This window comes from Ventrimonas sp., from assembly GCF_048380235.1.
Classification (GTDB): Bacteria; Bacillota; Clostridia; order Lachnospirales; family Lachnospiraceae; genus Brotaphodocola.
On the sequence record NZ_DBFCCJ010000053.1, the window covers coordinates 1 to 57,671 of the forward strand.

At 47.7% G+C, this 57,671-nt stretch carries 49 protein-coding genes, 1 other RNA gene and 1 pseudogene (1 of these 51 running past the window's edge); 12 read left to right on the top strand and 39 right to left on the bottom strand.

Annotated elements, in window-relative coordinates:
• Positions 1-263 precede the first annotated feature (263 nt).
• The gene (locus ACMP1L_RS08735) at positions 264-446 is read right to left on the bottom strand and encodes a hypothetical protein (RefSeq protein WP_177303422.1); all 183 of its coding nucleotides are present in this window, start codon (positions 444-446) and stop codon (positions 264-266) included.
• Between the two features lie 161 nt (positions 447-607).
• Positions 608-1,459, bottom strand: a complete 852-nt coding sequence (locus ACMP1L_RS08740) for a hypothetical protein (RefSeq protein WP_418452717.1) — start codon at positions 1,457-1,459, stop codon at positions 608-610.
• 197 nt (positions 1,460-1,656) lie between these two features.
• Here ACMP1L_RS08740 and ACMP1L_RS08745 point away from each other — a divergent pair, with 197 nt between their 5' ends.
• Positions 1,657-2,493 (top strand): AIM24 family protein, encoded by an 837-nt coding sequence (locus tag ACMP1L_RS08745; protein WP_177303421.1) that lies wholly within the window; start codon positions 1,657-1,659, stop codon positions 2,491-2,493.
• Between the two features lie 75 nt (positions 2,494-2,568).
• Here the strand turns inward: ACMP1L_RS08745 and ACMP1L_RS08750 are convergent, their stop codons facing one another.
• From ACMP1L_RS08750 to yqeB, 16 genes are all read right to left on the bottom strand, one after another.
• On the bottom strand, positions 2,569-3,912 hold the full coding sequence (locus ACMP1L_RS08750; RefSeq protein ID WP_118530243.1) for a GntP family permease: 1,344 nt from the start codon (positions 3,910-3,912) through the stop codon (positions 2,569-2,571).
• A gap of 45 nt (positions 3,913-3,957) precedes the next feature.
• Positions 3,958-5,127: a CdaR family transcriptional regulator gene (locus ACMP1L_RS08755; RefSeq protein WP_418452718.1), complete on the bottom strand. Its 1,170-nt coding sequence runs from the start codon at positions 5,125-5,127 to the stop codon at positions 3,958-3,960.
• 14 nt (positions 5,128-5,141) lie between these two features.
• Positions 5,142-5,945 carry an MBL fold metallo-hydrolase gene (locus ACMP1L_RS08760; protein ID WP_178754911.1) on the bottom strand — a complete coding sequence of 268 codons (804 nt, stop codon included), beginning with the start codon at positions 5,943-5,945 and terminating at the stop codon, positions 5,142-5,144.
• A 345-nt stretch (positions 5,946-6,290) separates the two neighbouring features.
• A complete protein-coding gene (locus tag ACMP1L_RS08765; protein WP_418452721.1) occupies positions 6,291-7,472 on the bottom strand; it encodes a Wadjet anti-phage system protein JetD domain-containing protein in 1,182 nt (393 codons plus the stop codon).
• A complete protein-coding gene (locus tag ACMP1L_RS08770) occupies positions 7,462-10,845 on the bottom strand; it encodes an ATP-binding protein (RefSeq protein ID WP_418452723.1) in 3,384 nt (1,127 codons plus the stop codon). The genes ACMP1L_RS08765 and ACMP1L_RS08770 overlap by 11 nt, the downstream gene beginning before the upstream one ends.
• On the bottom strand, positions 10,826-11,443 hold the full coding sequence (locus tag ACMP1L_RS08775; RefSeq protein ID WP_118732681.1) for a DUF4194 domain-containing protein: 618 nt from the start codon (positions 11,441-11,443) through the stop codon (positions 10,826-10,828). Before ACMP1L_RS08775 ends, ACMP1L_RS08770 begins: the two co-directional genes overlap by 20 nt.
• A 119-nt stretch (positions 11,444-11,562) precedes the next feature.
• Positions 11,563-12,936, bottom strand: a complete 1,374-nt coding sequence (locus ACMP1L_RS08780; RefSeq protein WP_177303416.1) for a Wadjet anti-phage system protein JetA family protein — start codon at positions 12,934-12,936, stop codon at positions 11,563-11,565.
• A gap of 9 nt (positions 12,937-12,945) precedes the next feature.
• Positions 12,946-14,526: a glucose-6-phosphate isomerase gene (locus tag ACMP1L_RS08785; protein WP_418452724.1), complete on the bottom strand. Its 1,581-nt coding sequence runs from the start codon at positions 14,524-14,526 to the stop codon at positions 12,946-12,948.
• A 158-nt stretch (positions 14,527-14,684) separates the two neighbouring features.
• Positions 14,685-15,299, bottom strand: coding sequence for a metal-dependent hydrolase (locus tag ACMP1L_RS08790; RefSeq protein ID WP_178275933.1), 615 nt, complete (start codon positions 15,297-15,299; stop codon positions 14,685-14,687).
• Positions 15,300-15,568: 269 nt separating this feature from the next.
• Complete coding sequence (locus ACMP1L_RS08795; RefSeq protein WP_118530062.1) at positions 15,569-16,579, bottom strand: GGGtGRT protein; 1,011 nt, start codon at positions 16,577-16,579, stop codon at positions 15,569-15,571.
• 18 nt (positions 16,580-16,597) lie between these two features.
• Positions 16,598-17,290, bottom strand: coding sequence for an iron-sulfur cluster assembly scaffold protein (locus tag ACMP1L_RS08800; protein WP_118530060.1), 693 nt, complete (start codon positions 17,288-17,290; stop codon positions 16,598-16,600).
• 234 nt (positions 17,291-17,524) lie between these two features.
• Positions 17,525-18,913, bottom strand: coding sequence for an NADPH-dependent glutamate synthase (gene gltA / locus ACMP1L_RS08805; RefSeq protein ID WP_118530058.1), 1,389 nt, complete (start codon positions 18,911-18,913; stop codon positions 17,525-17,527).
• Positions 18,914-18,991: 78 nt separating this feature from the next.
• Positions 18,992-19,876, bottom strand: a complete 885-nt coding sequence (locus ACMP1L_RS08810; protein ID WP_418452725.1) for a sulfide/dihydroorotate dehydrogenase-like FAD/NAD-binding protein — start codon at positions 19,874-19,876, stop codon at positions 18,992-18,994.
• Between the two features lie 145 nt (positions 19,877-20,021).
• Positions 20,022-20,510 carry a dihydrofolate reductase gene (locus ACMP1L_RS08815; RefSeq protein WP_418452726.1) on the bottom strand — a complete coding sequence of 163 codons (489 nt, stop codon included), beginning with the start codon at positions 20,508-20,510 and terminating at the stop codon, positions 20,022-20,024.
• 6 nt (positions 20,511-20,516) lie between these two features.
• A complete protein-coding gene (locus ACMP1L_RS08820) occupies positions 20,517-21,146 on the bottom strand; it encodes a hypothetical protein (RefSeq protein WP_118732688.1) in 630 nt (209 codons plus the stop codon).
• 68 nt (positions 21,147-21,214) lie between these two features.
• Positions 21,215-23,512 carry a selenium-dependent molybdenum cofactor biosynthesis protein YqeB gene (gene yqeB / locus ACMP1L_RS08825; protein ID WP_418452728.1) on the bottom strand — a complete coding sequence of 766 codons (2,298 nt, stop codon included), beginning with the start codon at positions 23,510-23,512 and terminating at the stop codon, positions 21,215-21,217.
• A 256-nt stretch (positions 23,513-23,768) separates the two neighbouring features.
• Between yqeB and ACMP1L_RS08830 the strand changes: the two genes are divergently transcribed.
• Positions 23,769-24,227: a hypothetical protein gene (locus ACMP1L_RS08830; protein WP_347560182.1), complete on the top strand. Its 459-nt coding sequence runs from the start codon at positions 23,769-23,771 to the stop codon at positions 24,225-24,227.
• Between the two features lie 79 nt (positions 24,228-24,306).
• On the opposite strand, the gene ACMP1L_RS08835 is transcribed toward ACMP1L_RS08830, so the two are convergent.
• The 6 genes and pseudogenes from ACMP1L_RS08835 to addB form a co-directional block, all read right to left on the bottom strand.
• Entirely contained in the window at positions 24,307-25,692 is a 1,386-nt protein-coding gene (locus tag ACMP1L_RS08835; RefSeq protein ID WP_418452730.1) for an MATE family efflux transporter, read from the bottom strand.
• Between the two features lie 27 nt (positions 25,693-25,719).
• The gene (locus ACMP1L_RS08840) at positions 25,720-25,971 is read right to left on the bottom strand and encodes a DUF4321 domain-containing protein (RefSeq protein WP_177303408.1); all 252 of its coding nucleotides are present in this window, start codon (positions 25,969-25,971) and stop codon (positions 25,720-25,722) included.
• Between the two features lie 22 nt (positions 25,972-25,993).
• Entirely contained in the window at positions 25,994-26,224 is a 231-nt protein-coding gene (locus tag ACMP1L_RS08845; RefSeq protein ID WP_418452776.1) for a DUF6472 family protein, read from the bottom strand.
• Positions 26,225-26,756 (bottom strand): annotated as a pseudogene (locus ACMP1L_RS08850) (MATE family efflux transporter); the annotation flags it as partial.
• 133 nt (positions 26,757-26,889) lie between these two features.
• Entirely contained in the window at positions 26,890-30,498 is a 3,609-nt protein-coding gene (addA, locus tag ACMP1L_RS08855) for a helicase-exonuclease AddAB subunit AddA (RefSeq protein ID WP_418452731.1), read from the bottom strand.
• Entirely contained in the window at positions 30,480-33,902 is a 3,423-nt protein-coding gene (gene addB, locus ACMP1L_RS08860; protein WP_418452732.1) for a helicase-exonuclease AddAB subunit AddB, read from the bottom strand. Before addB ends, addA begins: the two co-directional genes overlap by 19 nt.
• Before the next feature lie 111 nt (positions 33,903-34,013).
• On the opposite strand from addB, the gene ACMP1L_RS08865 reads away from it, so the two are divergent.
• On the top strand, positions 34,014-34,451 hold the full coding sequence (locus ACMP1L_RS08865; protein ID WP_418452734.1) for a hypothetical protein: 438 nt from the start codon (positions 34,014-34,016) through the stop codon (positions 34,449-34,451).
• Positions 34,452-34,498: 47 nt separating this feature from the next.
• Here ACMP1L_RS08865 and ftsH read toward each other — a convergent pair whose 3' ends face one another.
• Entirely contained in the window at positions 34,499-36,403 is a 1,905-nt protein-coding gene (gene ftsH / locus ACMP1L_RS08870; RefSeq protein ID WP_418452735.1) for an ATP-dependent zinc metalloprotease FtsH, read from the bottom strand.
• A 209-nt stretch (positions 36,404-36,612) separates the two neighbouring features.
• On the opposite strand from ftsH, the gene ACMP1L_RS08875 reads away from it, so the two are divergent.
• The 3 genes from ACMP1L_RS08875 (at position 36,613) to ACMP1L_RS08885 (ending at position 39,530) form a co-directional block, all read left to right on the top strand.
• On the top strand, positions 36,613-38,226 hold the full coding sequence (locus ACMP1L_RS08875; protein ID WP_118732698.1) for a CTP synthase: 1,614 nt from the start codon (positions 36,613-36,615) through the stop codon (positions 38,224-38,226).
• Between the two features lie 116 nt (positions 38,227-38,342).
• Entirely contained in the window at positions 38,343-39,134 is a 792-nt protein-coding gene (locus ACMP1L_RS08880) for an N-acetylmuramoyl-L-alanine amidase family protein (protein WP_118732699.1), read from the top strand.
• Between the two features lie 141 nt (positions 39,135-39,275).
• Positions 39,276-39,530 (top strand): hypothetical protein, encoded by a 255-nt coding sequence (locus ACMP1L_RS08885; protein ID WP_118732700.1) that lies wholly within the window; start codon positions 39,276-39,278, stop codon positions 39,528-39,530.
• Positions 39,531-39,543: 13 nt separating this feature from the next.
• On the opposite strand, the gene ACMP1L_RS08890 is transcribed toward ACMP1L_RS08885, so the two are convergent.
• The 5 genes from ACMP1L_RS08890 to ACMP1L_RS08910 form a co-directional block, all read right to left on the bottom strand.
• Positions 39,544-40,089 (bottom strand): DUF5662 family protein, encoded by a 546-nt coding sequence (locus ACMP1L_RS08890; protein WP_118732701.1) that lies wholly within the window; start codon positions 40,087-40,089, stop codon positions 39,544-39,546.
• Positions 40,090-40,131: 42 nt separating this feature from the next.
• Positions 40,132-41,013, bottom strand: a complete 882-nt coding sequence (gene hslO, locus ACMP1L_RS08895) for an Hsp33 family molecular chaperone HslO (protein ID WP_418452737.1) — start codon at positions 41,011-41,013, stop codon at positions 40,132-40,134.
• Between the two features lie 27 nt (positions 41,014-41,040).
• Positions 41,041-41,793 carry a class I SAM-dependent DNA methyltransferase gene (locus tag ACMP1L_RS08900; protein WP_373243486.1) on the bottom strand — a complete coding sequence of 251 codons (753 nt, stop codon included), beginning with the start codon at positions 41,791-41,793 and terminating at the stop codon, positions 41,041-41,043.
• A gap of 72 nt (positions 41,794-41,865) precedes the next feature.
• Entirely contained in the window at positions 41,866-42,378 is a 513-nt protein-coding gene (locus ACMP1L_RS08905; protein ID WP_118732703.1) for an SEC-C metal-binding domain-containing protein, read from the bottom strand.
• Between the two features lie 102 nt (positions 42,379-42,480).
• Positions 42,481-43,710 carry a 6-phosphofructokinase gene (locus ACMP1L_RS08910; protein WP_118732704.1) on the bottom strand — a complete coding sequence of 410 codons (1,230 nt, stop codon included), beginning with the start codon at positions 43,708-43,710 and terminating at the stop codon, positions 42,481-42,483.
• Positions 43,711-44,185: 475 nt separating this feature from the next.
• Between ACMP1L_RS08910 and ACMP1L_RS08915 the strand changes: the two genes are divergently transcribed.
• Genes ACMP1L_RS08915 through ACMP1L_RS08925 form a run of 3 tightly spaced genes read left to right on the top strand, consistent with a single transcriptional unit; the run spans position 44,186 to position 45,051 of the window.
• A complete protein-coding gene (locus tag ACMP1L_RS08915) occupies positions 44,186-44,449 on the top strand; it encodes a Mor transcription activator family protein (RefSeq protein ID WP_418452739.1) in 264 nt (87 codons plus the stop codon).
• Between the two features lie 21 nt (positions 44,450-44,470).
• Positions 44,471-44,848 (top strand): hypothetical protein, encoded by a 378-nt coding sequence (locus tag ACMP1L_RS08920; RefSeq protein ID WP_418452740.1) that lies wholly within the window; start codon positions 44,471-44,473, stop codon positions 44,846-44,848.
• Positions 44,849-44,859: 11 nt separating this feature from the next.
• Positions 44,860-45,051, top strand: coding sequence for a hypothetical protein (locus ACMP1L_RS08925; RefSeq protein ID WP_418452741.1), 192 nt, complete (start codon positions 44,860-44,862; stop codon positions 45,049-45,051).
• 343 nt (positions 45,052-45,394) lie between these two features.
• On the opposite strand, the gene ACMP1L_RS08930 is transcribed toward ACMP1L_RS08925, so the two are convergent.
• The 3 genes from ACMP1L_RS08930 to ACMP1L_RS08940 form a co-directional block, all read right to left on the bottom strand.
• Positions 45,395-47,101 carry a DUF927 domain-containing protein gene (locus ACMP1L_RS08930; RefSeq protein ID WP_418452742.1) on the bottom strand — a complete coding sequence of 569 codons (1,707 nt, stop codon included), beginning with the start codon at positions 47,099-47,101 and terminating at the stop codon, positions 45,395-45,397.
• Positions 47,102-47,213: 112 nt separating this feature from the next.
• On the bottom strand, positions 47,214-47,675 hold the full coding sequence (locus ACMP1L_RS08935; protein ID WP_418452744.1) for a relaxase/mobilization nuclease domain-containing protein: 462 nt from the start codon (positions 47,673-47,675) through the stop codon (positions 47,214-47,216).
• Positions 47,666-47,938 carry a plasmid mobilization protein gene (locus tag ACMP1L_RS08940; protein WP_418452745.1) on the bottom strand — a complete coding sequence of 91 codons (273 nt, stop codon included), beginning with the start codon at positions 47,936-47,938 and terminating at the stop codon, positions 47,666-47,668. The genes ACMP1L_RS08935 and ACMP1L_RS08940 overlap by 10 nt, the downstream gene beginning before the upstream one ends.
• Positions 47,939-48,211: 273 nt before the next feature.
• On the opposite strand from ACMP1L_RS08940, the gene ACMP1L_RS08945 reads away from it, so the two are divergent.
• A complete protein-coding gene (locus ACMP1L_RS08945) occupies positions 48,212-48,415 on the top strand; it encodes a hypothetical protein (protein ID WP_418452747.1) in 204 nt (67 codons plus the stop codon).
• Positions 48,416-48,430: 15 nt separating this feature from the next.
• A complete protein-coding gene (locus tag ACMP1L_RS08950) occupies positions 48,431-49,582 on the top strand; it encodes a tyrosine-type recombinase/integrase (protein ID WP_418452748.1) in 1,152 nt (383 codons plus the stop codon).
• 239 nt (positions 49,583-49,821) lie between these two features.
• On the opposite strand, the gene ACMP1L_RS08955 is transcribed toward ACMP1L_RS08950, so the two are convergent.
• From ACMP1L_RS08955 to ssrS, 3 genes are all read right to left on the bottom strand, one after another.
• Positions 49,822-52,080, bottom strand: a complete 2,259-nt coding sequence (locus ACMP1L_RS08955; RefSeq protein ID WP_177304690.1) for a SpoIID/LytB domain-containing protein — start codon at positions 52,078-52,080, stop codon at positions 49,822-49,824.
• Positions 52,081-52,088: 8 nt separating this feature from the next.
• A complete protein-coding gene (locus tag ACMP1L_RS08960) occupies positions 52,089-53,324 on the bottom strand; it encodes an AI-2E family transporter (RefSeq protein WP_418452750.1) in 1,236 nt (411 codons plus the stop codon).
• Positions 53,325-53,494: 170 nt separating this feature from the next.
• Positions 53,495-53,672: non-coding RNA, 6S RNA (gene ssrS / locus ACMP1L_RS08965), on the bottom strand.
• A 181-nt stretch (positions 53,673-53,853) separates the two neighbouring features.
• On the opposite strand from ssrS, the gene ACMP1L_RS08970 reads away from it, so the two are divergent.
• The gene (locus ACMP1L_RS08970) at positions 53,854-54,789 is read left to right on the top strand and encodes a radical SAM protein (RefSeq protein WP_418452751.1); all 936 of its coding nucleotides are present in this window, start codon (positions 53,854-53,856) and stop codon (positions 54,787-54,789) included.
• Between the two features lie 578 nt (positions 54,790-55,367).
• Here ACMP1L_RS08970 and ACMP1L_RS08975 read toward each other — a convergent pair.
• The 3 genes from ACMP1L_RS08975 to ACMP1L_RS08985 all read right to left on the bottom strand — a co-directional run.
• Positions 55,368-56,150, bottom strand: coding sequence for an N-acetylmuramoyl-L-alanine amidase (locus tag ACMP1L_RS08975; protein WP_418452753.1), 783 nt, complete (start codon positions 56,148-56,150; stop codon positions 55,368-55,370).
• Positions 56,151-56,264: 114 nt separating this feature from the next.
• Positions 56,265-56,702: an Lrp/AsnC family transcriptional regulator gene (locus tag ACMP1L_RS08980; protein WP_118732708.1), complete on the bottom strand. Its 438-nt coding sequence runs from the start codon at positions 56,700-56,702 to the stop codon at positions 56,265-56,267.
• A gap of 273 nt (positions 56,703-56,975) precedes the next feature.
• On the bottom strand, positions 56,976-57,671 hold the 3' portion of the coding sequence (locus ACMP1L_RS08985) for a CPBP family intramembrane glutamic endopeptidase (RefSeq protein ID WP_418452754.1). Its footprint extends 222 nt past the window's final position; only the last 696 of its 918 coding nucleotides appear in the window; its start codon lies off the right edge, out of view — the gene reads right to left on this strand; its stop codon occupies positions 56,976-56,978.

Below are 57,671 nucleotides of genomic sequence, written 5' to 3' on the forward strand. Positions count from 1 at the left end.
CTTTTTGTGGCAGAGTTAATATGGGCTGTAGCCGCTATTTTTCATAGCGAAGCCAATACAGCAGGAAGTGAATGAGACCACCTTCCGGGATTTTCAGCATATCAGGTGTTTGCATCTTGAGCACACACGTCCGAATGTGGCGGATGTTCATCCGACACAGGCGAACGCGTGTTAGCGAAAGCAAGCAAACAACGATATGTGAAAATAGAGGAAGGCGGTCTCTTTCACTTCCGGACCTTTATTCAGCTTTGTAACTCAAATTTTTATTTTATGCGAAACTGTTCCAGTATCTCCGGCTTCACGTTTTTTGCATCCAGATGATGTTTTTCCAGATAAGACGCATATTTATGAAGATCATATTTTAACGGTGACTGTGCTGAATCCAGATCATGTGTTTCAAGATAATCGCGCATAATGGCGCGCCGTTCTTTTCCTGATTTTCCCATACCTCAATTCCTCCTGCTTCATTTCTTTTGTCTTTTCCCGATTTAAAAACATCACTTATAAACCGGCAGCTTTCTTCTGACAATTATAGCAAGGCTGTGCTAGAATTGCAATGAGACCTGGCTCAGCCAGCTTCAACCTCGCCAAAAATCCATCATTACTGTTAAATCGTTCCGCTTACGATCAAAGTGCTGACACCCGGACTGATAATCCACGCTCCGGTCGCCGGATCCTGGGTGTAGGTGGCTGCAGGAACCGTCACTTCTCCTAATGTGGTGGTAAATTCACCGGTTGTTTCATTGTAGGTATAATTTACAGGCGCACTCCAGGAAGCTCCATTGAAGGTGACAGTCAGATCTCTTAAAATCGGGTCAAAGGTGTCCGTCACAAGAGCTTCCGTGGCCGGAACAGCCGGAGTGTTACCGGTATTCTGGATCACAAAGGTATAGGTCAGTCTGCCGCACTCCGTCACCGGGACCGGGCTGACCGATTTGGTAATGGAGAGAACCGGTTCTGCCACAGCAGAAATCGTTTCCGCCGCGGTGATTCCGGTAATGCAGGTGCCGGATACTGTCACGGTATTGGTGACTTCCGCCTCCGGCTGCGGCGGTGCGTATGCATTCAGTCTGGTCTCATAAATGATCGTCGCATTTCCGCCTGCCGGCACACTGATCCCGGTAATCACAAGCGGCGGTCCTGCTTCTACAGTCGGAGCTGTCTGGAGCAAGCCGTTCCGGTAATAGTGAATGGTACCCGCAACATAATCCTGTGGCGTATGCGCTCCTTCTCCAAATGTATATCGTCCCAGATCATCGCTCATGGTCAGTCCGGCATACTCAGCCGTGCCTGCATTAACGATATTGATGATATAGGTCACGGTATCATGCTGACGGTACGTCCGTTTTACCGCACTCTTGGTAACAGACAATACTTCCTGAATTTCTCCAACGGTAATATTGGAATTGGCCACTTCATTGCCATAGCGCAGCTGCGCCTGATTTGTGAAAAATGCCATATACTGTTGTCCCCTTTTTTAAATGGTTACAGTATAGCATATGACAAAAACGGATATGTGGTGCAGGGCTTGTATCATTCAAAAATAGTTGAATTCACCGTTTTCTAATCCGGATGTTTACTTTTGTATAATTCCCATATATACTATGATTCATATGCAACGGTTTTCTACAATAATCACACAAAGGAGAATCCATCATGAGAATTGTTAATCTTGAGAACAATAACCGTAAAATTATCAGCACAATCAATAACTTTCATGTATTAGAATATGTTCAGGATGCCAGCGTATCTCCTATGAACGCTATCGATGAATACTTCATGAGTAAGATGAATGTCCGGAGGCGGCAGGTAGTCATTGACATCAGCCGAGAGCATTCTGCCGTCATTCAGGCCGGTGCCATGCAATGGATGGGTGGAAATGTACAGGCAACATCCGGAGTAAAGGGACTCGGTGATCTCTTTGGCAAGGCCATCAAAGGGGCCGTCACCAAAGAAACTGCCGTAAAACCTGAATATATCGGTGAAGGATTTCTTGTTCTGGAACCAACCTACAAATATATTATCCTTCAGGATGTTTCCAAATGGGGAAGTGTTGGAATGACCATTGAAGATGGAATGTTTCTTGCCTGTGACGCAAATGTTAAGCGCAACATTGTGGCACGTAAGACTCTATCTTCCGCTGTATTAGGCGGTGAAGGTTTATTTAATATGAGCCTGCAGGGTAACGGTGCGGTTGCTTTAGAGAGTAATGTACCGGAAGATGAACTGATTGAAATTGAACTGGAAAACGATGAATTAAAAATCGATGGCAATCTAGCTGTATGCTGGTCCTCAAATCTTGATTTTACCGTAGAACGCACCACCAAAACTCTGGTTGGATCTGCAGTAAGCGGCGAAGGCCTCGTAAATGTGTACCGCGGTTCCGGTCGTGTGCTGATGAGTCCTGTTGCACCAACTGATTCCCTGTTTTCTTCTACAAATACACTTGCAGCCAAAGCTGCTGCTAAAAATAGCAATACATTTGGAAAATAACTCATAATGCCCCGCAACCCATAAGTTTGCGGGGCATTCATATCGTCTAAAACGACTTTATTTACCTGTTGGCAATCAGTGTACAAAAATCAGAGACAGAATAAATACGACTATAATGGTGGTAACACCCATAACTGCCGTCATACCGGTCTGACATTTATATGCATCCTGCGTATCCATATCTGAGAACTGGGATACAACCCAGAAGTAAGAATCATTTGCATGGGATACGGTCATGGATCCTGCACCAATAGCCATAATAACCAGAACCTTTGCTAACGGAGAAGTAAATCCCAGAGCCGGCATCATCGGCGCAATCATTGCAGAGGTGGTGATCATCGCTACCGTAGAAGCACCCATTGCAGTTTTTAACAGTGCTGCAATGATAAACGGCAGGAACACGCCTACGCCAAGTCCCAGTAAGGATGCGCTCAGAGCGTCCGCGATCGGGAGCTTCTGAAGAATGGCACCAAAGGAGCCTCCTGCACCGGTAATAGCCAGGATCCCTGCGGAGTTGGTAACACCCTCAGTGATCCATTTCAGGGAATTCTGCTTCTCTTCCTGCGGGATCAGGGTCATGGCAAGAAATACACCAAGGATCAGGGCGATAACCGGGTTACCGATGAAGGAGAAGAACATCTTCACGGCGCCGTCACCAAAGGGTGCGCTCGGGAAATCACTGACGGATTTTAATGCGATCAGGATGATCGGGAGCAGGATCGGGGAGAAACTATGTAATGCACCAGGAAGCTTGCCGTATTTCTCTACCAGTTCTTCTACGGTGTACTCCGGATTTGCCGGGATATCAATCTTGCTGGATACCTTATTTGCATAAATCAGGGCAGATGCAACAGCCGGTATGGAAATGATCAGGCCAACCAGAATGGTCAGTCCCAGGTCTGCTTCCAGGGTACCTGCCATAGCGATCGGGCCGGGAGTCGGCGGTACCAGGCAATGGGTTGCATACAGACCGCCGGAAAGCGCGGTAGCCATAACAGCCAGGGAGACATTACTCTGGCTTGCCAGTGCTCTGGAGATCGGGCTTAAGATAACGAAACCGGAATCACAGAAAACCGGAATACCGGTAATGTAACCGGTGATGCCCATGGTCAGAACGCTCTTTTCTTTTCCGACAATCTTTAAAATAGTGTTTGCCATAGTGAGTGCCGCACCGGTTTTTTCCAGAATTGTTCCAATAATGGTTCCGGCCAGGATTACGATACCAATGCTGGCCAGGATATTACCAAAGCCGCTCTTGACGGTACTGATTACCTCTTCTGTCGGGATTCCGCATACAAGACCGACTAAAACTGCAATAACGGTCAGCACCAGAAACGGGTGCATGTTAAACTTCGATATGGCTATGACCATACATACAACTGCTAAAAATATCACGCCAAAGATAAATAAACCTGACATACAAATACCTCCTTTTCGCTAAACACGATCCATTCTCCAAATTTGTTATTCCATGCCTTCCGGACTTTTGCTGTCCTCCGGCATATTACGGTACTCCAGAAGCATTCGGATAAAGAATTCCCGCACAAATACGGTATCCTGCTCCAGTTCCAAAGTCTGGTACAGCTGTTTCATGCGGTACAGCAATGTGTTCTTATGCAGATTCAGTTTTTCCGCCGCCTTTGCGACACTTCCTCCGTATTCGTAATACACCTGAGCTGTCTGTAATAGCTGCTCCGCCTGTTTTTTCCCGTGCTGGTCTTCCAGCCTGCGGAGCATCTGCACTGCGGTCCGCGCACCATCCTGAACGGTAAACCTTCCCATCAGATACTGCATTCTGCATGTATGCTCTTCCAGATTCTGAATCACCCCTCCTCCCTGTTTTTTCAGTACGGATACTTCTCTCATACCTGCTGAAATCTCTTCTAAGTTTCTGCATGGACTGCTGACTGCTGCATTCCAGACATCTTCTGCTTCTATCTCATGCAGCAGTTTATCCAGGCTCTTCTGCATTTCCGGTGATTCTCCGCCGCCAAGCAGGATCACATAATCCGCATTTTGGATTCCAAATACGTCGCGTCTCCTGTCCAGCACATTTTTCCAGATCAGATTCTGGATAAACTGGGGGTAATCCAGCAGATGCTTCATATTGCGCTCTGCCGCACGCTCATACAGCAAAATGATCCGAAGCGGAAATTCCAGCTGCAGATTCAGCATACCGCACAGCTTTGTGATCATCTCCTTCTGGCTTTTCCCTCCAAAAAGGAGCAGTCTCAAAAGCTGATTTCGAAGCTCTGCCTCCAGGTTTTGTTTCTGTGTCATCTGAAGCTGGGAAAAGCTCTGTGTCACATAGACACGAAGCAGATTGGCAATGCTCTGCACCTCTTCTTCGCATCCGAAGATCCCGACTACACCGATGATCTCATCATTCAGGAAGATCGGCATATTGTAGCCTTCCTTGGTTCCCGGATAACGTGGCAGATCCTCTTTTTTGATCCGGACCGGCTTTCCGGTTGCCAGAACCTCCGAAGCCCCCTGATGGAAATCACCGATCCGGTGCTTTTCCGTAGACGCAATGATGATGCCCTTCTGATCCATGATGTTAATGGTCCGCTGGCCAACCAGCAGAGAGGTAGCTTCTACAAAATCCTGTGCCAGCTTTGCGAATTCACTCATTGCGTTTTCTCCTTTTACAGGTAAATGCAGTCCCCCGCACCCAGATAACAATGTTCCAGTCCGGTTTCCTGATCCATGATCTCCTGAAGCAGTTCTCCGGAGCAATGATTAAATCCGATAAGGCTGACTCCCATCTGCTTCATCTGTTCCAATGTGGCGCGGATCCGTCCTGCATCTGCTTCTACCAGATGTGTGCCGCCAAAAACTGCCCGGATGGGTTTGTCAAAACGCTTCTGCACCGTGGTCAGAATATTTAAGATTCCCGGATGGCTGCAGCCTACGATCACAGTCTGACCCTCCGGTCCATCTAACACCATGCAGATTTCATCGGAAAAATCATCTTTCACCCACTGGCCGCCGCGGTGCCGTACAAAGCGATCCGGAATCTGCTCAAAATCATGGGTGCGCTCAAAGTTTCCGACCAGATAACATCCTGATTCCAGCTCCAGATATCCGTCACAGATCCGGTGTTCCAATCCCTGTTCCTGCATCCAGGCTTCGTTGAATCCGCAGCCAAGATAGGTAGCTTTTCTGCCGTCCCGGGCATATTTTTCCTCAAAATAGCCCGTTCCTGTATACAGTGGACAATGAAGCCCCTCCTTCACAAATTCCGGGTAACCGCCTGCATGATCATAATGGCCATGGCTTCCCACCGCATATTGTATGTTCTCCATCCCAATATTCAGCTTGCAGGCATTATCATACGCTGCCTTTCCTGCGCCAAAATCAAACAAAATCCGTGATTTTTCCGTTTCCACCAGAAATGACAAGCCATGTTCCGCTGTCAGAGATTTCTGTTCCCCACGCCTGTTGTCCATGACAGTTGTTATTTTCACCAACTCACCCCCTTATTTTTCCCGTTTCATTGTACAATTCATTATAACACACTCTGTCATTTTCATCATTGTGACAGATCACAATTTTCAGAATTATTTTTTGACGTAAAAAGAAGTCTCTCCTGTTCATGAACTGTTCATAAATTCGTTACAAACATTCCATATCCAGGAAAAACTTCTTTCACATTTTCTCGATATACTTACATCATCAAATGAAGCTGCCAAGTACAATTTGATAAATTTTTTCATAATCGCCGGCGGGCCTGGAAGGCTCACCGGCTCCTCCCTTTTATGGAGATTTTTTCTCCATCTGATATAGAAAAAACGTCATATCAGAAAACATTCCTGTTCAATTCCCATTTTCCCTTTGATCATGTGCTCGATGAGTTCTTCCATGAGTGGTTCCGTTCCCCGCATGTCTTCCAGTTTTTTCAGGGTTTCCGGTTTTATCTCATAACCACGTTGTATATAATAGTCGTATTGATCTGCGTCCATACTTAATGGGCGGACCCGGGAGCAGACATGTTCACGGATATGGCGAAAAATACGGATGCCGCCGTAGTCCAAATCCCCAGTGTGATAAAATTCCACATCAGGAAGAACTGCCAGAAGCTTTCTTAAAAACTCACATTCCAATGGAGAAAAGAAACCATGAGAAAATATGATCAGAGTTTCCTCCTCGTAAGGCATGGAAACATAGTTAGCCTTATTTTCTACAGTTATGATCTTTCTGATATTCTGACCGGCCGGAACTTCTGCATGGCGGAGCGTTTTCGTGTTGAGCACCGTTCCATAACAAAAGTCCTCCAGGGAGATTTCTTTCCCCTTCAGGATGATTTTCAGATTTCCCTTCACAGCAAGCTCCTGGGCGTATTCCTCCAGATAAACCTGAGATAAAATTTCTTTATCATTCATAGCCTCATCAACATCCGGATGATACGCAGACAGAATTGAGACAACTCTTGTTCTCAGCACATTTTCAAATACTTTGGTACTGCCCAGTACCGCAACACTGAACACTCGCTGATAAACCGGCTCCCTCAGCTTTTCCAGGGCATCCAGGCAGGTAAAAAGCTGTTCCCCGTACTTCGACAGATCTGGAGACTGCTTCCCCTTTTCCAGAGATGCCGCCTGATCCTCATAATACGCTTTCAGCCACCCGGTCTGAGCCTGTTTACTCCATTTGCAAAGCGTCTGCCTTTCTTCCTGAATCCGCTCCCATTTCGGAGTCAGGCCAGACAGTTCATAGAACTGCCCGGCCTGCTTCAGACAATAAGTAATCTTTTCGATGTCATTTCCGTATTCCAGCCATTTGATCTGAATCAGTCCGCGCTGTTCCAGCATCCGAGCTTCCTCCAGAAGTTCTGATTTTCCTGCCCGGTTAAAATCCTCCTGCTGGATTTTCAGGCTCCGGTTTCCCGACGCGTTTTCCAGCCAGTCCACGCTGCTGCTTTCGATCTTATCAAGAATCCGGCGCACCAGATAATCCTTCTCCCTTTTATTCTTCATCCTCTTCCTCTGCCAGATCCTCCTTCAGCTGCTCAAACTCCGGTTTCTCGAACTCCTGAATGGAGATATTTTTCTTATTCGGGTTTGCGAATACGAAGATCTTGTCCACGGTTTCCAGATAGTTCTGGATCTTGTCGTTGGTGGCGCTGATGAGGGCCTGAAATCCCAGTCCGCGGATCAACTTGATGCAGCTTGCCACCTTCTCCGCATCCATCTTGGAAAATGCTTCATCCAGCACCACCAGACGGATGGTCGGATTTCTCCTGAGTCCCGGCTTTAAGTCGATCTTGTAGGCCTGGGCAAAGCTTGCCAGCAGGGCCACGTAAAGCGGATTCTGTCCCTCGCCGCCGGAGTTTTTGCGGATCATCTTACTGAGGCGGATCTTCAGAACTTCGTCCTCATTCTGGATCAGCTGCTGCATATCAAAGGAAAGATAGGTCCGGTAGTCAGCGTATTTTTCCATGTTGCGTTTGGCTGTTTCCAGTTCCTCCGGGGTCGCGTGATCAGGCGGGATGAAGATGTCGATCAGCTCATTGATAAGCGGTCCATACTGGCTTTCATGCTCCATGGTAAAGAGATTCAACTGGTTGTCCAGTCCGATATCCAGATCCGATGGCTTGATCTGCAGGGCATCATCCATGAACATATCGTAAAACCGTCCATCGCTGCCCTTATTCTTTCCAATATAGAACTGATAGCGGTCCTTACCGAAATCGAGGTGGCTGATGATGCGGTTTAACTCGTCTTTGCGCTGTAATGCTTCCTTAATGGCACTGCGGATCTTGTACATGAAGTCATCCTTGAAATGCTCCACTGCTGCCTTTGCCTGCTCCCCGGCACGTTTCCGGTATTCCTCCAGGCGATCGCAGGCAAGATCATCCAGCAGCTTCTGGTATTCCTCGTTGCTCTCGGCTTCCACAGAAAAATTGCGGTGAGGATAGGTGCGCAGATAGGCATTCCGGAGTTCCCGCAGCTTCTGCATTTCCTTCTCCTGCTCTTCTTCGGCCTTTTCCTGCTTTCTCAGATATCCTCCACACTGCAGATCATAGCGGATAACCGCACCGCTCGCCTGCTTTTGCTCCAACAGTTCCTGAAACTCTGCGTCAAATTCTGGCTGCGCCACATGATTTCGTTCTTTTTCTGTCAGGATTTTTTCCAAATTCACCAGAGTCCGTTTTTCATTTTCTCCAGCCCACTCGGACCGGCTTCTCTGATCTTTCACCTGTTCCAATACCTTCTCCCGGCGCTTGCACAGTTCCACAATGGATGCCCGTTCTTCTTCCCAGGCCGCCACGTTCTGGCTCTTTAACTGTTCCAGACGCTCCCGCAGGTTTTTCTGCTCCTGCTGCTTTTCCAGATAATCTGCCTTGTCCTTTTTCCAGCCAAGGTAGATTTCCAGATCCTGGCTTAAGAATTCCAGACCAAGCACACGCTCGCCATCCTTTAACATAGTCTGCAGCGGTTCCATTTCCTCCTGCAGTTTCCGGATGGATTCTTCCAGAAGCTTCACGCGCTGACGCATACTCTTTTTGCCGATATAAGCAAACCTTGTATACAAATCTGGATTGATGTGCTGGATCCGGTAGCTGTGGTACAGCACGCAATCCTTTGTAATGCCGACGCGGTAGCTGCGCAGTTCATCCACGCTGTCACACTTGATGACCTTGCCTAGCTGGAAATTCATGTAAGCCTGGGCGTAATCGCGTCCAGCCTCCACTTCTTCTGCCAGCGCACCCTTTAAAACCGGCTGCTCATCTGCCAGAACACGCTCTGTATCCAGCACAGCAACCCGGTAATATTTTTTCGGGTCCAGTTCCTTGTAGATTTCCATCGCAGCCTTCGCGTACTTTGGCTCAACCGTCAGAAGCAGCTTGTTGTTTCCAAGATAGCCCTCAATGGCATTGCGCCATGCGTCATCCCGCACTTCCAGAAGATCTGCAAGAACCTCTACCTCCACGCTCTTTCCGGTCTTTAAGAAAAGCTGGGTCTGAAGGATATTCCGGACGGTTTCCAGTTCTTTCGGATAAGCTTTGTTTCCAGCCTTTAACTGGGCAATCTCCTCCTGAGCCTTCTTCAGTTCTTTGCTCTTTTCCCGGATCTGGCTGCGGGCATCCTGTATCTGGCTCTCCACCTCTTTCCGCATCTGAAGCAGATCTTCCTTCAGGCGTTTTAAGGCTTCCTCACTGATCACGCCCTTCTCAAAGGCCTCAATATCCCAGAGGGTGCTGTTGGATGCGATTCCTTCCTCGTTCCAGGCCGCCAGTTTTTCGGCTGTCTGCTTCCAGCGGGCCTGGCTGCTGCCCAGATGCTCTACCAGCTCGTTGACGGCCTTTAACTGGCTTTTCAGTTCCTCGTAGCCGCTGCTGGAAATCTTGCGCAGAAGCTCTTCGCTTTTCGCCGTCAGTTCCTGGATCTCTGTCTCCATGGCAGCCACATCCTGAGCCGCTTTCTCCTGGTCTGCCTCCAGTGCCTGGATCTTGTCCTGGCTTTCCTGGATTTTCCGTCGGTCCTGCAGCATATCAAACTTGCCCGCAAAATATCCGCACAGTTCTTTTTCTTTCCGGGCTGCTGCCATAGTCTCATGCTGCCCGCAGATAGCTTTCAGGCTGTCGATCTCCCGGCAGGTATCCTCAATCCGGTGTCTTAAGCGCCCATACTCCGTCACGCTCTGCTGCATGTCTTCGATATGGATATCCTGCTCCATGCAGATATATTCTTTTACAAAATCCTCCAGCTTGATATTCATGCGGAATGGGATCGCACGCTTAAACAAAAGCGGGAATTTTTCCGCATCCAGACCACCCAGATAGATATCATAAAGCTGTTTGCGAAAACGTTCATTATGGGAACCAAAATAACATTCCTCCCTGGAAAAGCTTTCCATCAGCCAGTTTTTTACCTCATTGATTGACATGGCCCGGTCTGTTTTGCGGTATTCATGATCCGGTATCGGTCCCTTATGCCAGAAAAACATACGACCGATCTCATTCGTAGCAGTCTCGACATCAAAAACAACGCCTACACACTGACTGGCTCCGGTATCTGTCTGTCGAAGTTCCAGCACGATGGTACTGGAAAAATTCTGATTTCGCAGATAAGAAAAGCTGTTATCTTCTCCGATATTGATCATGCCGCGCAGATACTCGATCAGACTTCGGTCAGAATCATCTGCCGCTGCCTTATTAAAAAAGCCACGGCCGTCTGTATTGGCATAAAGCACGATCTGCATGGCATCAATGACGGTAGATTTTCCACTTCCGGAATGCCCGGTAAAAAAATTGATCCCATCATCAAAAGAAAGGGTCCTGTGTTTAATATAATGCCAGTTGTTCAGGCATATCCTGGACAAGGCTTCAAATCTCTGATTTTCCATCTTCCTCTTCTCCTTCGCGGAATGTTTCCAACAGTTCCCGCACATCGTCCCCCATCAGGATCACATGAATGGTTGGATAAACTACCAGACGGCTGAATCCGTCCAGTTCCTCCAACACATCGAGCGGTTCCACTACCTGATACTTTTTCAGCATAGCCAGGCTTCTTCGGATTTCGGAGACAGAGGGCTGTTTTTTCAGCAAACGGTAGGTAGCAAGTTTTTCATGGATCTCACTCAAGGTGGTGACGACATTGGCCGATGTAGATACCGATGACATCTGCTCATCGTAGATCAGTTTCAGGATCAGAACATAGAGTGTAGCCAGTTTCGGGAGTTTTTCTCCCACAACCTGTTCTCCCCGGATATAGATCAGGCCAAGCTGACTGTTTTCCACAACCTCAATCCCCATAATAGAAAAGTATTTCTGAATAAATTCCAGGTGACGGTTGCAATCATAAAATGCCGGATTGGTCTGGCTGCGCTTTGCCTTACGGTCATAGGTACGTTCCAGCAAAAAGGTCTGCCGGTATAATAAACGGATACTTTCCGAAACCTGTTCCTGCTCAGCTCCGGAAAGTGCCTCAAAATAATCGATCATCCAATTTTTCCTTTCTTTTATCAATACACCTATTATACAATAAATCCATGCCTTTTTCGACGAAATACCAAGAAAAAAACAAAAGCCTGACATTTCGCCAGGCTTTCGCTGTTTACTGCTCATTTTTTTACAAATACCAGTGCCGGATACCGGTATCCGGCATGCTCTACCACAGGCACTTCCTGATCCAGAACCCGGTACGGACTGTCCTTACGCACGGAATCATCGTACGCAAGAACCAGCTTTTCAAAATCCTCCGGTGAGGAAACGGTATCTTCTGTCACGGCAAACCGTCCGTTGACCATCCGCTCCAGTACAAAGGCACGAATCTGTTTCCGACTGTAACGGTTCTTCATACGGTTCAGCTGCAGGATTTCTTCTCTTGTCAGCTCTTCCGGCTCCTCCTCCGGCATCAATTCCGCCGTAAAATCCTGGCGTGATTTATACCGTTTATACAGGGAATGATCAGAAATCACCGTAAACTGGGAAAAATTCATCCTGGAAGCCGTGTGAGCCAGTTTTTTCTCCAGATCTTCTTCCGAAGAAGCTGATAAATCATTCAGCAGCTGAATGACCAGCCCCTTCATATTATCCTGCTGATTCAGGAGATAATTAAGTCTGGTCACCGTAGCCCGGATATACCGGGTATGCTCCGTATCCATGTTGCAGATACGATGTTCAATATCATCAAAACCGCGATCGATCAGATCCAGCTGGCCGATAATGTCCTCCGGAGTCAGGTCCAACCCACGAAGCTGCTTATTCCGCACACAGACGATATCCAGCCAGGAAACATCCTGGCGCATCTGCATGAGCCAATGCTTGATATCTGTCTTATACAGGTAAAAGTTATCCGAAGTCTTTAAAATATGATATTTTTTCCGGACAATCTCCTCTACATAGCCATCCAGATGCTCCTGCAAAAGATCTCCGTAGCTTTTCTGTTCCAGAAGACTGGCAAAAAACTGATCCATGTTATGAAGCATATCCTGCAACGTTTTGTTCAATCTCCTGGTATTCACCAGCGCTGTCTTTAACAATGAAATATTGCAGCGCGGATCATTCTTGAAGGCAAACAAAATTGCATAGATATTCTGAATATAAACCTGAGTGTCATCCTCATCTTCTCCTGCCAGATGTGCAAAAGCACTGACAAAGACTGCTGCATAGTCCGGAATGACGATATTTACGCTCATATTGAGGTAATCATCCACCTTCCTGAGCCATCCGGACTTCAGCAGCCAGTTTAAAATGCGGGTAGCCAGTGGCTCCAGCATGTCCAGCTCATCCTCCAGCTCGTCCTGAACCATCACCACGCGTGTTTTCGCAAAATAATCACTCAGGGTCTGAATACAGATTTCCCTGCTTAGGAAATAGTTGCTGTATTGATATTCTTCATTAATCTGCAGCAGTGCGTCAATATAAACCTGACGGTTTTTTGAACGGAATAATCCCCAGAAGGAATCCGGAATTTCCAAAAACTGATTTTCCATAAGGTATGCTTAGATTTCGAGCAGATCGCTGAAGGCCTTCAGGGCACCATCTGTCTCATGAGCCAGTACACGCTTTGCAAGAACTTTGCCCAGCTGTACGCCTTCCTGATCGAAGCTGTTTACATTCCATAAAAAGCCCTGGAACATCACTTTATTCTCAAAATGTGCCAGAAGTGCACCAAGAGCACCCGGATTTACCTGCTCACCGATGATGATGCTGGAAGGACGGCCGCCCTCGAAGTTTTTATTGCGGTTCTCGTCTGCCTTTCCGCAGGAAAATGCCATGATCTGGGCTGCTACGTTTGCACAGAGCTTCTGCTGGCTGGTACTTCCCTGGATCACTACATCGGTCTCCATCTGGTTTTTCTTAAAGCCTACAAACTGCAGAGGAACAATATCGGTTCCCTGATGCAGAAGCTGATAGAAGGAGTGCTGGCCGTTGGTACCCGGCTCACCAAAGATCACCGGTCCGGTCACATAGCTTACCGGCTCGCCGAAGCGGTTGACAGATTTGCCGTTGGACTCCATGTCAAGCTGCTGAAGATGTGCCGGAAAACGGCTTAATGCCTGAGAATACGGAAGCACTGCAGTACACGGATAACCAAGCACATTGCGCTCGTAAACACCGATCAGGGCATCTAACATAGCAGCATTCTTTGTTGCATCTGCTTCTGCTGCCAGCTTGTCTGCCTCTGCCGCGCCATCGAGAAACTGTGCAAACACCTCCGGGCCAAATGCAAGGGAGAGTACAGCGCCTCCCACTGCGGAAGTAGAAGAATAACGTCCGCCGATGTAATCATCCATAAAGAACGCTGCCAGATAATCACTGCTCTTAGCCAATGGAGAAGTCTCACTGGTTACAGCGATCATGTGTTTGGAAGGATCGAGATCTGCCTTCTTTAACGCATCTTTCACAAAGGACTCATTGGTCAGGGTTTCAAGCGTAGTACCGGATTTGGAAACCAGAACAAAGATGGAATGTGCCACATCAATGCCATACAATACAGCTGCGGCATCATCCGGATCTACATTGCTGATGAACTTTGCCTCCATCTTGAAAGTGCCGTTCTTCTTTGCCCAGTTTTCCAATGCCAGATACATGGCTCTCGGGCCAAGGTCACTGCCGCCGATACCGATCTGAACAACCGTAGTAAACTTTTCTCCTGCGGCATTCGTGATGTCCCCATTGTGAACCTTGTTGGCGAATTCTGCGATACGCTCCTGCTGCTGCTTGTAGAAAGTACGCTTGTCCACGCCATCTGCGATAACTGCATTCCCCAGCTGACCACGGGTCATGTGATGCAGGACCAGACGTTTCTCTCCTGTATTGATAACTTCGCCACTGTAAAGAGCTTTAAATTTCTCTGCCAGCTGCGCTTCATCAGCCAGTTTCTTCAATGCGTCAAGTACAGTATCATCTACCTGCTTTGCTGCATAGTGGTAAACAAGTCCCTCTGCCATCGGCACACTGTATTTTTTAACGCGCTCTGCGCCTTTCTCTCCGGTCATTGCCTCCGCAAGATTCACACGGGCTGCCTTTTCCAGCTCCTGATAGGAAGTAAGAGTATCCAGGTTATTCCAGGTAATCATATTTTGATTCCTCCTTCAATACATTATACTGATTTTTAAGTCGATAATTTTCTGTCAATCATGATAATTATACTCTCAGATTTTCTGAATTTCAAGAGTTTTCACGGACAGGAGACACAATAACCCCTTTTTTGATCTGCTTGTTACCCGCTTCTTTCTTATCGATGAAAAATCACGCCTGTCAGAAGTTTCAGCGTTACCCCCACGGACAAAACAGAACCGCAAAACAGAAATAACCGATTGACCAGCCCTGACGCGGAACAGATTCCCAGGCTGAACCGCTTCCGGTACGGATACAGAAGCTGTTCTCCTTTGTGGTTCAGAAAATCAAGAACCAAATGGGATGCAAAAGCAATCCCAAAATATGGGACCAGTATTGGCAGAAATACGCCAACACTGCTCATAAGCAGGCCTCCTGCCAAAAAGGAATGGAAAAAGGAACGGTGCGGCGTCTTCTTTCCGTAGGCACAGATTGCCAGAAAGGCGGCACAGGCCAGCACAATGCGGCTGACCGAGCTGTTGCTCATCAGCCGCTGATACAGGCCCAGATGCCAGTGTGCTTCTACCACCACGATACCGATCACTATCGTTTCCAGCACAAATATAATCTGATCCGCTCTGCGGCTGCTCTCCGAAGTTCCGCAATCTATATCACTGATCACAGAGCCTACAGCCGCTGTCCCGGCACCAAGGATCAGCTCCGGTAATGTATGGGGCTGAAGCAGCAGCAGCGAGGCTGCCACACCAACCGCCATGTGTGTTTTTCCAAGCATATCTTTTCTCTATATTCTCCTTCTATATCTCATTCTGTCTTCTGTTATATGCGAACCACTTTTTATATTTGTCAATGAACTCGATTTCAAGATATCACATTTAAGTCTAAACGTTTCCAAGCCTACATTGAGATTTTTCGTAGACTTCTCGTAGACTTTTGCCATTTTATAGACGACTTTTTTAATTCCTGGATATAGTTGAAATCAAAAAGAGACTTCCAGAGTAATCTCTAAAAGTCCCTTTTCGCTTGATTTTAAGCCATTTTTAATTAGAACTTGCCAGCAGTAGCTGCTTCCTCAACAGCTACAGCTACAGCTACAGTCATACCAACCATCGGGTTGTTACCTGCACCGATCAGACCCATCATCTCTACGTGAGCCGGAACGGAAGAAGAACCTGCGAACTGTGCATCGGAATGCATACGGCCAAGGGTATCGGTCATACCATAGGAAGCCGGGCCTGCTGCCATGTTATCCGGATGCAGGGTACGTCCGGTACCGCCGCCAGAAGCTACGGAGAAGTACTTCTTGCCTGCTTCCAGTCTCTCCTTCTTGTAGGTACCTGCTACCGGATGCTGGAAACGGGTCGGGTTGGTAGAGTTACCGGTGATGGAAACGTCTACGTTCTCTTTCCACATGATTGCAACACCTTCCGGAACGCTGTTTGCGCCGTAGCAGTTAACCTTTGCGCGAAGACCCTCAGAGTAGGATTTGCGGAATACTTCCTTAACCTCGTTGGTGTATGGATTGTATTCAGTCTCGATGTAGGTGAAGCCATTGATACGTGCGATGATCTGAGCAGCGTCTTTTCCAAGACCGTTTAAGATAACGCGCAGCGGTTTCTGACGAACTTTGTTTGCTTTCTCAGCGATACCGATTGCGCCCTCTGCTGCTGCGAAGGACTCGTGGCCAGCCAGGAATGCGAAGCACTCGGTCTCCTCTTCCAGAAGCATCTTGCCAAGGTTACCATGGCCAAGACCTACCTTACGGGTATCTGCAACAGAACCCGGGATACAGAATGCCTGCAGGCCCTCGCCGATTGCTGCTGCTGCCTCAGCTGCTTTTCTGCAGCCTTTCTTGATTGCGATTGCTGCGCCTACGGTGTAAGCCCATTTAGCGTTCTCAAAGCAGATCGGCTGAATACCCTCAACCATCTTGTATACATCAAGACCTGCGTCTTTGGTGATCTTCTCTGCCTCTTCAATGGAAGCAATGCCATAGCTGTTTAATGCTTCATTGATCTGTTTGATACGTCTCTCATATGATTCAAATAATGCCATGATTATAGTCCTCCTTCTTTACGCCTGTCTCGGGTCGATGATCTTAACTGCATCAGCAACACGGCCGTACTGACCTTTTGCCTTTTCCCAAGCGGTGTTCGGGTCATCACCCTTCTTGATGAAGTCAGTCATCTTGCCAAGGCTTACGAACTGATAACCAATGATCTGATCGTCTGCGTCCAGAGCGATACCGGTTACATAGCCCTCAGCCATCTCCAGGTAACGAGGACCTTTCTTTAAGGTTCCGTACATGGTACCAACCTGGGAACGAAGACCTTTACCAAGATCCTCCAGGCCGGCACCGATCGGCAGTCCATCCTCAGAGAATGCGCTCTGAGTTCTGCCATATGCGATCTGTAAGAACAGTTCTCTCATTGCGGTGTTAATTGCGTCACATACCAGGTCGGTGTTCAGAGCCTCCAGAACGGTTAAGCCCGGAAGAATCTCTGCTGCCATTGCTGCGGAGTGAGTCATGCCGGAGCAGCCGATGGTCTCAACCAGAGCCTCCTGGATGATACCCTCTTTTACGTTCAGGGTAAGCTTGCAGGCACCCTGCTGCGGAGCACACCAGCCCACACCATGGGTCAAACCGGAAATGTCGGAAACCTGCTTGGACTGTACCCATTTTGCTTCTTCCGGAATCGGAGCAGCGCCATGATGAACGCCCTGTGCAACTGTGCACATCTCTTCTACTTCATGTGAATAAATCATGTTAAAACTCCTTTCAACTATGTAATGTCCTGAAAGTACGTGCTGCACGATGTTTCCGCAATTTTTTCAGCCCTGTACCCGGCAAATGAAAGATTGTCAAAAACATCACACCATACTTGAATACATTTTCTCACAAAAGTGACAAATAGTCCATAGTTTTTTTGTAGAAATTTAAGAGCAGATACCTCAAATATATGTGGCACCTGCTTTTTTTTTCCATTATTTTATGTTTGATTATTTATTGCTTAAGTACTCGTGGATACCCTTTGCACCGTGCTTTCCTGCTTCCATAGCCAGGATTACGGTTGCAGCACCGGTTACGGCATCACCGCCTGCGAACACTCCGGCACGAGAGGTCTGTCCGTTCTCCGGCTCCGCAACGATACATTTACGCTTATTGATCTCAAGTCCCTCCGTAGTAGAGGAAATAAGCGGGTTCGGAGAGGTACCGAGTGACATGATGACGGTATCTACATCCATCACATACTCGGAGCCTGCAATCTCTACCGGACGGCGTCTTCCGGATGCATCCGGCTCGCCAAGCTCCATCTTCACAACCTTGATGCCCTTTACCCAGTCATTCTCATCGGTCAGGATCTCTACCGGGTTGGTCAGAAGGTCAAAGATCACACCCTCTTCCTTTGCATGGTGAACTTCCTCCACACGGGCCGGAAGCTCTGCCTCACTACGACGGTACACGATATGTACCTCAGCGCCAAGGCGAAGTGCTGTTCTTGCAGCATCCATGGCTACGTTGCCGCCACCGACTACAGCAACCTTCTTGCCTGCTACGATCGGGGTATCATAGTCCTCGCGGAAGGCTTTCATCAGGTTGTTTCTGGTTAAGTACTCATTTGCTGAGAACACGCCGTTTGCATTCTCACCCGGAATACCCATGAATTTCGGAAGGCCTGCTCCGGAACCGATGAAGACAGCCTCAAAGCCCTCTTCGTCCATCAGCTCATCAATGGTAACGGATTTGCCGATGATAACGTCTGTCTCGATCTTAACACCTAATTTCTTTACGTTCTCGATTTCAGAACGGACAACGGTCTCTTTCGGGAGACGGAATTCCGGAATACCGTAGGTTAATACTCCGCCCGGCTCATGAAGTGCCTCGAAAATGGTAACATCGTAGCCCAGCTTTGCCAGATCGCCTGCGCAGGTCAGACCTGCAGGGCCGGAACCGACAACAGCAACCTTCTTTCCGTTTTTCTCCTCCGCTGCCTTCGGAACGAAACCGTTTTCTCTGGACCAGTCAGCCACGAAACGCTCCAGCTTACCGATGGAGATTGGCTCACCCTTGATGCCGCGGATGCATTTGCCCTCACACTGGCTCTCCTGCGGGCACACACGGCCGCAGACTGCCGGAAGTGCGGAAGACTCAGCAATGACATTGGCTGCAGCCTCAAAGTTTCCGGCCTCGACTTCTTTGATGAAGCCAGGAATATTGATGGAAACCGGGCAGCCGCCCATACATTTTGCGTTGTTCTTACATTTTAAGCATCTGGAAGCCTCTTCCATAGCCTCTTCTTTATTGTATCCATAGCACACTTCCTCAAAGTTGGTAGCGCGCACCTTTGCGTCCTGCTCTCTGACAGGAGTCTTCTTTAATACGTCCATTCTTAATTATCCTCCGATCACAGACAGCTTCCCGCTGTCTTGCCTAATGAATCCAAATGAGTGAACCTGCAGCCCGGATTAACCGTTGCACTGGCCGCAGCCGCCGTGATGGGTATCACCCTCGACAGCCTTTAACATGGCTCTGCCTTCTTCGGTCTTGTACATCTGCTGACGCTTCATAGCCTCGTCAAAGTTTACGAGATGGCCGTCAAACTCCGGTCCGTCCACGCATGCGAACTTCACTTCGTCACCAACGGTTAAACGGCATGCTCCACACATACCGGTTCCGTCTACCATGATCGGGTTCATGCTGACGATAGTTGGGATATTCAGTTCTTTGGTCAGTTTGCATACAAATTTCATCATGATCATCGGTCCGATGGCTACGCACACATCGTACTGCTTGCCCTGGTTCTCTACCAGGTCCTTGATCACCTCGGTTACCATGCCCTTGCGCACATAGGAACCGTCATCGGTGGTAATGTAAAGATTTCCGGCCTGCTCCTTCATCATGTCTTCCAGGATCAGCAGTTCTTTATTCTTGGCACCAACGATAACATCAACATCGATACCATGCTGCTTCATCCACTTAACCTGCGGATAAACCGGTGCGGTACCAACGCCGCCTGCTACAAATAAGTACTTGCGGCCCTTTACTTCCTCGATATCTTCCTTGACAAACTCGGACGGCTGACCAAGCGGTCCCACAAAGTCCTGGAATGCGTCGCCTGCCTGTAACTCAGACATCTTTAAGGTAGATGCGCCTACGATCTGGAATACGATGGTTACGGTACCCTTCTCACGGTCGAAATCGCAGATGGTAAGCGGGATACGCTCACCCTTCTCATCCATCTTCACAATGACAAATTCACCCGGCTGGCAGGATCTTGCCACTCTCGGAGCTTCTACATCCATCAGGAAAATCTTCTCCGCAAGCTTTTCCGCTTTTAAAATCTTATACATTTCCTTCCTCCTGTTTTGCGTTCTGCAAATTGTGCATGCCATCTATAGCAGCAAAAAACTTTTTAGATATGCTAAAACTATTTTAGCACTTCCCGGTTCAAATGGCAACACTTATTGTTAATAACATAACATATATTATACAGCTTTATTTCTTTTTGTACAGCCGATATTCGTAACAAAGGTCAAAATATGTCTGCTCATCGCTTTCCAGAACCATTTCCCAGGCCGCATCCTGGTCCAGATTCGGAAAATGTGTATCTGCCGCATAGGCGAAATCGATCCAGGTGATCTGTGCCTCATCACAGTACGGGAGAAACTGCCGGTATACGCTTTCCCCGCCGATGATATAGACATCATCCGTATGATAAGCACGGAGCAGTTCCATCACTTCTTCCACGCTGCCGCATACAGAAGCTCCTTTGACCCTGTAATCCGGGTCGGTCGTAAGTACAATATTCGTCCGCCCGTACAGAGGCTGTGCTCCCGGCAGACTCTCCAGCGTTTTTCTTCCCATGACAATAACCTTGCCCATGGTTTCGTCCCGGAACATTTTCTGATCCTGGGGAATGGACACCAGAAGCTGGCCTTTATTTCCGATGGCCCAGTTTTTATCTACTGCCGCAATCAGTTTCACGCTATTTTACGCCTCCTCTTCCTCAGCCAGGATCAGTTCCTTTGCGTAAGGCAGGGTTTTGATCCAGTCGCAGAAGGTATGCCATTCATCCAGCTTATGATTCTTTCTGGAAAAATAGATATTGATCAGGGTTTCGTAATTTAAGGTGCAGGTGCGCATCTGGTTGTAGCTGGAGGGCAGAAGCTGGATCATGTCATACCAGTATGCCTTGTCCTTGGTCTCCACATATTTCAAGCGGATCTTTTCCAGCTGATCCACAATGGTCTGCATATAGGCCTCGCTCTCCGGTGTCAGATGGTCATGGCTGAAATCATCTAACTCAAAGGGTTTGCTGTGGATCTTATGCATGGTGCTGGTGGAGTTTGCCACCGTTGCCACCTTGTAGGTATCATATTCCTTCCACCAGTACATGGGCGCAGTGATATCCACCGATACAAAGACCTGGCGGATATATTTGCGGTGGTCACTTCCGGCACGGCGCAGGCGCTTGGCCAGTCCCAGATCATTTGGTCCCAGCACGTAATTGCCGTCCTCATCATAAAAGCTGTCCATCCGGTTCCAGCTGTTCATAGGATTGCGTGCCCCGCGCATGGCATTTTCCAGATTCATGACGCTGGTACGTTCTAATTTAATCATGTTGTATTCCTTCCTTATGGGATGTCAAAACAATGGCTGCAGCCTGTATATGCTTTTATAATCCGCAGTCAATCGTTCTGATTATAGCAAAGCTGGGATTTCTCGTCAACATCCGCCAGCTCCCGGCTGCTCCCGGCAACAAAGCGGGCCACGTCCTCCGGATGCGCCAGCAGTACCTTTCTTCCTCCCACATCCCCACTCAGTGCAAGCAGTTCTTTCCGGTATTCCGGTGCAAAGATGACCGGATTTCCATCCATGCCTTCCCAGGATGCACAGACCATTCCCCTTGTATTTTTGCGGAATGCTGTCACAAGTCCGCGAATGGTTTCGCGGGTCAGCCACGGCTGGTCACTGACTGAAAAACAGACCGCGTAATGCTCCGGGATCTGTTCCAGGGCGAGGTGAACAGAATGGGAGATTCCCAGGGCACTTTGATTGTTCTTTACCGTCTCAAATCCCTCTCTCCCAAGATCCTCCAGAATCTCATCATACTGGCTCACCACAATCTTTTTCGCAAAAAAATCCTCCGGCATAGCATTTACCTCATCTGCCACATGGCGGTACATCGGCCGGCCATCCACCTCCGCCAGCAGCTTGTTTCCGCCGAAACGGCGGCTGTCCCCGGCTGCCAGAAGCACCATGGCAACCGGCATATGGTCATGAGGACGGAAGCGGTAATTCAAAACAGCCTCCAGCACGCCTCCACCGATGGAGGATGCCTTGTCGGAAACGGTAAAGCAGTGTGCCACATCACAGCGTGGATCCACATCACCGGATTTCATGCCGGCTGTCACTTCCACACCATCCTGCAAAAGTCCCCGCACAACACCATCAATCTGCGCCAGCACCGGAGTTTGGTCCACATAGCCCACCACATCATTCTTTTTCACTACTGCACCAATTTCTACTGCTCCTTTAAAAACACCGGCTGCCGGAGCCTTAATGAGACGTTCCAGTCCATACCCGCCGATCAGTCCCGGAATCCCGGTATTTGGAATGGCGCTTCCCTTCCAGATACACCGGCCCAGATAATGGCCACGTTTCGTCTCTACAACGCAGTGACAGTCTTCCCCGGCAGTAAATCCTGGTCCAACACCAACCACAAAGGGAGCATCTGTGATCTTTGTTCCAAGATTGCGTTTTGCCAGAATGGCGTCAACCACCACATCCGGATGAAATTCATGGATACATCGTGCTGTTTCATCCACCATAACAGCTATATTGCCATTTTGGATCTCTTGCTCTGCCACTTTTACAGAATCACACAGCACACCGGTCACATCCTCCACCTGCATGCGCCCCTGATAAACTGCCGGAGAAAATGCCACAGTACGCCGCACAGTAGTCGGCACCGCAATATCCGTCATCAGGATCCGGAATCCCGCCCGGTGCAGGCGCAGCGCAATGCCGCTGGCCAGATCTCCGGAGCCTTTGATCAGAACCCGGCCCATACCGTCCGTTATTCCGGTAAGTCTCTGTTTTGATTCTGTGTTTGTCATCACCGTGTCAGTTGTTTCTGTATCAATCATGGTATTTCTTCTCCTTTTCCTGGTTGTTCTGGCACATCCCGACTGCAGATTTCCCGGCAGCATAAAGGCAATTTTTTCTGAAAGCTTCTGCTCCGTTTTTGTGTCTGCCTGGTTCAGCAGAATGCGGTAATAGCGGCCATCCACGCCTTTTCGGCTTCCACGCTCATCCATCAGAAGGAGCGTCATATCCTCTGCGCCTATGACATCCTGTGCCTCCTTATGAAGCCAGCCGCCATGGGACGCGAACCGGAAGCAGCTGTCGCCGAACTGCTTTCCACCGGCTGTCAGCCCCACACAGGCTATGATCAGCCCGGTCTGCGGAATCAAAACCGGTTCCGTATCTGATGGAACTTTTAACGGCAAACGCTTGGCTCCGTCTGCCTCAATAAGGATCACATCAAACTGTGAGAGCAGCCGCTTCATCACACGCTCCTCTCCGAGGTCCTCCGGCATGGCAAGCTTCCACGCATTGTCCGGATCCTCCACCTGTTTTCCTGCTGCCAGAATGAAACCGCCCGGATTCCGGAGCGCACCGGCATAACTCGCCGCATCCAGATCTGCAAGCTTCGGTATCACTTCAGTCCTGTACTGCTCCGGCTTCGCAATGTGCGTGCTGGTAGTGATCAGGATCCGGGCGCCTTTTGCGGCAAGCTCTTCTGCCAGATCATACATCGTGCTGGTCTTTCCTCCCGCACCTACTATGGAAATGACTCGTGGCAGAGTCCTCCAGTCTGCGAACCCCAGTGCTGCCAGAATGCTGTCCGTCTCTTCAAAATTCTGTTTTTCCGGATCCCAGCGTTCTGCTTTCACCGAAGCAACAATTAGTTTCTGCTCCATCCTTGTTCTTTCCCCCTCATCGTGCTATAATTTCTCCATGAAATTATTATACCATGTTCGCTCTCTCCCGGATAGGACATATGACCGGATTCTCTTTTCCTGCGGTCTTTTCCTACTTCTGACAGAGTGTTATAAACAATGCTTTTTATATTTTATCATCGACAAGTGCCATTACGACTGGTGGTTTTTTCCATTTCAGCTGTGCAGTCTCCCCATGTATCTTTGCCTGCTTCTTCCATTTCTGAAGCATAAAAGTATGAAGACTGCTGTCTGCACCTTTTTGCAGGATTTTAACCTGCTTGGCGGGTTGGCTGCGCTCATCGTATCAGAAGGCTTTCGCGGCATCCACTGGACACTGACCCTGCACGGGTATATCTGGCATCTGCTCCTGGTCTTCATAGGACTGTTTGTTTTTGCAGGCAGACGTTCCGATTTATGCCTGAGGGGGTATCTGCAGACACTCCCTCTGTTCCTGGCCAGCTGTTCCATTGCTTTTTTCATCAACATCCTTGCACCGGGACATGGACAAGCCGATATGTTCTACATTTCACCCTATTACCCCAGTACCCAGCCGGTTTTCCATGAGATTGCGATGGCTGCCGGCATTATCCCTGCCAATCTGTTATATCTCTTTACCATCTGCCTGGGTGCAGCACTTGTGCACTTCCTTTTCTATCTGCTGGAAAAGCATTTCACCGCAGATGCGAAAAGCTGAAACACATATGCAATTTCCCATAATACAGAAAAAAGGTCTCATGCCGGCAAGCACGAGGCCTTTTCTCTTTTCTCGTCTTTTAGATTTCATCCTGCGATTTTCGCCGCGCTGCCATCCGCCTGCGAATCACGATATAACAGATAATGTGAGCCGTGAAGGTAATGATCCAGCTGACCGGATAAGAAAGATAAAGCGTGGTCACTGTCCGGTGCATTGCAAATACAGAAAAAATCCATACCACACGGAACAGGCAGGCGCCGGTCAGCGATACCAGCATCGGAACAACAGAATGGCCAAGCCCCCGCAGACCGCCTACCATAGTGTCCATAATTCCGCACAGAAAATAGCTTCCGTTTATGATCCGCATACGCATCATGCCATAGGAAATCACTTCCGGATCAGAGGAGTAGATCTGCAGCAGCTTCGGTCCGAGCAAAACAGCTCCGCCGCCCATCACAACACCTACCAGAACGACCAGCCCCAGGCAGTCCAGAAGGATCTTTGTGACGCGGTCCATCTTGCCTGCTCCATAGTTCTGGCTGGTAAAGCTTAAGGTTGTCTGGTAAACTGCGTTCATTGCATTGTATACAAAACCCTCCACATTCGCCGAAGCCGTACTTCCTGCCATGGCAATGGATCCAAAGGAATTGATGGAGGACTGGATCAGCACATTGGATACAGAAAAGATTGCTCCCTGGAATCCGGCAGGCAGTCCGATCTTCATGATCTGCTTTACCTTAGACTCTGTAATCCTCATCTTTTCCCGGCACAGGCGGTATGCGGAATCTGAACGTGCCAGACATTGCACGATCAGTACTGCGGAAATGCACTCGGATACCACGGTTGCGGTTGCAACACCGGCCACTCCCATAGAAAAAACAATCACAAAAACAAGGTTTAGCACCACGTTGACTGCACCCGCAAACAGCAGGAAATACAGTGGTCTTCTGGTATCGCCCACAGCTCGCAGGATTGCTGCCCCAAAATTGTATGTGAGGGTTGCCGGCATACCGATAAAGTAAATCTTCAGATACAGCGCCGCTAGCGGCAGTACATCATCCGGCGTTCCCATCAGGCCCAGCATCGGACCGGAAAAGAAGACTCCCACAAAAATCAGAAGAAAGCCACCGGCCAGAGCAATCATCATGGCTGTATGCACGGTTTCTTCCAGATCCTTGAGTTTTTTTGCACCGGAATACTGAGCCACCAGTACATTGGCACCGATGGAAAGTCCAACGAACACATTGATCATCAGGTTGATCAGTGCTGTCGTGGAACCAACCGCAGCAAGAGATTCCCTGCCGGCGAAATGTCCCACTACAATAATGTCTGCCGCGTTAAATAACAGCTGCAGGATACCGGATAAGATCAGCGGAACCGCAAACGCCACAATCTTCGGAAAAAGCGGTCCGCTGCACATATCCATTTCATAGGTTTTCCCTGTTTTCTTTGCTAACTGTTCCATGTCACCCTTCCCCTCAAACACAAACATCTACAAAAAACGGTAAATCAAAAGTGCAATGGCTACACCAATGATGCTGGCCATGGTAATGCGGATGGTCAACCCAAAGGTAATGACCAGCACGCCAAGATTTAATACCAGCGGAGTGTCTAATCCAAAAGACTGTCCGAAATTCAGCCAGGACAGCAGGCTGATGCTCTTGGTTGCCTCTCCCAGAAAGCCGCCGAGCACGATTCCTGCTAGCAGCAGTAAAAGCAGAATCCAGAAATTCTTATTTCTCATTGTTTGTTTCCTCCCCGTTGCCTTACATCTGTTTGCGTACGATCATATATTCATCACCCAGGCGGTAATAGGGACAGTCATAAAAACGATCCTCCATAAAGCGCGCCATCTCATCCTCATCCAGGTTCACTTCGCACACATAGCACTCATAATCCTCATCATACTCGTAATACAGACAGCTTTCACAGCTTCCCTGCTGCTTTTTCTTTTTCATGGATACATTCCTTTCAGGTAAATGTTTTCTCAAGACCATTCCCTGCTTTACACGGTCTACTTTTCCGGCGCCGATGTTCTGGGCGGTAAAGCTTGAAATTCCGTTGCCAAGCGTAGTGAAGCTGGTAATGGTAAAGGTATTCAGTTTAATCGCCGCTGAGTAACCGGCAATCACAGAGGAACCAAAGGAGTTGATCAGTCCCTGCACAAAAATATTGCCGATGGAAACAAAGCTCTGCTGCAAAATACTCGGAATCGCAATGCGGGCGATCCGCTTTAACATATCTGCGGAAAAGTACTCTGCTTTCTTATCTGTCTTAATCTGCCTCAGGCGTTTCACCATGGTAATAAGTGCCAGCACACAGGCGATGCCCTGGGCAATAAAGGTTGCCCACGCCGGCTACCCCCCAGTGCAGGCCTGCCACAAACCAGTAATCCAAAAAAATGTTGCCCAGAGAAGAACCGATCAGGAAATACAGCGGCGTTTTCGAATCGCCCAGCGATGTAAAAATACCGGTTGCTACATTATATAAAAACAGAAATGCAAAGCCTCCGATATAGATCCGCAGATAATATATTATCCTCACATTCCTTAAAATCTGAAGCGGCACTGCCTGAAAAACGACGTTTGCGAGCACCGCGCCTTTAGAATGCTACCACTTTTTGGAGAATTATGCAATCCGGTTTTTCTGTTTTCACGCCGGATCAGCATTGGATAGCCTTCTGCATGGTCATGGAATAGATCCATTTTTCCCGGACATTTTTTCGGGTCAGCTGGGTCAGCGCCCTGGCATAATAGTCCAGCTGTTTCTGATAATGATCCAAAAGGATTCGGCTGCTCCGGATCCGGTCTGTCTTGTAATCCACCAGGATCAGCTCTCCATCTTCCTCAAAATACGCATCAATGATACCCTGTATCACCACCAGCTCGTCGCTGTCCACCGGCCCGATCTCCCGCGCCGGGATACCCATGACAAATTGCTGTTCTTTATGAAGTTTTCCTGATGCCTGGGCCTTAGCCATGCGTCGTCCTGTCTCTGAGCAGAGGAAGGTCCAGAGCACAGTGCTGTCTACCATCTGCAGACTCTCTGACGTATACTGCTTTTCTTCCACAAACCGCGTCAGCCAGGCATCCACATCTTCCAGACTCCGGATCCTGTCAAAGGGAAGAAGTTCCAGCGCACGGTGATACGCACTGCCGCGGGCAGCTCCGGTCCCGGAATCCACAGATGCGTCCGATGCTTTTTTCACAGGCTCAAACGGTACCTCCGACTCATCATCGGCGGGCTGGCCCATTTTTTTCACTTCTGATACCGACATCTTACTGTGCAAGGTTACATCTGCCATGTAGGGATAGATAAATTCCAGGTGTTCTTTCAGCTGCATTCCAAAGTCTCTGTCGTACTCCCGTTTCGTATCAAGCTCCAGAAGCACATCCTTTGCATTCCTTTTCAGTACCTGACGCTGCAGCTCACTGCCAATAAATTCCATGACCGGAATTTCCCTCACCAGAATTCCCAGTCCGTTTCCGGTTTTGCCGGTACACATAAGGATCCAGTCCAGAAAGGAGGCCGCACCGGAAAGAATGGTATAGGGAATCTGTCCATTCGCAAGCGGAATCTGGCTGTACTTTTCCAGAGTCTTCCCGAGGCTTCGGTCTGTTCCGGTCATGATCAGCTTTTCCTTTGCCCTTGTCATGGCAACATAAAGCACACGTAATTCCTCTCCGAGACTGTCCAGCTCCATCTTCCGTCGCAGTACGTTTTTCTTGATCGTAGAAGTTTTCACCCGATGCTCTGCATCCAGATAATCGGCGGCAATGCCAAGTTCCGGATCGATCAGGACTTTTCCGTATACATCCTGCCTGTTGAACTTCTTTCCCATTCCTGCCAGAAAAACAACAGGGAATTCCAGTCCTTTGCTCTTATGGATACTCATGATCCGCACGGTGTTATCTTCCTCTCCCACTGTGGACGCTTCGCCGAAATCGGAGTTATATTTCTTCAGATTTTCGATATAGCGGATAAAATGGAACAGCCCCTTGTAGCTGGTTTTCTCATATTCCGACGCTTTCTCCACCAGCATATCCAGGTTCGCCCGTCTGGTCTCTCCTGCAGGCATCACCGAAACATAATCATAATAGCCTGTTTCCTCGTACAGCCGGTAAATCAGCTCATGGATCGGCAGATAGGAAGCAAGCAGACGGAACTGCTCCAGCTTTTCAAAAAAACCATTCAGGCGTTCCCAGCGCACAGCAGCTGCGTAGATACCGCGGTCCTGCCCCTTATCCGCGCAGCTTCGGTAATCTGCCATCATCGTTGCCAGTTCCCGGTCACTCATGCCAACCACCGGTGATTTTAAGACCGCTGCCAGAGGAATATCCTGCATGGGATTGTCGATCACTGCCAGCATACTTAACACGGTCTCCACTTCCAGCGTATTGAAATAGCCCATACGGGACTCCGCATACGCCGGTATTCCTTCATTTAAAAGAATCTGCAAAAGCGTCTCCGTCCAGCCCGCAGTACTGCGCAGGAGAATCACCATATCGCGAAACTGGGCCGTTCGATAGCCTCCGCCCTCCCCTGCTTTTTTATCCCATACCAGAAAGCCCTGCTCCGGATCTGTCATCTCCCTGATCTTTGCAGCGATCAATTTCGCCTCCAGTTCCTTTGCGGTGTAATCTGCCGTTTCCTCATCCAGTCCTGCCAGAGCCTCATCTCCGGTGTCGACCATAAGAAGCTCTGACAGGCCGCCCACTCGTTCCGGCTCCGCTGCCTCTGCAAAGACCGCGCCGGGATGCAGGGCCGCATCCTCCGTATAGCGGATATTTCCGAGATTTTCCGTCATGATCCGGTAAAAGATATCATTGATCCCGGTCAGCACCGTATCCCGGCTTCGGAAGTTCTGATGAAGCTCGATTTTGAGATCCGGGCCGTTTTCCTCCGGTTCAGACGGATAGGCATGGTATTTTTCCAGAAACAGTTCCGGTCTTGCCAGGCGGAAGCGGTAAATGCTCTGTTTTACATCCCCCACCATAAACACATTGTGCTGGCCGAAACGCTCACGGGAAACTGCCTTCAACAGCTCCTCCTGTACCAGGTTACTGTCCTGATACTCATCCACCAGCACTTCCCGGTACTGCATGCTCAGTTCATCAGCCGCGTCCGTATAGATGTGTGTTCCATCCTCCCGGACCTGGATCAGAACCTTCAATGCCTCATGCTCCAGATCGTTAAAGTCTACAAGATTTTTATCCCGCTTCTTTGCCTGAAACCGCTCTGCAAACTGTTCTGCCAGATCTAACAGCACTCCCGTTGCTTCCCTGGTTCCCTCCAGATCGGCAAACATGTTCTCCAGAGTGTCAAACGCATACAGCTCTTTCATTTTTTTGATGGCAGTCTTCACCCGGTCGCGGCATCCGGTCACATAGGCCTTTTTCTCCGGATCAACTTCCCTGCTCCGCACTGCAGCAAGCCTCCCAAATCCGGCTTCGGTAAGAAGTCCGTGAAAGGCAGTGAAATCTTCCGCCTCCGAAAGTCTCTTTAACAGAAACACATCTTCCAGAAATGCCGGCTCATAGGCACAGAGAAATTCATCATCCCGGCAGATATCACTGGCATCCTCCATCTGAATCCTCAGTTCTGCCGCCTGGCGTTTTAAATCCTGAAGCAGAAACTCCATCCACGGGCCCGACTGCTCATCTGCCAGTTCCTTCCGACAGTCTGCGATCCACTGCTCTGGATAGGGATTGCTCTGGGAAAAATGGTAAACCTGCATGATGTAATCTTCAATTCCGGCATCCGTCTTTCCCTGGGCAAAGGTCTCAACAAACTGTTCAAAACGGCTGCCGCCAGAAGCGTAAGCATCCTCCAGAAGCTCAGCCATAACATCGGCCCGCATAAGAAGCAGTTCACCCTCATCACCGATGCGGAATGCCGGATCCAGGTCCAGCAAATGAAAGTGCTCTCTGATCACATTCAGGCAAAAACTGTCGATCGTGGTGATCTGGGCATGATGGACCAGTGTCGCCTGCATCTGAAGATGGCCATTCTTCGGATCCTCCCTTAATCTCTGCTCTATGGCCGCCGCGATCCGCTCCCGCATCTCTGCTGCCGCCGCATTGGTGAAAGTCATAACCAGAAGTTCATCGATTCCGGCCGGGTTTTCTCCCTCTGTCACCATACGGATGATGCGCTCTACCAAAACCGCTGTTTTTCCGCTTCCTGCCGCCGCACTGACAAGCAGATTTTTTCCGCGGCTTTCAATGACCCGGCTCTGCTCCCTGGTCCAGTTTACTGCTGCTCTCTGCATATTTCCTCCCAGATTTCCTCTGTTTTCCGGTTTTTCCACCGGTTGAATTCATAGCCGGATGTTTTCCGGTCAAACCCGCAAACTGCATGATATGGACAATAATCGCAGGCGGTGCGCTGGCCGTTTTTGTATGGTGCCACACCAATCTCACCATCCAGGATTTCCTGTCCTGCTTCCTTTAATTTCCGGTGCACAAACTGGCTTAACCGCGCAAAGCGTTCCCGGTTTGCCACCGAAGAACGTCCTGCCTGTACCTCACCGTCTTTTAAGACTACCGGGATCACATCTGATTCCTTCTCAATCGTCCGGTCCAGATGACGGACCACTTCCAGCTCGCTGTTTACCAGGCCGTTCATGCGAAGCTTCTTCAAAATCTCCGCATCGATCTTCTCCGGATCAGGCTGGCCCTTTTTCTCTGCCAGCGGATCCGCAATGTTGTAATACAGAATGCCTGCCGGAACGATTTCTTTATCCGGATAATGATGCTGTGCCATCTCTGTCACTGCATCCATATAAACCACCAGCTGGAGCTGCAGGCCATAGTAAAGTGCCAGCAGATCAAATGAAGTGCTTCCGGATTTATAATCAATGATCTTGACATAGACCTTTCCGCCATCCTCACAGACATCCATACGGTCAATCCTTCCGCGCAGATGCAGAGCCTCGCTCTCTGAAAGAGCAATCTTCATGGCACTTAGGTTATCTGCCGCAGAGAAGGATACCTCAAATCCGGTCGGAATAAAGTCACCTTTTTTGATCTGCTGCTGCAGCGCCCACACCGTCCGTTTTGTGATCTGCCCCACCCGCTGGGCCAGATAGCGATTTCTTGCCGAACTTCCAAGAATGGTATTTCCATAATTTTCTGTCACGGCAGCCACACATTCCTCCACCAGCATATCTCTGGTTTCATTCGTCATGGTATGCCAGTCATACTGTTTTTCCTTCACCCTGCGAAAACACAGATCAATGGACTCATGAAACAACGTTCCAATATCGGAAGAAGCCAATTCAAATCGTTTCCGTTCCAACAGCTCCAGACCATACCTGAGAAAATGACTGTAGGCACAGGCAGCATACTGCTCCAGCCGGGTCACGCTGCCGCTTAGGATTTCCCCGTACAGAGCCTTTGCTACCGCATGGGAAATGCCCTGCTGCTCGTAAACGAAAAAAGCTGCATCCATGAAACGGCGCAGAGTCTTCTGATTGTCTTTTGAGGACGCAAACCAGCGGTATAATTCCAGAAACTGCGCTTTTTCCTCATCCTGCTCCAGTTGTCCGTCCCGGTATTGTCCCAGTTTCGTGGACAGTCTCTGCTTCGCCTCTGCCACAGAGTAAATCTCAGAATCCATCTGCGTCTCCTGATCCGTCAGAACCGCATCCGGGAACATGGCCCGCAGCTCCCCAATGAGAAAGGATGGACGACGACTCTTTCCGTCTGCGCCGGTACGACACCAGGACAAAATGAGCTGCTTCGATGGCTTGGTCATCATCAGATACAGATAAAACCGCTGCTGGAAGCTTTCTTCCCTCGCGGTGGGGGCCAGTTCCAGATGATGCTCTCCCAGGAAATCCCTGTCACGGTCTGAAAGCAGGCTTCCCCGCTCTTTTCTTGCCGGTACGATTCCATCGTTGACGCCGGCAAAAAAGAGCACCCGGATATGAGCCAGACGTGTTCTGGTAATGTCCCCCACCACAACCCGGTCTGCCACTGCCGGAATAACACCTACCTTCAGCTCCGCAAAGCCGGCATCCAGAATTTCCAGATACTCTTTCCGGCTCACGCGCTCCTCTCCCAGAAGATCTGACAGGCGCTTTAACAGTTCCGTTACAAGACCGTACACCTGGCCATACTCCTTTGCCAATCGGTGTTCCCCGATTTTTGTAAAATACTCCTGATAGCTTTCCAGCTGTTCCTCTGCCCTGCAGTCTGCAAGCAGCGTAAGCACCGCTTCTGTCATGCCTGCTATCGTCAGATCCGCCTGACGGAAACGCTCCTGCATGGCAAAAAGAGACGCCAGCACCCGGTCCTTAAAGGCATTCACCTCTGTCACATTTAAGTCCCCGGCACCCCGGTAGGTCCGCTCCCAGGTTTCCCGGAATCGCTTTCCTCCGCGGATTCCCATGGCCAGGATATAGTTTTCCAGCCGGTCCACCATCGTACGCTCCTGACTCACCAGACCGGTACGCAGATAGCGCATGACACTCTCGTAAGAGAAGTCCTGGCGTACTGCCTCAAGAGAGGCCCGGATCAGTTCCACGAGACAATTATCAAGTACATTTTTCTTGTCATCCATAAAATGCGGGATCTGATTCTGGGTAAACTGATGCGTAATTTCTTTTCCGTATCCTGGAAGATCCCCTGTGATGACCGCGATCTCCCGATAGCGGGCTTTTCCCTCCTGTACCAGCCGCTGGATCTCATGAACGATATGACTGACCTCACCCGATGGATTGGAGGCCTGGAAAAAGACGATACTGTCTGTAGCTTCACCGGTATACGCAGTTTCTGTCCCATAACGGAACAGATTCTGCTCCAGCCAGGCAAGCTCCGGACGCCGGGCAAACCGGCGGTTTTTCTGTTCGCCAAGTATAATATCCGGCAGTTTTTTCACCTGATTCTTTTCCGCAATCTCCGACAGGCGGACTGCCATCTGACGGCTCATGTAAAACAGGTTCTGAATCCCCATTTTCCCGTAAATACCTGCCGCTTCGTCGGCCGTCACCGTTACATAAACCTGCTTCGCGTAAACCAGAAACAGCTCCGTCAGCCGGTACTGGACCGGTGTAAACCCTGTGTAGCCATCCAGGGCAATGACGCTGTTTCGGATCAGCCCTGACTCCGGGATCAGCCTGCAAAGCACATCCAGTACCTGCTCTGTCGTAATGTAATGCCCTTCAATATATTCCTGAAAGCTCTGCTCTACCAGGGCCAGATCTTCGAGCTTCTGCCTTAACAGCGGAGACCTGGCTGAAGGTGCCATCTCCCGCAGTGCCTCCGGTGTGATGCCATATTGATAAAACTCGGAAAGCATGGATTTTAACTGTCCTACAAAGCCTGGTTTGCTCAACTGTCCGCCAAATAAGACCAGCTGCCGTTTCTGGGCCGCAGCCACCTTGCGCAGCACCATGGACTTTCCCATGTCATCCAGCACAGAAAGCTGTTCCACCGCCAGCTCCTCAAAAATCCGGTAGGCCAGGCGGGCAAAGCTCACGATATCAATATTCATGGTACCGTGGTTCGGATGCCGGGTCACTATATCCTTCTGGGTCTGCATGGTAAACTGCTCCGGCACAATCAGAAAATACTGCTCTTGTGGATGTTCCATGGAAAGGCGGATCACTTCGTCGTACAGATATGTAGTTTTTCCGGAACCGGAACCGCCCAAAATCAGCTGCAATGCCATATGCTCTTTCCCTTCCTGTATCTAAATTCTGTTCTGAATACGTATCTTTCAGTATAGCATAAAAGAGAATCCCTGAGAATAGATTATAACAAACATTCCCGGAGGTCTCCCATGAGCTCCAAAACCAAGATCATTGTCCTTCGAATGAAAGAGATCATCTACACCGCAATCTTTGTTGGTCTCGGGATCCTTCTGATCCTGCTTCTGCTGGTGATGTTCCGCTCAGGAAAGGAGAGCACTCCTGCCTCCGCAAAAGCGCAGTACATACCAGGCATTTACACCTCCTCCATTACTCTTGGTACGCAGGAAATCAATGTGGAGGTATCGGTAGACGCAGACCGGATCACCTCCATTACCATGACACCACTCAGTGATGCCGTGGAAACCATGTACCCGCTTATGCAGCCATCCTTAAGCAATCTCACCGATCAGATTTTAACCGCACAGTCTCTGGAACATCTGACCTATCCGGAAGAAACCCGCTACACATGCCAGGTGCTCTTAACTGCTGTGAAAAAGGCCCTGAAAAAAGCTGCGCCCACAGTCTGACCGTTTCCGGTCAGACTGTGGGCGCAGCTTTCTGTTATGGCAAAGCCTTATGCTTCAGCCTGGTCCTGTTTCGTTTCTGTATCGGTTTCTTCTTCCGGATCCGCAATTCCCTTACAGCGGCGGAAGATCTGCATGAATTCTTTTCCGGTGATGGTCTCCTTTTCAATCAGAAAAGCAGCGATCTGATCCAGCACATCCCGGTTCTCCGCAAGCAGGCGCTTTGCCTCCTCATAAGATTCTTTCAAGATCCGCATGACCTCACCATCTACCGCGGCAGCGGTTGCCTCTCCACAGTCCATCACGGTGCGTCCGGAAAGATACTGATCCTGACGTGCAGCCAGCCCCATCAGCCCGAACTTATCAGACATACCATACTGGGTTACCATGGCGCGGGCAATACCGGTGGCCTTCTCGATATCGTTTGCGGCGCCGGTCGTCACGGAATGGAACACAAGCTCCTCTGCCGCCCGTCCCGCCAGAAATACAATGATCCTGGCTTCCAGCTCCTTCTTGCTGTTTAAGTATTTCTCCTCCTCCGGCACGTTCAGAACATAGCCAAGCGCCCCCATCGTCCTCGGTACAATGGTGATCTTCTGCACCGGCTCCGCATCCTTCTGCAGGGCACTTACCAGAGCATGCCCCACTTCATGATAGGAAACAATGCTGCGCTCTTCTTGGCTGAGAACACGGTCTTTCTTTTCCTTACCCACAAGAACAACTTCCACGGCCTCAAACAGATCCTTCTGGCTCACGGCATTTCTCCCATTCTTGACTGCCAGGATAGCTGCCTCATTGATCATGTTTGCAAGGTCCGAACCAACCGCACCTGCGGTTGCCAGCGCAATCGCCTGTAAATCTACCGTTTCATCCAGTGAAACATTCTTGGCATGTACCTTTAAAATATCGACCCGGCCCTTCAGATCCGGTCGGTCTACAATGACGCGGCGGTCGAAACGGCCCGGACGCAGGAGGGCCGGATCCAGCACCTCCGGGCGGTTGGTGGCTGCCAGGATCAAAAGACCCTTGGAAGTATCCATTCCATCCATCTCAGAAAGCAGCTGGTTTAACGTCTGCTGCTGTTCCGATTCTCCTCCACCAGTTCCCCCGCTTCTGCTGCGGCCGATGGAATCGATCTCATCAATGAAAATGATGCAGGGGGAATTCTGCTGCGCCTGCTTAAAGAGGCTGCGGACACGGGAGGCACCCACGCCCACATACATCTCCATGAAATCCGAACCGGACAGAAAGAAAAACGGAACCTTTGCTTCTCCTGCCACAGCCTTGGCAAGCAGTGTCTTACCAGTTCCCGGCGGGCCCACAAGCAGGGCACCCTTCGGAAGCTTTGCACCGATATGGGTATATTTTCCCGGATTATGCAGGAAATCCACCAGCTCGACCAGGGATTCCTTTGCCTCGTCCTCACCGGCCACATCTGCGAATGTGACGCCGGTCTCCTTCTGCATGTACATCTTGGCAGTGCTTTTTCCCACACCACCCATGCGCTTCATCATGAAATTCATCATGACAACAATCAGTACAAACGGAAGGATAAAACTGAGCAGAGACTCGATCATGGCCATGCTGTCCTGGCGCTCCCTGCGGATCTCAACACCGCCCGCCAGCAGCCGGTCTGTCAGTTTATAGTCCCGCTCCACCGGAACCGTATAGGTTTTTAAGATTGGGTTATACTCCCCGGAGTCTTCCTTATACTGAATATCAATCTGGGTGTTGCGGATGGTGACTGCCTCAATGTCTCCGTTTTCCAGCTGGGAAACGAACTCGTCGTAAGGAATCTCCTTCTGACTTTTGTCAATCATGTAACTTCTCATAAAAGCCGCGATCGCAAAGGTGATAAATACCGCGATCAGGACGATATAAAACTGGTTCTTTGGAAATTTTCCGTTGCTTCCGTTTTCACCATCCTGCGGCTGATTGTTCTGCTGTTTATCCATAAAAGAACTTTTCTCCTGTTTTTGCATTTATGAACCATTATAAAGGCAGTCTTTCCATAAATCAAGGACAGGTCACTTAAAAAAATAAAGTTTTAAAAAAACATCTGGATTTTGGAATAACAGCGCTGTATAATAGTTCCGTTATTTTTTCGACAGTTCTTTTGTTACACACCCCACATAATACAATTATCATAAAAGGAGGTTTTTCCATGCCTGTAAAGTATGTTTTCGTTACCGGCGGCGTTGTTTCCGGCCTCGGTAAAGGTATCACAGCTGCATCCCTTGGGCGTCTGCTGAAAGCGCGCGGCTACAAAGTAACCATGCAGAAATTCGACCCGTACATCAATATTGATCCGGGTACCATGAACCCGGTCCAGCATGGTGAGGTTTTTGTTACCGACGATGGCGCCGAGACCGATCTGGACCTTGGCCACTACGAGCGCTTCATCGATGAGAGCCTGACCAAAAACTCCAATGTCACCACCGGTAAGGTATACTGGAGCGTACTCCAGAAAGAACGCCGCGGTGATTTTGGCGGAGGTACCGTTCAGGTCATCCCGCATATCACCAATGAGATCAAGAGCCGCTTCCACCGCAACTATTCCACCACCGATACTGAGATTGCTATTATTGAGGTGGGCGGAACCGTCGGTGATATCGAAAGCCAGCCGTTTTTGGAAGCTATCCGTCAGTTCCAGCATGAGGTCGGTCATGAAAATGCCATTCTCATCCATGTCACCCTGATTCCATATTTAAAAGCATCCGGTGAGCTTAAGACCAAGCCGACCCAGGCCAGTGTAAAAGACCTGCAGGCTATGGGCATCTGGCCGGACATTCTGGTATGCCGCAGTGAACATCCGTTAGATGATGGCCTGCGCGGCAAGATTGCCCTCTTCTGTAACGTTCCAAAGACTCATGTACTCCAGAACCTGGATGTAGAGGTCCTGTACGAAGCACCGCTTGCCATGGAGGAGGAGCATCTGGCTGAGGTTGCCTGCCAGTGCCTGAACCTTCCGTGCCCGGAGCCGGATCTGGCTGAGTGGCGTGCCATGATCGACGCATGGAAGCACCCGGAGAAAGAGGTAACGGTTGCCCTGGTCGGCAAATACATCCAGCTGCACGATGCTTACATTTCCGTAGTTGAGTCCTTAAAGCATGGCGGTGTTGCAAATCGTGCCAGCGTCAACATCAAATGGATCGACTCTGAAACTGTAACACCGGAGAATATCGGTGAGCTTCTCGCTGATGTCAGCGGCGTTCTGGTTCCAGGCGGCTTCGGCTCCCGCGGTATCGAGGGCAAGATTCAGGCTATCAGATATGCACGCGAACACCAGATCCCGTTCTTGGGTCTGTGTCTTGGCATGCAGCTCTCCATCGTGGAATTTGCGCGCGATGTCGTTGGCTACTCTGACGCACACAGCGCCGAACTGGATCCTTCCACCGCGCATCCGGTGATCCATCTGATGCCGGATCAGGACGGTATCGAGGACATTGGCGGCACCTTACGTCTTGGCTCCTATCCATGCGTCCTGAACAAGGATTCCAAAGCTTATGCACTCTACGGTACCGAAACCATCCATGAGCGTCATCGTCACCGCTATGAGGTCAACAATGACTACCGTACCGTACTGCAGGAGCACGGCATGATGCTTTCCGGCATCTCACCGGATGGCCGCATCGTCGAGATGATCGAGCTGCCGGATCACCCATGGTTTGTGGCTACACAGGCACACCCGGAGTTAAAATCCAGACCGAACCGTCCACATCCTCTATTCAAGGGCTTCATTGAGGCATCTCTGGATTATCAGGAAAAGCATAAATAAAACACCTTACATTTTTCTGAATAATCGTGAAAACCTCTTGAATCCACGTTTTCACAAGGTTATACTGAATCATGAAAAAAAACGATTACCGCTGACAAAAGAAAGGATGTTTTATTATGAAAATAAAGCGTTACGTTGCTGCAGCTGTCACTGCAGGTGTATTAGGAACCGTTACCCTTGCTACCGGCATCACTGCTCTGGCAGCCACCGGCTGGGTACAGAATGGAAGCTCCTATGTATACTATGATACCGATGGCACCTTACATAAGGGCTGGGTACAGACTGGCGATGGTTACTACTATATGGATCTTTCCACCGGCGTAATGTCCACCGGCATTAAGAAGATCAATGACAAATTATACTACTTCGGTTCCAACGGGATCATGCAGACCGGCCTGATCCACGATGCCGCATCTGACAAATATTACTACGGACAGTCCGACGGCACTCTGGTCATCGGCTGGCTGAATCTGGATGGAAGCTACTATCACATGGACAACGATGGTTCCCTTGGAACCGGCTGGAAGACGATTGACGGTTCCAAATACTACTTTGATCCGGCTTCCGGAAAATGCATGCTGAACGTGGCTATGCCGGTTGACGGCAACTGGTTCCTTTTCGGTGAGGACGGCAAGATGCAGACCGGTTTCCACAACGTCAACGGCGCAACCTACTACTTCGATCCGTCAAACGGCGTCATGGTAGCAGGCACCACCAAGACCATCAGCGGTGTAAGCTACACCTTCAATGCAGACGGTACCTGCACCACTACTCTCTCCGGCATTCCGTCCCACACTACCGGTTCTGAGAGCAGCAGCCAGCAGAACCAGCAGTCTTCCCAGGCAAGCGCTGCAGATGATGAAAACGGCAGACAGAATGTCGTTGTAGCTGGTTCTTCCAGAAGCTGACATTTATACTAACCCACATGTATAAAAATACCAGATCCCGAGTTTTTTCCGGAATCTGGTATTTTTGTTTTCTGTTTCCTTGTCAATCACTGTATGAATCCACCGTTCCTGCGCATACTGCTGACAAAGGAGATGAATTTCATGAAAAACAACATGCTGCAAAATCTTGAAACCGTCCGAAAAAAGGAGCTGCCTCCGGTCAGACCGGCAGACAGCCCCGTAAAAATTCCTGTACATGACCCGTATGGAACCGATGATCCAGATACGCTGACTGTCCGGGCCGCATCCGTTACCGACTGTACGGGCCTGATTCCCTCCGGCACCGATTCCGACGAAGTTCTGGAATCTTATGCTGAGATTTATCATTATCCTGCAGATATCTTTCACGGATCATGATAAACCATACAGACTAATAATTTCCTTTTTTCAAAAGTTTCCGCAAATAAGAAAACGTTGTCTTTTCTCCGCGCTGCTTCAACATGATGAGGATCTTTTCCAGCTCTGCCTTTGTCTCAGTATGCATGGCACTGTTCAGATAAGGGCGTTCGCGCTGATAATACTCCCACGCTGACGCATCAGTGTAATCTTTTCCCCGATACACCTTACAGGCCGCAATGCGGTCCATAACCATCTCCACCAGGTAATTGACCGGCATCTTTGCTCCGGCAATGCCCTGACTGGTTCTGGAAAAATCAATCCAGTATTCGAAATGATGCTTGTTCCGGCCCTTGTGGTGGAGCCATGCGGAAGAATATCCTTTTTCTTCCCGCTCTGCCGCATTTGGGCTGCGGTCCCCCTGATAATAATGGACTCCTGTCAAAAATTCTGCCGGACTGTACTTGGAAAGATCATGCAGCAGTCCCTGTTTAAACAGCCCTACTCTGAAACAATTCTGCATAACCAGAAGCTTATGCTGTGTAATCGTAAGAAAATGATGCCATGCCTTATGCTCCATCCTTCCAAACCTCCTGATATCTCGTATAAACGTTTCCTCTGTCTATCGTACCGCTTTCTCCAGCAGCCCTTTCAGTTCTTCCACTGTCACCGGATAATTCTTATTACAGAAATGGCAGTTCATCTCGATGGTCTTGCCTTCATCGATCATCTCCTGCAGTTCTTTCTTTCCGATGCTGATCAGAGCCTTCTCGATGCGCTCTCTGGAGCAGTTGCAGGCGAACTGAGTCGGGATCTTATCAAGAATTTCCAGACCGAAATCACCCAGAATGTGCTCCAGGATCATCTCCGGAGTATTGCCCGCATCCAGCAGGGATGTGATGGATGTAATCTCTTTTAGGCGGTTCTCCAAAGTGGAAATAACCTCCTCAGAAGCGCCCGGAAGCAGCTGTAAAATAAATCCGCCTGCCTGGCGTACGGTATTGTCCTTATTCATCAGCACGCCCAGGGCCACGCTGGAAGGAGTCTGCTCAGAGGTTGCAAAATAGTAGGTTAAATCCTCCGCGATCTCACTGGTCACGAGAATCGTCTGGCCTACATACGGCTCCTTTAAACCAATATCCTTGATGACACTTAACACGCCAATACCAAGGGCACCACCGACATCCAGCTTTCCTTTCTCATTCGGAGGAAGCATAACCTCCGGGTTATAGGCATAGCCCTTGACATCACCTTTAGAATCAGCGGTTACGGTTAAACCTCCGATCGGGCCGTCACCTTCGATCTTGATGGTGAGGATGTCATCTGCGCCCTTCATCATGACGCCCATCATGGCTCCTGCTGTCAGAAGACGTCCAAGAGCTGCCGTTGCCACCGGGCTGGTATTGTGGGCCTTGCGCGCAAACTCAGTCAATTCTTTTGTCGTAGCGGCAAAGGCGCGAATCTGGCCCTCTGCCGCAGTTGCTCGGATAATATAATCAGACATACTGTCGTTCCTCCTTTTGTTGTAAGCTTACTTTCCGCACTCCCGCACAACAAAGTAAACCCGGTCGCTGGTTTCCTTCACCGGCTCTCTGGTAAAGGCATCGTATACAGCTACCAGCTCCATGCCGGCCTCCTTCACAGCCTTAAGCACCTCACTGATCTCAAAGGCCTTCTGGTAATGAGTTTCTTCGTATTTGGAATAACGGCCATCCTCGTCCCGGATAAACAGAGTCAGGTCATATTCATTGACCATCTCACCTTCGTCAAAATAATTTTCCCAGATAAAGCTGCTCTCTTCCCGGTTTTCCGCAATGGTCTGTTCACCCAGCTGTTCCCGGTATTTGTACACGGTATTCATGTCAAAGATGAAAATCCCCTTCGGATCCAGATAATTGTTTGCCAGCCTTAAAACCTGTACCAGATCTTCATAGTCTTCCAGATAGTTCATGGAATCGCAGATACTGACAATGGCACGAACGGTGCCGTACAGTTCAAACTCCCGCATATCCTGTTGAAGGTACAGAATCTGCTTCGGGTCTTCCATCTCATGCTCCAGCGCGATCTCCAGCATCTCCTCGGAAAGATCTACGCCGATCATGTCGTAGCCCTCCGCAGCCAGCAGCCGTGTAAGCTTTCCGGTCCCGCAGCCAAGATCCAGGAGCAGGCCGTCTGATATGCCATGTTCTTTTAAAAGACCGGTCACATAAGCGCACCAGTCCTTATAGGGAATATTGTCCATGAACAGATCGTACACGGACGCAAAACCTGTATATGCCTCCACGTTTGAAACCTCCTTCTATCGGAAAGAAAAGCAGGAATGTTTTTCGAACACTCCTGCTTACCGTTCATTTCCTTATGCGTTCTTGCCACAGCACTTTTTGTACTTCTTGCCGCTTCCGCACGGACACGGATCGTTCGGGAAAACTTTCTTTGCCTTGCGAACGGTTCCGGAAGCCTTCTGCTGCTTGTACAGCTCTTTTCTCTTCTCCTCGCTTAAGATGGAATCCCACTGCGGAAGAGTATACAGCCACTCAGCCTTTGCCTCTACCATGTTGTAGTACAGCTTCTCCGGGTCGATCTCAATCTTAACCTGGGTGTTTTCATCCATGGTCTCGATCGGGTTCTCGTAACCCTTTAAGCTCTCGTTGATGCCATCCAGGAAACCGGTCATGATCAGGACCTCGGTCTGGTATTTGTCAGCCAGCTCTTTTACTGTGCCGGAAACAACCTCTGCAGGGTTGCTTAAGATCTGCTCGTAGATGCCCTTTTCAATGGTAAAATAACCAGTCCAAAGCTGCTCTCTCTGTTTATCATCCAGACCGTTGCCATAGGCAAGGTTTCTCCAGTTTTCTAATAAGGTTGCCATATTGTGTATCCTTCCTTCTTCTATAATCCTGTGCGCATGTTAAGTTCTTCACGTGCATATTCCCGATAAGTATATAACATTTCTCCATATTTTGCAAATCTTTTATACCGTAAATCCGCCATTTCTGTATAAATATTTCGGAATTCCATCCTCCATGGGGCGTTTTGGTTCTCCTTTGATCAGCGGACGGGCATAATCGAGGAATTCCTGACCGACATCACTTCCATGTCCGGTGATCCATTCCAGCGGCACTTTCTTTTCCAGATTGCAAACCTCGTTCACATCCACCAGACGGCATTCCATACGGTAAGGCTCTGTCTGCACGCGTTCAAAAGCCACCATCTTTCCTGTTTCTCCCGCCACAGCAGCCTCCACGCCCTTCTGTCCGGCCTCCGCTGCCTCTTCGATATCTGTTTCCGAAGCCAGCATACCGCTGCAGCGCTGATTCACGTTCAGTTCCACGGAGCGTACCTTCACACCAAAGCGGTGTCGGATAAAGTTCTCCAGAACCTTGCCGCAGCCAGTCAGCATCTTGTGTCCAAAGTTGTCCACCATGGCCTCATCTCCGTACTCACAGATGAACGTTCCGGATGCATCGGAAATACCCTCCGATACACAAACCACTACGCTGTTTTGTTTTTCCAGAGCGGCTCTTAAATCTTTTGCGAACTGCTCAAGTTCAAAATCCGCCTCCGGCAGATAAATGAGCGCCGGATTGTCTCCCTCAAACTTACGGGCCAGCGCACTGGCTGCCGTCAGCCATCCGGCATGGCGTCCCATAAGTTCCACAATAGTGACCGCCTTCTGCTGGTATACCGAAGCATCCAGCGCGATCTCACGCACGGAAGCCGCCACATATTTTGCCGCGCTGCCGTAGCCTGGCGTATGATCCGTCAGGACCAGGTCATTGTCGATAGTCTTCGGAATACCGATAAAGCGAATGTCACTTCCGTGATGGGCTGCGTAGCGGGAAAGCTTGCTGACGGTATCCATGGAATCATTGCCTCCAATGTACAGAAAATAACCAATCTCCATCCGGTGGAATTTGTCAAAAATGGTCTCATAAAAAGCATCCGTCAGGCTTTCCGGAAGCTTATAGCGGCAGGAACCGAGATACGCCGCCGGAGTCAGCTTCAAAAGCTCCAGTTCCGTTTCCGAAAGACTCTCTCCCAGGTCGATCGTATGATCCTGCAGCATTCCCTCAATGCCGTTGACCATTCCATACACATGGTCGATTTCCGGTGATGCAAGTGCCGCTTTCACGACACCGTACAGACTTGCATTGATCACAGCGGTAGGTCCGCCAGACTGTCCAACTAATAGATTTTTCATATCTGTCCTCATTTCTGTCTCTATCTGTAGCTATTTTCTGGTGTTACACATGTTTCCTTATTATACGAAGATTCCTGCCTGAATGCAACCATCCGGTTTCATATTTCATGTATTCTTTATAAGTTTTCACAAAAAATAAGCCCCAGCGCGTTCTCGCGCCGGAGCTTACTAAAAAGGGGAGGTTTCCGGCCTAGCACTTTATCCCATTTTATCTTTGTTTATCCCGATGGATAAACACTCTATTTACTGCTTTTTCAGTTTATCCCGCGCTGTCTGTCGTTATCCCATTTGTGTCGGATTTTGTGTCAGAAATATCGCTTGATTTTGAAAGCCAGATAACCAAAATACTCATCGGTTATCTGGCTTTCGGAAATTTACAAGGAAAATATCAAGGAAATTTCCAGAGTACATTTTCATTCGAGAAAAGCTATATTAAATATAAGATAATTCTATCAGAAAAAAGGGGGGAGGTGTTTTGTCTGATAAGCAGATTTTTACTGCTACAGACTTTGCAGGTATTTATAAAGAAATTGCCGAAGTAATAGGTATAGAAGCAACTATCACCCTTCACGACAATTTTCAGGGGCAACAAATTACGCTTCCCAAAAAATTATTTGCAAAGGATTTTATTTTACGACAAGTAAAGGAAGGGGGAAACAATACAAATATCAAAGAGGTGGCTATCCAGTATGGATATACAGAAAGACGCTTACGCCAAATATTAAAAGAAAATTTTTAACCAATAAGGGGATATAATACCATGTCAAAAATTGAAGACAAAATTATCAGTGCTGTCGTTGGCTATAAGGTAACATCTATTTCATTGGACTTAGAGCAAATGCTTAATCTTATCACAGAACATTACATATCTGCGGCCACTACAGACGATGAGTATAATGCCATAAGAAAAACCGTTAAAGGCGGTATATTTCTTGATAAAGAGCTTAGTTCTAAAGACAATCGTTATCAATTGCGTAGCATGACTGGAAGGCGTGTAGGCTTGTTCCGATTAAAACAGCACAATATCATCTGGGTGTTTGACACACAGGAAAATAAATTCTATGAATATTGCGCATGGAGTTTTAGAAAATTAAAAAAATCAGTAAATGAAGCAATCGCCAACGCAAAAGCACATTAAGGAGAATTTTTATGGATGGAATATTAACTGTTGCATATTTAGTATTATCATATATGGCTGTTAACAAAGTATGGTATTCTCGACATACATACATAGTTACCAGTGAATCTGCGTTTTTCATAAAAAAACTTGCAGTAGGTCTTGCTTTCGGATGGATATTAATTCCTGTTGCACTTATTATGACCATATTTTCAAGAAAATAAATTAAATCTGAGCTGAGTCCCCTACAAGGATTCAGCTCTTTTCAGTAAAGGAGAATACGATGAAAAAAATTATGAAAGAACTCGCTGTCCAGTTATTTATTACTGCCATTATGTATTTATCAGAAACCATTTCAAAGAAAGGTGACACTCCGTAAAGATATATCTTTACGAACATTTGTACTACTAGCAAAAGAGCGTTCACAAAAGCTCATTTCATTTATGAAAATACTCTTAAATGTTATGACCCCTGTGAACGCCCTTTTAGATGGAAAATATTTATATTAAAGAACATCACCTATGAAACGGCAATGCTACCAACCTGAAATTTAATATAAGTGTGAAGTTATTTTATTAGAATGCCGTAAATATCTATGCCCGTAACATCTTGTAATGCTTTGATATTAATCTTATAGTATGAACGGCCTTCGCGTTTTACAATATTTCTTCCTTCTTCTAAGTACAAAACTCCCTCGAATTTTAATTTTTTCCCAATAGAAATTTTGGAATAAATCCCATTTTCTATTAATTCATTAACTTTTTGCACCAAATAATCAGTCGATATAAGTATATATTTTCTTTCTTTATCAAAGTAATAGTCACATCTCGCACCATGGTTTGTTATTTGTGGTAGAAAATATGCTATGTCACCATTTTGGACTAATTTTACAATCACCTCGCTAATCTTTGCTTCCGAACCTCTATTCTTATTCAATGCTTCAAGCTGGCTTTTTTCTGAAATACAAACTTTACATAACACCTCACTGATTGCACTTGGTATTTGTTCAGTTTCTATATCATTTTCTCTTAAAAATTTTATTAAAATTCTTGCAGAAACCCACAACACCTTAAGCGACACAGCCATACGTCTCAAATAAGAGTTGGGGACAAATCCATCACATATATCCTGCCAATATTCATTTGCCCATTCCTGAATTTTCTCTGCATTTTCAACAACCCATTTTAAAAAGCTATGGGTAAAATTATTAATTAAAAATGGCCTATTCCTATACAAATTCAAAGTTTCTTCACTCAAAGGGAACTCTTCGGTATTCAATATGATAGTGCGATTCATAATAGATTCTACCATAGGTGGATACTCTGCTGTTAATGCAAGCGCACACTGAATTTCTTTTCCTGTTACATTATTTCCCGACTGCACATATCTTATTTCACAGTTAGAAACTGTCCGTATAAGATTATTGACTCGATTTGTTTTTTTGTTCATCTCCGCTTTTGTATTACTTGGTGATAAATCATCTAAAATGAAAACGCAATCCTTAAACTCGCTTACCATGGTTTCTAATGCCACTTCACTAGATGACAAATCCGCACATGCAACGGATTTTCCTGTTTTTTTACGATATATATCAAAGAAATACTTTGCGGTAGTTGTTTTGAAAGTGCTTGTTTTCCCATATATATACAGAACAAATTGTTGTTCTACACCTGCATGAAAAAGCAACTCTCGAAGCAGGCTTGTCACATGATATAACAAGCATACACATGGCACTGGACTCTTTAAAAGATGTGACCCACAAATCTGATTCAAGACTTCCTTCTCCGACATATTATCCGCACAACTGATTTGAAACTTCTCTTCTAATTCCGGAAATACAAATAAATTTTCCGAAAAATCAGATGGTACTATCATTTCATTACCTGTACAGTACACCCACCTGTTCCTTATTTGGTTCCATCCTAACCGATCGAGAATCCACCCATCTTTGTTACGATTCACTAACTGCCGCTGTAAAAGAATCCACACATCTCTTTTTTTAGCTTTTGATAATACAATACATTTATTTTTACATATGTTTGGCGGAGTCTTAGACATAAAAATATCTTCATCAAATTCTATTAAATCCTCGTATACTTCCTCCATCTCATCTACAACATACTGAATTTTCACATACTCTTTCCCAGAAGGAGAATTTAGATATGCAACGACTCTAATATAATAATTTGCAAGTTCCTTTTTCCCTATATACAGATATCCATCTTTCCAATTATACCGTTGCTTTATCTTCTCCGGCATGTCCTCCCAACTCATTTATATACCTCCCGCTTTTTTTCAATCATAGCAGGATTATATGATTATATCAATATATCACACCATTTTTTCTTAGTATTCTATCATATTTTTTTGATTTTAATGGTGTATCTTAGTATTTTTCAACGTATTTTATCAATCTATATAATTCGCCTCGATTCCATCGTATCTTTTTCCCTGTAATAAAATTCACTGTGTTCACTACAAAATGAATATGATAATTATCTGTATTTTCATGCAACGCAAAAATAATCTGATACTCTCCGCCAAAGAATTTTGCAATCTCATACCCAATATGTCGAAGTTCTCCTAAGGAATACATTTTCTCCTCATCAAACGATACCCAAAAATGAAGCGCCTGCTTTCCTTTTGTATTTCGATACGCTTGTTTTACTGCATGAAATTGCCTTACAGCCATCGCTTTATCACTTGTACTAACCCCTATGCCACCATAGATTCTGCTAGGCGTTTTTTCGTCAGACATAATATAATAGATTAAGTTTTCTACCGCATTCTCATTGCAATACAATTTCAGTTTTCCTTGTTTTCTCTTCCTAAAATTAACTAACGCCATTTTATTTCTCCCAACACCAAACCAGTTTTTTGAATATATTCTTTTTTATTTAATTCTCCATCCCGTAATTGATTTAATAAACCTTGCAATCTGCATAAATACGCTATTTCACGTTTTGGCTGTTTCAAAATACAACTTGATATAATGAAATCTCCCATTGACATCTCGCTTCTTTCTGCGTATTCTTTTAACTTCTTTTTCTCATCATTTGTACATCTAAAAGATACATTTACACTCTTAATTTCCTTCTTTGATTCGCTCATAGTAGCACCTCATTTCTTTTACATAACAGGAATAGCAATTTGTATACATCTGCTATTTTATCTTCCTTACCACTCCGTTCTCTGCCAAATAAAAAAACATACGTCTTTCTCATTAATGAATTTATATATGGATATCCACACTCCTGTAATCAATCAGAAAGGAGTACCGATAACTATGAAACTGCTTCAATACTTATGTAATACAAAATGCTATGCGTATTTATCAAAAATTGTTTTATATACTATTTTCTCGAACAAAGGAGGTCAGACAAAATGAAAGTTCGCACACCTCTTGAAGTTCCATTAAATGAAAAACGCCTGCTTAGTATAGAAGAATTTCAGACCTATACTGGTCTTGGAAAAAACAAGGCGTTAGAGCTTGCCAAAAAAGCAAAGTGCCGTTTTGATTGTGACAGTCGCCGTCTGTTATTCGACCGCGTTCAGTTTGATAAATGGTGCGAGAATAATTGCTATTAGAAAGGAGAAGACAGGATGGCAGTTGATAAAAATGGAAAGAAATTGCCACGCGGAATTACCTACCGCAAATCAGAAGACCGCTATATGGGACGATTCATGTACCATGGTGAATCATTCAGCGTGTACGGAAAAGACAAGAAAGAAACTATGAAAAAATTAGAACAACTGAAATATGAAGTAGAACATAAAATCTATTTCAAAGAAACGGATGTTACCGTCAATACATGGTTTGACACATGGTTAAAGGTATATAAAACGTCCTCTGTTAAGGCGGGAACGCTTGAGCTATATGCTCTATGCTACCATCGCTATATTGAGCCTAAATTTGGAAATAGACGCCTTAGAGATATACGAAATGACCAGATACAGGAGTTTTATAATTCCATGGGAGAAACGTATTCCCGCAATACTTTAGAACTATGCAGAGCTGTTTTAAACGGCATGTATACAGTTGCCGTAAGAAATGAAATGCTACAAAAAAATCCAGTCTCCAATGCCGTTTTACCCAAAGATTCCCGCCAACATTCTGTAAAAGCCCTCACTCTTTCTGAACAGAAAATCTTTCTGGAATATGCCAAAGGGAGCATATACTACCCCATGTATGAAGTTGCATTGTTTACAGGAATGCGAAGTGGTGAGCTACGCGGTCTGCAATGGAGTGACATTGATTTCACCAATAATATTATCCATGTAACACATAGCCTGCTTTATCTGAACCACAGTTATTGTCTGGGCGCAACAAAGACCGAAAGCAGTGTACGCGATATTCCCATGCTTGATAATGTAAAGACCATTCTGAAAGAGCTACGCGCCAAACGCTTCTCCAACTGTCAGCAAAATGGTATCATCACGTTCAGAAACGATGAATTTGCAAATCTGGTATTTACAAACCCTAGCGGAAATCCAATTAACCGTGACAGATTTAAAATAGAACTCAATCACGTTGTTGCACAGATTCAAAAAGAGCACAAAGACTTTCCGCATGTTACACCTCATATGTTCCGACACACCTTTGCCACTCGCAGTCTTGAAACGGGAATTCCTCCAAAAGTCCTGCAAACACTCATGGGACATCATAGCTTAACTACGACGATGGAAACCTACGTTCATGTTCTTCCGAACACCAAAGCGGAGGAAATAAAAAAGCTGTGTTCATTGCTTTCCTAGTCCGATTTTGTGTCAATTTTGTGTCAGCACGGCTTTTTACTTAACCTTATGCAATGAATTGCAACTCATAAAACATGCGATTTTCCTGATAAAATAAGGCTTTTCGCAAAAAAATACCCCGCCTGCCGACAAGGTCAGCAGACAAGGTATTAAAAAGGGGAGGATAAGTATTTCTCTTTTCTTTGGTACTACTCCTATTATGTCCTCCCGTTCTTTCTTTATACATTTCAGGAAAATATTTATTCCTTTTCTTCGATGGTCACGCCATCATAAAAATATTTCAGGATTTCTTCATACCCCATACCGGCTTTGGCCATGCCCTGGGCACCGTTCTGGCTCATACCTACACCATGCCCGTAGCCACCGCCGTAAACACGAAACTGCACCACCCCCTGTTCATCCGTTCCTGTTTCTTCTATAGCGAGGAAACCACTTGGAAGCAGAGACCAGCCGTCCGAGGTTTTGCCATCCATAAGGGTCAGAGTGAGAGAGGCATCTCCCAGCGCGCTGCGGATGGCATTCTGACCCGATATTGTGGTTTCTCCCTCACTTCCCTTTACAAGAAGTTTCATGGCTACACCGCCCGGCCCGCGCTCTGTCACAGAAACACCGGTTATCTTTCCAACCCCGCCCACATGGGACGCAATGATGGTTCCGTTGGTTTTGAAATTCCAACGATAGAGCGGATAAGAAGCATCATATGCAGGAAAATTCTTTTTTTTGATGAACGAAGCAAAGGCCTCCTCACTGGCAAAGCTTAACCGGCTTCTTGCCGTCTGCAGACTCAGACAGCGCAGATACGGCGTATCTTCCGGATCACTGTCCCAGATAGCTGCGTTGGTGGTAGTACCGCAGGATGTGGAAAAATAATAGGCTGTGATCGGATTCTCGTTATAATACAGCATTTTTCCATAGGTTTCCTGCACGGCCTGGGCCGTTTTCTCGTCCGGGTCTACGTTATTATAAACCTGAAACTGGGTGCTGTCATCAATCTGCGCGCCATATTCGCTGTAGCTGTTGCTCCTGCTCTGCATAAACGCGTATGTCCTGGCGCAGACTGCCTGAGCTTTCAGGGCTTCCTTTTCGTAGCTGGATGGCATCTCACTGGGAATTACCTTCTTTAAATACTCTTCCATATCAATCTCATTCACAAGCACCAGGCCGTTTTCCGTATCCAGAATTTCCAGACGTCCGCCATAGGACGGAGTTCCCTGCGCCCTGACCAGACTGTTAACCGTCAGCTCGCTGCCATCCTGCGGCTCCAGGATCAGACGCTCGCTGCAGGTGCCGTCCCCGCTGGTCACAGAAATCACACTTGCCGGATCCAGCATGGTTTCAGAATCTCCCTGAATCTTTTTGATGCTTCCCGGACAGGTGATCTCGATTTTTTCATGATAACGGCTCTCAAAACCATTTCCCATGATCAGAACGCGAATCCGGTCTGCAGCATCCTCCCGTTCTTTTATCGCCGCACAGATTTTCCCCTTTGCCACGATGAATTCCTGGTTTTCACTTCCCACCAGAATATCCGAAAGCTGCTGCCGTTTTACATCCCCGTAAGTCTTTAATACCTTATATTCCGTATCCAGCGGTACAGTTCCATAGCCTTCCAGTTCAATGGATCCCGCCTGAACAGAAAGGACTTTTCCGCTGATCCGCTCTTTCTTTACGGAAACCTTTGTGATTTTTCCGTGGTCCATGGTCAGATCTGCCAGATTCCCGATCAGCTCAACCGTTTTTTTATAATTTTTCCGAAACGGGATCCTGCGCTGAATATCTCCAATATATACCATCAGCCCCTGGCTGTCCCCATCCAGGATCCACACATTCCGGTACAGGGTATTCTGTCCTTTATCTTTCTGCACATGGATCAGTTCGCCGTCCCGCAGCAATACGGACAGCTCATGATCTACATAGGAATCCAGTGACAGACCATAGAATGTGAGAGTACCCAGGCTGGTGTACGCAGTCCATGCCGGACAGCCCTGAATGTTTTCCGGAGTTCCGTATATACACACGGTTTCCGTATGTACCGCACCCTCCCGGTCTGCTTCCTTTAACAGCGAATCATATAGAAGCCACCAGTCCTCCGCGGGATATGCCTTCTCCCCGTTCCGACGATTTGCCAGAACAAGCCGTTTCAGATTTCCGGACAACTGCTCAGCGATCCGAGCCGCCTCACGATAGGTCAGAAATCCTTCGGCATGTTCCCGGTCGGCCGGAGTTTCTGCTTCGTCCAGATAGTCATTTTCATACAAATAATCCAGATAGGGAACATACCATTCTCCTACTTCATCTGCCGCAAAGCGGGATGCCCCATACGTTTTTTCCCAGGCATTTAACTCTTCCGGTGATAAAAGAGCAAGGGCGACTGACTTTGCAGCCGCCGCCCTGGTAATTCCTGATTTTTCCGGTTCAAAGATCAGGATCACCAGAATAAGCGTCAGGACGATCACCGGAATTCCGAGAATCCACCGGATCATATTCCATTTTTTCATAAATTCCTCTATTTTTTCATATAAGTCTGTTCTGTCTCATCGATATAATCCAGCCTGTCATATGAATCAAGGCTGTCTGACAGTGCTTTTTTCCCAAGCTTCCACGTTGTAAACTCTGTTACCAGGCGATAGATGACCGCAAACGTCGGAACCGCAATGATCATTCCCACAAAGCCCATAAGTCCGCCAAACAGCAGGATGGAAAACAGCACCCAGAAGCTGGAAAGACCGGTCGAATCTCCGAGGATCTTCGGGCCAAGAATGTTTCCGTCAAACTGCTGCAGAAGGAGTATAAAAATCAGGAAATACAGGCACTTCATTGGGTCTGACAGCAGGATCAGGAATGCACTCGGGATTGCTCCGATAAACGGACCGAAAAACGGGATCACATTGGTCACACCTACGATGACACTGACCAGCAGCACATACGGCATATTCGCAAAACCAAGCAGCACAAAACAGATCAGGCCGATAATCAGGGAATCCAGCAGTTTTCCAATGATGAATCCGCCAAACACCTGATGCACATACCGGCCTTCCTCGATCACTTTGTTTGCGATCTTTAACGGGAATAGACCGTAAATGATCATTTTGGCCTGAGCCAGCAGTTTCTCTTTCATATTCAGCAGATAGACCATAACGATCAGACCGATAAGAATATCAAACACGGCCCGTACCACCAGTACCACTCCGCTGGATACGCTTCCAATGATCCGGTAAATGTTCGGTACCACTACATTTGTCAGCCAGTTCTGCAGATAATCTGCTGCTGCGCCATAATGCTGCATGACCTGTTGCTCCAGATCCGGATTGTCTGCCAGAACCTTTTCCAGCCAGATTTCCAGATTGTTGATGCTGGCCGGCAGGGTTTCCATAACACCGCGAATGCTGTTGATCAACTGCGGAATCAGCATGGAAATGAGGCCGACCACCACAGCTACCAGCAAAAACAAGCTTGCCAGCGTACCCAAAAAACCTCCCAGCCGTTTCCGGCCTTCTTCCTGTGTAATGATCTTTTCTGTCATTTTCATGACGGCTGCCTGTACCCGGTTATACACAGGATTCAGCAGATAGGCAAAGACAGCGCCGTAAATCACGGGTGCAAGAATATTCGCGATTTTTGCTCCCAGCGCTGCCACCAGAGACCAGCGCATGACCACAAACACTGCCGCGACCAGAAGCAGCAGCACGGTCAGAGCTGTCACACCCCAGTATATGTAGGTGCGGTACTTATCATTCTTCATGTTCATTGATCCTTTCATGGAATATGATTCCCAGAACATGCATGGTTTAATCACAATGGATAACTATGCATAGTATTTATAGTTTATCACACCGCAATATAAAGATAAAGTTAATAAATCATAAAATAACACAATAAAAGCAGCGGGTTCTCCGCTGCTCTTTTCTCTTTTGTAATCCCGAATGTGCCGTTCTTACTTATTGACGCCTAGCGAAGCTAGGTGGGCAACCGCACGCTGGTTTCTGCCTTCCACTCGATGGAGGCCTGACATCTGCCGGCAGATATAGGAATCCCTTAGTCAGTAATGTAGGTTCAAAATGGGTAAGGTTGTCGAACACTTCAGGAATTACTTGCTGTCTTGTTTGTTCTGAACTGATTATACAACATGTAGTGTTCTTTTTCAAGTTCCTTTTCGAAACATCCTCGAGTTTCCAGTTCATCTGCACTTTCTTGCTTTTTCCCGCAGATTCTTGTATACTGAAAACCGCATTCATTATATCACTTATCCTATTCCAGATTGGAGCACCATCATGCCAGACCAGACTTTATCCTATTTTCAGAAACAGATTCACCATTGCCAGCTCTGCCCACGCATGTGCGGCATTGACCGCAGCATTCAGAGAGGTTTCTGCCAGGCTCCGTCCGGTGTAGTGGCTGCCAGGGCCGCACTGCACTACTGGGAAGAACCCTGCATCAGCGGCACCCGGGGAAGCGGCACCGTATTTTTCAGCGGATGTACCCTGCGCTGCTGCTTCTGCCAGAATCACAAGATCAGCCGCGACCTATACGGCAAAACACTGACTGCACGTGAGCTGGCCAATGTCTTTTTGCGCCTTCAGGATCAGGGTGCCAACAACATAAGCCTGGTAACCGCCACCCATTTTCTGCCCTGGATCATCCCGGCACTGGATCTTGTCAAAGACCGGCTGAGCATTCCTGTTGTCTACAACTGCGGCGGTTATGAACGGACGGAAACGATCGAGGCGCTGAAGGATTATGTGGATATCTGGCTTCCGGATCTCAAATACGAAAACTCTGAACTGTCTGCGCGCTACTCCCAAGCTCCTTTCTATTTTCAGGCTGCCGCGAAAGCAATTGCGCAGATGATCCGCCAGACCGGGAACCCGCACCTCAAAAAGATACCCGGAGAAGCAGCCCCGGTCATGGACCGCGGAGTCATCATCCGGCATCTGGTTCTTCCCGGCAGTAAGGATGACTCCATCCGGCTGATGCACTGGATCGCAGAGCAGCTGCCAAAGGACAGCTTTTATATCAGCCTCATGAGCCAGTATACCCCCTATGAACAGAATCCGCAGTTTCCGGAACTGAACCGCCGCATCACCAGCTACGAATACCAGAAGGTTGTGGATACTGCCCTGGATCTTGGACTCACACAGGGATTTATGCAGAAAAAAAGCAGCGCCAGAGAAGAATATACACCGGCCTTTGATCTGGAAGGCCTGTAATATCCTGCGTAGCTGCGCTGCCGGACACGTTGTTTCAGACATGATTTAAGCGGATACCAAAGGTTTACATCTTTGATATCCGCTTTTAATTCACTTCGTCCACTGGACTGTACCTCACTTTTTCGGTTTATACGTTCCCTTATTCAGTTTTTGTTTTCTCTGACCTTCTGACTGTTTCTTATCTGATGTTTGTTTCTTATTTTCTTCCTGTCCGATTCTGAAATCTATCACCCTAACTGCACTTTCTCGTCATACAGCTAAAACAATTCTTTTCAGTTTTTAACAGGTTTCTCAAATGAAGTTTGTCAGGTTTCGTTCTGGTCTGTTGGAAAACTTTTAAATACTGCTAAACTATTTCGGTGGTCCGTACCTCCTTTTCTTAGATTTTTGAAATCCGTTTCGTTTCCGGATTTCTGATCTGGAGTTTTCTGCTCCTTTTTGTTTCTCTTTCTTTGTTGTCTTTATAATAGCAGATTGTTTCTGATATGTCAATATGTTTTTGCATTTTTTATTAGTTTTATCTATTTATTTTGATTATTTTGTGTATTATTTTTAATTTGTTTGATTATTTTAAATTATTAATACACTGCTGCTTCCTGCACCATCAGCGTGGGATAACCGGCTGCCCGCAAGGTCTTTTCCATCCAGGCTGCATTATCCAGATTTAAGTAAGCCCCCACCCGTACCTTATACAGGCCATCCTGGTAGACAAGAAATGCCGGATAACCGGCTGCCTGAAGCTGGCTGAGAAGTCCCTGCGCCAGATCCTTATCCGCGTATGCCCCAACCTGGATCTGATAATACTCCGGCTGCCCCTCCGGACTTCGCAGTGTATTCAGAATCCCGTCAGCGATGGCCCGGGCCGTGTGCTCAAACTGCGCATCAAACCGCTGGTTATCTTCCGGATTGTCCAGAAAACCAACCTCCACCAGAACTGCAGGCATTTCTGTTTTTCGCAGGACAATGAGTCCGGGCCGTTCTGTGGTCCCCAGGTCATTCCACCCCGCCTGCCCAAGCTCAGCATTGATGTTTGAAGCCAATTGCTCTGCCTCCCCGCCACGCGAAAAGATCAGGCTTTCTGTGCCGGAGGCAGTTCCCGGAACCGGCATGGCATTCCGGTGGAAAGAAACAAAATAATCTGCCTCCCAGTTATTCGCCATCTGTGCTTTCTGAAGTGGACTCTGGTACACATCCTGCACCCTGGTATAGCCCACATCTACACCATCCTCACTCAAAATCTGTCCGACTGCCAGCGCCATCCGCAGATTATCATTTTTTTCCTGTCTTCCCTGGTAAACCGCACCCGGATCTGTTGTCCCGCCATGACCGGCATCCAAAATCACTTTCTTTGTCTCTGCCAAAATAAAAAACTTCCTTTTCCTACTGTTCTCTTAATACAATATGAAAAGGAAGTTTCTCTGGTGTCGCAATGCAGCACGGTTCCCGCCTGCAGCTTTTGCCGGAAGCTTTTCAGGCTACTCTTCTACGTCCACCCCGCGCGGGCCAACATGAGTGGAAAATACAATCTGGGTACTGGTCTTGCCAAATTTCTGCAGCTGACCAATGAAAATATCCAGCTCCATGGTACTCTGGAAGGCTACTTTCAGCAGCATTGAATAGTCTCCGGTCACACAGTTGCACTCAAGTACATTGGGAATGCTTTCCGCATATGCATAAAACTTCGGCTTATCCTCCGGTGTCACATCCAGATTGATAAAGGCAATGATATGATATCCAAGCCTAATGGGATCTACCTGGGCATGATAGCCTGCGATCACGCCATCCTTCTCCAATTTCTCAATGCGGGCTGACACAGCCGGAGAAGAAAGAAAGGTATTCTCTGCCATGGTCTTTAATGAAATGCGCGCATTATCCTGCAAAAGCTTTAATATTTTTCTGTCGATGTCATCCATAATTCTATATCTCCTCTCCATATGAAAAAGAATGTGCTTTGGCACATTCTCGCGCCGAGGCGCGGTTGCTTCGGCAACCATCTACCTCTGCGCCGAGTGCGCTTCCTCGCGGAGCATTTTTATATGATAGGACGCAATTTCCTATCATATAAAAAAGGCGCCCGAACCCTCTGTTCGAACGCCTTTGCTCTTAACACTTAATCTTGTAATGTATCATACCCTTTTCTAATCTGCTTGTCAATAAAAAAATTTAAGAAAGAAAGCTCTTACGCTTCAGCCAATTACAAACAGCAAAACACACCCGGCCAGAAATCCCCAGAAGCCCGGTGTTTTCAGAAGGATCACTGCGATCGGTTTCTCCTGATAAACCCAGCCGGAAAACCATGGAATCTTTCGGTAATGGGAGGCAAGAATGATCACTGCGATCACCATGCTGACATAGGCAAAGATATTGATACAGCCATATCCGATCAGAGCAAGGATATTTCCACTATCCATTCCATGAGACATCATAATCGGCAGTACTCCGCCCATCAGGTTGATCAGCATATGCAGCATGATGTTATAGCGGATTCTTCCGGTGCTGCTGTAGAGCCATGCAAAAACCATACCCAGAAGCAGCGCATAAAAAAACTGATAAAAATTTCCGTGAAACAGTGCAAAAAACAGACCGGAAAGGATTACGGCAGTCTTCTGTCCGTATGGTACGAGACGGTCGATCAGATATTTTCGAAACACAAGCTCTTCCATCACGGGCGCGATCAGCACCGTTGTCAGAAAGATCATACCCATATCCATCTGCTCAATCGCTTCTGCTACCGGATTCCCATACGCTGTTCCTCTGAGGATTCCCACTGCCTCCATCAAAAGGCCGCCGATCATATTTCCAAGATAGGTAAGGCCATAGCAAAAAACCAGCATGCCCAGAAACTGACCTAACCGTATTTTCTTTTTCTCCTTCATTTCGCA

Bases quoted from the DNA above. Each gene is read 5' to 3' on its own strand.
- ACMP1L_RS08770 (WP_418452723.1), bottom strand. From the start codon at position 10,845: ATGGAAAATCAGAGATTTGAAGCCTTGTCCAGGATATGCCTGAACAAC.
- ACMP1L_RS08810 (WP_418452725.1), bottom strand. From the start codon at position 19,876: ATGTATAAGATTTTAAAAGCGGAAAAGCTTGCGGAGAAGATTTTCCTG.
- ACMP1L_RS08935 (WP_418452744.1), bottom strand. From the start codon at position 47,675: ATGGCGTTAGTTAATTTTAGGAAGAGAAAACAAGGAAAACTGAAATTG.
- ACMP1L_RS08735 (WP_177303422.1), bottom strand. From the start codon at position 446: ATGGGAAAATCAGGAAAAGAACGGCGCGCCATTATGCGCGATTATCTT.
- ACMP1L_RS08750 (WP_118530243.1), bottom strand. From the start codon at position 3,912: ATGTCAGGTTTATTTATCTTTGGCGTGATATTTTTAGCAGTTGTATGT.
- ACMP1L_RS08865 (WP_418452734.1), top strand. From the start codon at position 34,014: ATGAGCTCCAAAACCAAGATCATTGTCCTTCGAATGAAAGAGATCATC.
- ACMP1L_RS08780 (WP_177303416.1), bottom strand. From the start codon at position 12,936: ATGGAAAATCAGTTTTTGGAAATTCCGGATTCCTTCTGGGGATTATTC.
- ACMP1L_RS08760 (WP_178754911.1), bottom strand. From the start codon at position 5,945: ATGGACAACAGGCGTGGGGAACAGAAATCTCTGACAGCGGAACATGGC.
- ACMP1L_RS08820 (WP_118732688.1), bottom strand. From the start codon at position 21,146: ATGATTAAATTAGAACGTACCAGCGTCATGAATCTGGAAAATGCCATG.
- ACMP1L_RS08970 (WP_418452751.1), top strand. From the start codon at position 53,854: ATGCCAGACCAGACTTTATCCTATTTTCAGAAACAGATTCACCATTGC.
- ACMP1L_RS08740 (WP_418452717.1), bottom strand. From the start codon at position 1,459: ATGGCATTTTTCACAAATCAGGCGCAGCTGCGCTATGGCAATGAAGTG.
- ACMP1L_RS08845 (WP_418452776.1), bottom strand. From the start codon at position 26,224: ATGGTCTTGAGAAAACATTTACCTGAAAGGAATGTATCCATGAAAAAG.
- ACMP1L_RS08775 (WP_118732681.1), bottom strand. From the start codon at position 11,443: ATGATCGATTATTTTGAGGCACTTTCCGGAGCTGAGCAGGAACAGGTT.
- ACMP1L_RS08955 (WP_177304690.1), bottom strand. From the start codon at position 52,080: ATGAAAAAATGGAATATGATCCGGTGGATTCTCGGAATTCCGGTGATC.
- ACMP1L_RS08950 (WP_418452748.1), top strand. From the start codon at position 48,431: ATGGCAGTTGATAAAAATGGAAAGAAATTGCCACGCGGAATTACCTAC.
- ftsH (WP_418452735.1), bottom strand. From the start codon at position 36,403: ATGGATAAACAGCAGAACAATCAGCCGCAGGATGGTGAAAACGGAAGC.
- ACMP1L_RS08800 (WP_118530060.1), bottom strand. From the start codon at position 17,290: ATGATTTATTCACATGAAGTAGAAGAGATGTGCACAGTTGCACAGGGC.
- ACMP1L_RS08745 (WP_177303421.1), top strand. From the start codon at position 1,657: ATGAGAATTGTTAATCTTGAGAACAATAACCGTAAAATTATCAGCACA.
- ACMP1L_RS08790 (WP_178275933.1), bottom strand. From the start codon at position 15,299: ATGCTTGGAAAAACACACATGGCGGTTGGTGTGGCAGCCTCGCTGCTG.
- ACMP1L_RS08910 (WP_118732704.1), bottom strand. From the start codon at position 43,710: ATGAAAAATCTATTAGTTGGACAGTCTGGCGGACCTACCGCTGTGATC.
- ACMP1L_RS08830 (WP_347560182.1), top strand. From the start codon at position 23,769: ATGAAGACTGCTGTCTGCACCTTTTTGCAGGATTTTAACCTGCTTGGC.
- ACMP1L_RS08875 (WP_118732698.1), top strand. From the start codon at position 36,613: ATGCCTGTAAAGTATGTTTTCGTTACCGGCGGCGTTGTTTCCGGCCTC.
- yqeB (WP_418452728.1), bottom strand. From the start codon at position 23,512: ATGGAGCAGAAACTAATTGTTGCTTCGGTGAAAGCAGAACGCTGGGAT.
- ACMP1L_RS08945 (WP_418452747.1), top strand. From the start codon at position 48,212: ATGAAAGTTCGCACACCTCTTGAAGTTCCATTAAATGAAAAACGCCTG.
- ACMP1L_RS08785 (WP_418452724.1), bottom strand. From the start codon at position 14,526: ATGATTACCTGGAATAACCTGGATACTCTTACTTCCTATCAGGAGCTG.
- hslO (WP_418452737.1), bottom strand. From the start codon at position 41,013: ATGTCTGATTATATTATCCGAGCAACTGCGGCAGAGGGCCAGATTCGC.
- ACMP1L_RS08930 (WP_418452742.1), bottom strand. From the start codon at position 47,101: ATGAGTTGGGAGGACATGCCGGAGAAGATAAAGCAACGGTATAATTGG.
- ACMP1L_RS08795 (WP_118530062.1), bottom strand. From the start codon at position 16,579: ATGGCATTATTTGAATCATATGAGAGACGTATCAAACAGATCAATGAA.
- ACMP1L_RS08765 (WP_418452721.1), bottom strand. From the start codon at position 7,472: ATGAAGAATAAAAGGGAGAAGGATTATCTGGTGCGCCGGATTCTTGAT.
- ACMP1L_RS08905 (WP_118732703.1), bottom strand. From the start codon at position 42,378: ATGGCAACCTTATTAGAAAACTGGAGAAACCTTGCCTATGGCAACGGT.
- ACMP1L_RS08960 (WP_418452750.1), bottom strand. From the start codon at position 53,324: ATGAAGAATGATAAGTACCGCACCTACATATACTGGGGTGTGACAGCT.
- ACMP1L_RS08920 (WP_418452740.1), top strand. From the start codon at position 44,471: ATGTCAAAAATTGAAGACAAAATTATCAGTGCTGTCGTTGGCTATAAG.
- ACMP1L_RS08940 (WP_418452745.1), bottom strand. From the start codon at position 47,938: ATGAGCGAATCAAAGAAGGAAATTAAGAGTGTAAATGTATCTTTTAGA.
- gltA (WP_118530058.1), bottom strand. From the start codon at position 18,913: ATGGACGTATTAAAGAAGACTCCTGTCAGAGAGCAGGACGCAAAGGTG.
- ACMP1L_RS08755 (WP_418452718.1), bottom strand. From the start codon at position 5,127: ATGAGTGAATTCGCAAAGCTGGCACAGGATTTTGTAGAAGCTACCTCT.
- ACMP1L_RS08925 (WP_418452741.1), top strand. From the start codon at position 44,860: ATGGATGGAATATTAACTGTTGCATATTTAGTATTATCATATATGGCT.
- ACMP1L_RS08880 (WP_118732699.1), top strand. From the start codon at position 38,343: ATGAAAATAAAGCGTTACGTTGCTGCAGCTGTCACTGCAGGTGTATTA.
- addB (WP_418452732.1), bottom strand. From the start codon at position 33,902: ATGGCATTGCAGCTGATTTTGGGCGGTTCCGGTTCCGGAAAAACTACA.
- ACMP1L_RS08980 (WP_118732708.1), bottom strand. From the start codon at position 56,702: ATGGATGACATCGACAGAAAAATATTAAAGCTTTTGCAGGATAATGCG.
- ACMP1L_RS08890 (WP_118732701.1), bottom strand. From the start codon at position 40,089: ATGGAGCATAAGGCATGGCATCATTTTCTTACGATTACACAGCATAAG.
- addA (WP_418452731.1), bottom strand. From the start codon at position 30,498: ATGCAGAGAGCAGCAGTAAACTGGACCAGGGAGCAGAGCCGGGTCATT.
- ACMP1L_RS08885 (WP_118732700.1), top strand. From the start codon at position 39,276: ATGAAAAACAACATGCTGCAAAATCTTGAAACCGTCCGAAAAAAGGAG.
- ACMP1L_RS08840 (WP_177303408.1), bottom strand. From the start codon at position 25,971: ATGAGAAATAAGAATTTCTGGATTCTGCTTTTACTGCTGCTAGCAGGA.
- ACMP1L_RS08835 (WP_418452730.1), bottom strand. From the start codon at position 25,692: ATGGAACAGTTAGCAAAGAAAACAGGGAAAACCTATGAAATGGATATG.